This window comes from Leptotrichia trevisanii DSM 22070 (assembly GCF_000482505.1).
GTDB classification, from domain to species: domain Bacteria; phylum Fusobacteriota; class Fusobacteriia; order Fusobacteriales; family Leptotrichiaceae; genus Leptotrichia; species Leptotrichia trevisanii.
Genome location: NZ_AXVL01000004.1, coordinates 115,343 through 168,106, shown reverse-complemented (window position 1 = coordinate 168,106; position 52,764 = coordinate 115,343). Strand labels below are relative to the sequence as shown.

Genomic DNA, 52,764 nt, shown 5'->3' with positions numbered 1-52,764 from the left:
TCGGATAGAACAGCCGATACAAAAGAGGCTGAAGAAAAGATGAGAAGTGATAACAGCAAGACAGCTTCGAATAAGGATTCTCAAAAACAGACAAATGAAGGAAATAAAGACACGCAAAAACATTCAGAAAATATAAAATCACAAGAAACTAAGGATAGTAACAGTGAGACTTTTGCAGAATCTGAAATGAGGAGAGAAAAGGACAGCGAGGAATAAAATATGTAAGGACAATGACAATAGAATATTAATCTAGTCTTTAGAGAAAGAGTCTTAAATAAAATTTGAAAAAAATCTTAAATATGGTATACTTACATTAGAGAAATAACTAAAAATTTGTTCAAAATAATACTAAAATTATAAAATCAATTTTAAAGCGGTTAAGAGTTCCATATACGCAATTTGATTTTTTTGGGTATAAAACTTCAAACATTATATAAAAACTGTTTTAAATCAAAGATATGAAGGACATTTTTTTAGAAAAAGTTTAAAAAATTTAAATGAGGTGGGAAAATGGAATTATATGAAAGAATAATACCAAAAACTTCTTCAACAAGTTATATATCTGGATGGGAAGCATTGAATATTCCTGATGAAAATAGAAATACTGCTGACTGGCATCCGAGAACTTATTTATTTTCTTATGATAAAGACAAGGTAATAAATCTGTATAATACGACAAATATTTTAGGAAATTCTGGAATAATGAAAAGAACAATAGATTATCCAAGTAAAAGGGAAGTATATATTGCTAATTTTCCAAGAGCGATTGCAGATTTGGTATTAACAATGAAGGATTATCAGTTACCTTCGCTTCATAACTGTTGCAGTGATTTTTTAAATGAAGATGAAACGGAACAGCTTTATCAGTATCTGAGAAGTATAAAGGATAATCCAAGAGTGGATGAGTTTCTTAAATATGAATTTACTGTAAGATATTTTAATGATAAGGAGCTTTATGATGAAAGAGTGGCAAAAGGACAGAATTGACATAATAAAAAAAATTTTACCAAAATTAGGTGAAAATTATGTTTTAAAAGGTGGAACAGCTTTATTATTATATTACGGATTAGATCGCTTTTCAGAAGATGTTGATTTGGATTCAATTAGTGGAAATATGAATATACTGAATAAATTAAAAACTATTGGACAGAATAAATGGAATATGAGCATAAAAAAAGATACAGAAACAGTTTTTAGAGTAATGGTTGATTATGGAGCAACAAATAATTATGGAGACTATCCTTTAAAAATTGAAATTTCTTCCCGAAATAAAAAATTTTTACAATCTAAAATTTATGATTATAAAAATATTGCAGGAGTTAATGTTTATTCATTAGAGGAAATTTTAAAGATGAAAATAAGAACATTTAATGATAGGGATAAAATAAGAGATTTTTATGATTTGTCCTATTTTTTGAAAAAACAGCCTGAAAAATTTACAAAAGATATGCTGATAGACTTTAAAGAGCGTATGGATTATAAAAATTTGGATACTCTATCATATTTATTAAAGGAAGAATTTGAAAAAAATGAATTAAAGGATATTTCAAAAAATTCAGAAGAAATAGTTTTAGAAACGTATGATAAGATTGAAAATTTAGTTATCAATTATTCTAAAAATAAAAATTTGGAATTAAATTCTGAAAGGAATAAAGAAATAGAAAGATAAATAAATTTTAAATATGAACGATACAAGGAGTGATAATAATGAAAATATTTAGACAAGAAGTAAAAGAGATATTAGATATAAGGAAAAAAAGGTGATGGTGAAATGAAGAAATCTATTTTGTAAAATATATAAAGACTAGATTAAAATTCTAGTCTTTTTTTTTGTGCTTTTTTAGAAAAAGTTTGAAAAAATTATAAAATAACAAATTTTGGATTTTCAGACATTGCTTAATAGACTGAAGGTTTGATTAAAGTAACATTTGTACTTAAAATTTTTGAAAGGTGGAATAAAAATGAAAAAATTAATTATAGTAATGGTGTTAACTGTAAGTATGATTGGATTTTCTGAAAAATTAAATACTGATGGTAGAGATCACTTAGATAAAGTAGTAGGTTCTTTTGGTGTGAAAGGAAATTTGGGTTTTAAAATAGTAAAAAAAGGAAGTAAACTTGAATTTGTCGCAGATAATGTTATAAATGGTCCAGTATCAAGAATAAATAAATACTTGTATTTAGTAAAACTAGTGATTGATACTGGAGAAGGATTTGAGAGAGAATATTATTGTTTTGCATATGATATAAAATACAAAAAACTTGTAAATGTAGACTGTAGAAATTTAAATATTATACAAATTTTAGACAAAGGCAGAAAGTAAGTTGATTGTATTGAAAAAAGTGTTATATATATTAATTACAATAATAATCTCTACAGTATCGTTTGCTAAAGATTTTAACGTTACCAAGGGAAGACAAGATGCGGTAAACAGATTTTATGATTACTGGGTAAAAAATAAGATTCCTTACAGATTTGATGGTGTGAATGATTGCGGAGGATTGGTCAAGGATGTATATAAAGCAGGAAATATAACATTTAAACAAGGTGCTGCCTCTAATGGAAGAAATTCACAGGGGATGTTTAATTCCACAAATATAAAAATAGGTAAAAGTCAAGTAAATTTACTGAAACCAGGAGATGCATTATTTTTTACTAGAAGTGGAGCTGGAGGAGGAATAGGACATACTGGAATAGTTCTTGAGAATCCATCAAAGCAATGTAATGGAGGAATATTAATGGGACATACATCAAACCCCAAAAAACCACCACATACTAAATGTTTAAATCCTAATGATAAAACTTTTGCTGGAGCAATTTCTTATGCTGAAATGGTAAGATTAAATGGTTATAATCCAGTTGATGATAATGGTCAAGTAATAACGCCAGATGGAAGTTCAGTTATTGGAAGTGGAAATAGCATGTCATCTGCTTCTGCAAAATCGTCTTTAATAGTGGAATGGGATACAATTCAAAATGATTTTGTACAAATGATAGATGAAGGATTGGGAAAATTGACTCCTGGATTGCTAGTTCTTTTAAGTGTATTGACAGTACTTGAAATAATGTGGGTTTTGTATGGCTATATAGCTAAAAATTCAATAGAAAATGTATGGCTGTCATTAATAAGAATCGCTATAAGATTCTCTGTATTAGCATATTTTATACCAAATGCAATTAAGTTAATTGATATGGGATATGAAATATTTTCAGGAATTGGCTCATATTTTATGGGAAATAGCGGAACTGTAACTTTAAACAGCATATGGGCGGTGGCAGGGAGAGAGGCTGCGAAAGTTTTAAAGATTATAGGAGAATCAAACTTTAATTTTTGGAATTTGGTTACTAATCAACAATTATTCTTTGAAGAACTGGCTAAAATAGTATTGCTATTTGGAATAATATTGTTAATATACTATTTTGTAATTAGAATACTGTTTCACATGTTAATGGCAGTGTTGCAATTTAGAATGGCATTAGGGCTATCGTGGATATTTTTGCCTTTTGATGTAAATTCGATTACAAAAAGGGACTTAGGAAATAAGGCTTTAACAACATTTTTTCTTGCAGGAACTAAAATTGTCGTAGTAATGGCAATATCAGGAATAATATTTAAGAATTTGGATACAACAAGTTTTGGGGAGGTAACTTTTAAAGAACTGGAATTTCAGTCAATATTTCTTTATATAACAGTAGGAATGGTAATGGCTTTTTTAATGAATAAAGTTGATGATATAGTAGTAATTCTTGCAAGAAATTAAAATTTAATGGAGGTAAAATTTATGAAAAAAATAATTTTAGTAATGATATTTGTTTTTGGAGTATTGGGATTTTCAGAAAAACTTCATACTGATGGTAAATTTCACGAAAAGGAACTTATAGGCGAATATAAGGGTATGCTTGAAATAAAATTGAAAAATGGGGAACTGTATTTATATAATAACTGGGATACACCTAAATTATTGGCGAAATTAGTAAAATTAAAAAATGGAGTTTTCAGGGTGGATTATTATAATAAAAGGGCTTATCCACAAAAGGCATATTACACAGCTTGGGATATAAAGTACAAGACGATGGTTGATGTAGATGATAAATTAAATATCATTTATAATAATTACCAAAAATTTAAGTAGAAAGTGATGAACAGGATGAAAAAAATAGTGATAATTTTACTTTTTCTTCTGTCTTTTTTAACTTTTTCTGCAAATAATGAAGCAATGATAAATTATATAATAAAGTCTTCAGGTGGAAAAACAAGTAGAAGCGATGCTCAGAAAATAGTGAATACAGTAAATCGGGTGTCTTCTCAGTATAATTTCTCTCCAGCATATATATATGGAATTATTGAAGCGGAATCTAATTTTAGAAATTTACCTGCAAATAGGGCAGATGCACGTGGCGTAATGCAGGTAACTCCTGGTTCTTCAGCTGCACAAGTGGGGTGTACGGGAAATTTATACAATATTGAATACAACATTGAGTGTGGTGTAAAATATTTTGACTGGATGAGAAAAAATGCTTCACATTATGGAATAAAAAATTTATCTGATTTGGCGGCCGCATATAACTGTGGACCAGGATGTTTTAAGTCAGGCAGATGGAAAAATGTCAGTGAAACAACAAACTATATTAAAAAAGTTCCTGCTTATGGAAATAAGATTGCAAGCACCGCAGGGCTATCTCCACTTGATATGACACAATTTCCTGCTGGAACAGGAGGAACAACAGTATCAGGAAATAATATTAAAACAGCTTCAGTAAATTCTTCATTGATGGTAGATTGGGATGCTGTTCAGTCAGAAATTGCAGGAATGATAAATGATGGAATCAGTAAACTTGCTCCTGGATTATTAGTTCTGTTAAGTGTACTCACAGTTCTTGAAATAATGTGGATTTTATATGGCTATATAGTAAAAAATGTGTTGGAAAATTTATGGATGTCCTTACTCAGAATAATGATAAGATTTTCGATACTGGCATATGTTATACCTAATGCAATTTCATTAATTGATATGGGATATGGAATATTTTCTGGAATTGGCTCATATTTTATGGGAAACAGTGGAGGAACTGTAACTTTAAACAGCATATGGGCAATAGCTGGAAGGGAAACAGGGAAAATCTTAAAGATTATTAATGAATCAAACTTTAATTTTTTCAATATTGTTACTGATTCAAGGCTATTTTTTGAAGAACTTGGGAAAATGTTATTGTTAATAGGAGTTATTATTCTTGTGTATTATTTTGTGGTAAGGATAATATTTGAAATGATGATGGCGGTATTGCAGTTTAGAATGGCATTGGGATTATCTTGGATATTTTTGCCTTTTGATGTGAATTCGATTACAAAAAGGGACTTAGGAAATAAATCATTGACAACACTGTTTCTCACAGGAACTAAAATAGTTGTAATAATGGCACTGGGAGGAATAGTATTTAAAAACTTGGATGCGGCAGGATTTGGGGAAGTTACTTTTAAGGAATTAAAATATGAAACTATATTTTTGTTTATCACAGTAGGAATGGTAATGGCTTTTATAATGAATAAAGCTGACAGGATAACAACAACACTTGCCAAAGGAAATTAAAAAGTGGGAGGAAATTGTGGATATACGAACTAAAAAGTTTAACTTGATAATGCTTTCTGTATCAATATTTCTTGTCATAACATTCACAGGGCTACATCTGTTGTCAAAAATTTATGTAATAAATGTAACACCGTCAATTCCATTAGGAATATATAAACTGGAAAAATTTGATGGAGTATTGAAAAAAGGGGATTTAGTTGTTTATGAGGTGGATGATAAATATAAAGGTTTGACAAGCATAAAAGGTACAACGTTTAAATCGGTAAAGCCTGTTGCTGCATTCTATAAGGACAGAGTTGAGATAAAAAATAACAGGATATATGTAAATGACGAGGATTATGGAGAAATTTTTCAAAAAATATCCCCTGTTTTTAATGGCAAGATAAAAGAAGACGAAGTCTTGACTTTATCTAAGGTTAGAGGAACATTTGATGGAAGATATTATGGTGCAATAAAAAAGTCAAAAATAGAGAAAAAAGCAAGGTTAATATATGAATTTAGAATATGAAAATGAAATGTTTAAATTGAAATCTAATGAGAAAGAGAAAATTGAAATACATAAAAAAATAGTCAAAACAGATGAAAAAATAAGGAAAATCAGAAGAGAAATAGCAAATGATACAAGAAGACTAAATACATCGGAAAAGAATGAGAAATGGAAACAGAGGACAAGAAAACTGATTGAAATGGCAGTCTTGCTTGAAATAGCAGATATTTTAAATGAAGATAAGGCAACATTGCTGGGATATTTTATGAAATTTCATTTTTTAAGTAAGGAAGAAATTAAAGATTGTAAAATTATGGGAGGTGAGGAGTTTCAAATGAGAGAGGAAAAGAAAAAAATGCTAAAACGAAGATTGGAGAAAAATAATGGGTTTAAATGAAATGATGAAAAGTGAAGGTATAGAAAGCAAAGATTTTAAAGAAGTAGAGCTAAAAGAAATTAACAGGACAAATGAACTTGAAGGTGAGGAATTAAAGGAAAGGGTAAAATTAGAAAAATCTGAAATAAAATCTGAACTTGCCGAAGAACTTGAACAATTCATACACGATGAGGAAAGGAAATATAATCAGGAAAAAAGGAGAATTGAAAGTGAATATGATGAAAAAATATATCAGCTTGAACAGAAACAGAAACAAAATTATCGAAATAGAAGAGAAAAATTATATGAAATGGAAGATTCCTTAAAAATCAGAGAAAATGAAATTGAAGCAGAAATGCAGAAATTGAGTGAAAAAATAACAGAAAAAGAAAATGAACTAAAAAAATTAAATGAAGAAATAGACAGAAAATTAGGTTTTAAAGAATATTTGAATGAAAATGACTTTATATACAGAAATAAATTAGAGGCTGTTCTGATACTTAGAAAATTGAAAAACAAAAATCTAAAGATATTGGGCAAAAGAGAATACGAGGCTGTATTTAAAAATATTGTTGGCGGAGTGAATGAACTTATAAGAATGAATAATCTGATAATAGATTACAAGAAGTTTATAAAAGGGCAGGAAACAAAAAGGGAAATAAAATTTTAAAAATAATTTATGAAAGGACTGAAATAATGTTACTGAGTGTATTTCAAAAGAATGAAAAAAAAGATTATTTGAAAAAAATAGGGGTAAAATTTTCTAAAGATGAAAAAATAGAAGTAAGGAAGATGATAAAATCAAATTTGACTCTTGAACAGTTTAAATTGTGTGTAACTCCTGTGCTTAATGAAGAGATATTGCAGGAACGGGGGAAAAATAATTTTGATGACAGCAAATGGGAAAAATTGGTTATGAAAAAACTGGATGTAAATCAGATGAAGGAAATTCGGAAAGGATTTGAAAAAGGATTATCTGAAGAGGATGTTGAGCTGTATGTAAAAAGTGAATATGACAGCAAGACAATGGAAAAAATTAGAAATATGCTTGAAAGAAATAAAGATAATGAGTATCTTCGAGAATATCTGATGTTAAAGGATAAAAAGGAAATAAAATCAATTACTAATGAAAAATTGGAAAAATATATTGAGGAAAGCAAAATGAATGAACTTAGAAACAAGGCTGATAAAATGGAAAAATGGTATGAAGCCTCAATATATGCAGGGAAAAATACATTTAAATATTATTCTTCAGAGAAAATACGAAATGATGAGAAGTATGTTATGAAAAAAGTCAAAGAAAATGGGAAAAATCTTCAATATGCGAGCGAAAAGCTAAAAAATAACAGAGATTTAGTTATGGAGGCAGTAAAACAGGATGGACGGGCTTTGCAATTTGCAAGCGAAGAATTGAAGAATGATAAGGAAATAGTAATGGAATCTGTAAAAAATTATCCTAATTCATACCAATATGCAAGTTCTGAAATGCAGAAGGATGAAGATGTTGTAACCGAAGTGCTGAAAAGAAGTGAAGATGCTTTAAGCTATGGAGATGAAAATATTAAGCAGGAAATAGAGGAAATTAAGGGAACATACAGGGACAGCGACTTTGATGGACTGTCAGACGGAGAAGAAAAATTTATATATGGGACAAACCCATATTCAAAAGATACTGATTTGGATGGAAAAACTGATTATGAAGAAATAAAGATAAATTATACAAATCCCCGAATAAAGAATAAGGATATTGAAGTTGAAAGATAGTAGAGGAGATGATAATAAATGAAAAAGTGCATACTATTTCTTATGATAGTTTCAAAAATTTCCTTTTCTGGTGGAGAGATAAGTTTTCAGAAACAAAAGGAAAAAATTGAGCAGGAGAGAATTGAAAAGTTGAAAACACAAACGGATAGTAATGCTGACAAGAGTAAAGAATTAGATGACTTGCCTAAAGGAGATACCAGCAATATTCAATCGCAAAGTAACAAATTATTTTATGATGATAAGTTTGTGAAAAAAATTAATAATGCTTCTCATATTCAAAAAAATATTGGTAATAGAAAACTTGTTGAGTATATTAAAACACAGAACAGCAGGCTGAATGAGAATGAAATACAAAGTATACTTGACTATGTTTTCAAATATAGCAGGGAATATAACTTTAATCCGTATTTAGTTTTAGCAGTTATGAATACCGAAAGCCATTTTAACCATTCAACAGTATCAAGTGCTGGGGCAAGAGGACTTATGCAGTTAATGCCTTTTAATTTTAAAGAATTTGGAGTGGATAACAGTATATCGGGAAATATAAAGGGAGGCGTGTTGCATTTAAAAAGGGATTATGAAAAAACTGGCAGTATTTCAAAAATGCTTGTCTGCTATAATGCTGGCTGTGGAAGATTGGCTAACAATGCTTGGAAAGGGATAAAGGAAACAAGGGAATATATACCGAAAGTAATTCAGAAATACAATAAAATAAAAAACTTATAGCCATATTTTCTCACACGTGAGAAAATCAAAATTAGGTCAGTGGATTTTTTTCATTACATAAGTTTTGAGAAAAAACACTGAGCAGCAAAAAATAATAGTAATTATGAAACAAGAATTGAAGGAGTGAAAAATGTTTAATAACGCTGTAAAAATTTTAATGGGAATATCAATGATTTCTTTTCTATCTTTTTCTAAAGGGGAAATTAGTTTTCAGAAACAATTAATAACTGAAAACAGTAAAAAAATAGAAATAATTGAAAATAATGAGAAAGATAATGCAATTAAAAATAGTAGAGATAGAGAAGAAAAAATAAGATATAAAATTGTAGAGTTTGCAAAAACTCAGATTGGAAAACCTTATGTATATGGTGCAACTGGAAATAACAGTTTTGACTGTTCCAGCTTTGTGCAGTATGTGTTTAAAAAAACATTGGGAATTACAATTCCACGTGTTTCGGCAGAGCAGTCAATATTTAAACCAAAATTACATAACAATATCAAGAAGGGGGACTTGCTGTTTTTTGAAACTTTGGAAAAAGGCAGAATTTCACACGTGGGAATGTATATTGGGAATAGACAGTTTATACACGCCAGTTCAAAAAGTAAAAGAGTAACTGTATCTCAATTTGCTGGATTTTATCAAGAGAAATTTAGATGGGCAGTGTCGGTTATATAAAATGCAGGAGGAAATAGTATGGAAAGTAAGGTAATTCAGCAATTTTAGAAAATTTAGAGAAATAAAAGATAAAGGATTGGGAAATATGAAAAAATTAATAATAGCAGAAAAACCTAGTTTAGCAATAAATGTAGTAAAAGCATTGGGAAAATTTGAAAAAAATGAGGGATATTTTGAAAACGATAGATACATTATATCTTTTGCATATGGACATTTATTCAAATTAAAAGATATAAACGATTATATTGGACAAAAAACATTGTGGAGCGATATTGAATTGCCTTTTATTCCTGAATTTGAATTTAGGCTAAAAAAAGATAAAGGAATAAAAGAACAGTTTTCAATATTAAAAAAATTGATACAAAGAAAAGATGTCGATGAGATAATTAATTGTGGAGATGCAGATAGAGAAGGACAATTAATTGTAGATTTGATTATTAAAAATTCTCAGGTAGATAAGCCTGTAAAAAGATTGTGGCTTCCTGAACAGACGGAGGAAACGATAAGAAAAGCGGTAAATGATCTTCAAAGTAATCTTAAATATAAAAATTTACATAACGAGGGACTTGCAAGAACATATATAGATTGGCTTTTAGGTATAAATTTAACAGTTCTGCTTACTGTGAAAGGTTCGAGCTTGTTTAAGGCAGGAAGAGTGCTTATTCCGATAGTAAAATATATTTATGACAGGGATATGAAGATTAAAAATTTTGTTTCAGAAAAATATTATATATTAGAATCTGAAACAAATGGTATTAAACTTGCTATTCAAAATCTAAAATATAGGCAGGATGAAATTTTAAAAGCAAAGGAAAAAACGGAAGAATTAAATCAATTTAAAGCAAAAGTAAAAGAAATTGAAAATAAGCAAATTAAAAAAGCACCTCCTAAATTATTCTCTTTGTCAAAATTACAAAGTAAACTGTCAAAAGAATTTAAAATGAATTTTGATAAATCATTAAAAATTATTCAAGAATTGTATGAAAAAGGGTATTTGACTTATCCAAGAACAAATACGGAGTATTTATCTGTAAATGAAAAAGATAGGGTTAAAAGTATTATAAATAGTCTTAATGAAGAAGCATTGGAATTTAAAGATAGCAAAATCTTTAATGATGATAAAATAGAAAGCCACAGTGCTATAACAATCACAGCTAAAATTCCTGATAATTTATCTGAAGATGAAGAAATCATATACAAAACTGTAAAAAACAGGTTTATGGCTAATTTTACAAAAGAAGACACGATAATAAATCAGACTGTAATAAAAATAAATGTTGGAGATGAAGAATTCCAGTTGAGAGGGGAAAGTGTAGAAAAATCAGGATTTTTGAAGTTTGAAAATATAGAATTTAAAAATAAACTTCCTAATTTAAAACAGGGAGAAGAATTTGATGTAGATTTTAAACCGATAGAGAAAGTAACGACACCGCCTGCAAAGGTAACTGAAGAGGCATTATCGAATTATTTAAAAAATCCATTCAGTAAAGATGAGAAACAGGAATATGAAAATGATGAGGAAACATATAAATTAATGCTGGAAGGTGTTGAAATTGGGACAGAAGCAACACGTACAGGAATTATTCAAAAGGCGATAAAAGTAGGATATTTAAGTTTGAAAAAACAGTCTTTTTCAATTGAGGAGAAGGGAATAAAACTGATTGAACTTTTAGATAAACTTAATATTGATTTGTATAAGGAAAAAAATATAGAATTTTCAAAATCTCTAAAAAAAATATATAATGGACAGCAAACGATAGATGAACTTTTAAAGGATACCGAAGAAAAGTTACGAGAAATAGTAAAAACAGGTAATAATACAGAAATAGAATCGTTTAAATCTCAAAAAGAAATAATTGGAAAGTGTCCTAAATGTAGTAAGGATATTTTGGAAAACAGTAAGAGCTATTACTGTAGCAACTATAAATCAGGATGTAATTTTAATCTATGGAAAGAAACTAATTATTTTGGCCAGAAATTGAAAATTAGTAAAGCAAGTGCAAAAAAATTAATAAAAGGCGATAAAGTACCATTAAAATTAAAAAGCAAGGAAGGGAAGGAATACGAGGCATATTTTACAATAAAGGTAAAAGGAGATTATGTAAATTTGGAAAAAGGGGATTCTGTAAATAGAAAGAAAAAACAATAAGAAGGGCTTAAGTATAAAAAATAGGTGGTAATGATGGGAAAACATAAAATTGATTGGGTAATTAGAACTGGAAATGAAAAATTAAAAAGTAGTATCAAAGAATATAAAAAATTTCTAAAAGTAATGGGAAATAACTATAAATATTCTGCTTCAGCTCAGCTTAACATATACTGTATAAATCCGAATGCAAAAGCCTGTGCTGAATTTGATTTTTGGAAAGATAAAATAGGCAGAGTTGTTAAGTATAAAGAAAAAGGAATTCCTGTGTATATTCAAGAAAAAGGAAGAAGGACATTGACATATATTTTTGATGTATCGCAAACAAAACAGGTATCTGAAAAGGACAAGTTTAGACTCTGGAAATTTGAAACGGAGCATAGAGAAATTTTTCAAAAATTATCAGGAATATCTGAGTTCGATAAAGGGAAAGAAGAAGTTGTAAAAGATTTTTCTAAAGATTTATATTTAAAAAAATACGATATTGATAATAAAGAAGTTTTAAGGAATTTTATTGAAAAGTCAATAACTATAGCTATAAATGAAAGACTTGGAATATCTGAAAATGTTGAGTTTTCCGAAGATGAAAAAGAAATATTGAAAGATATTTTTGATAAAGATTACTTTAATAAAATGTCAAATGAAATATCAAACTGTACAAAAAATATATTAACTGAAATTAATAGGGAAATTAAAAAATTTTCACTTGAAAAACCTTTTAATGTACGGTATATTGATAGTAGAGAAACAGAAGTAGAAAACGACGATAATAAGGAGATTGGCAATGAAAACGAAAGAGATAATCAGCGACAAGGAATATTGGGTAGAGAATGGGATTTATACTCCGATAGTGAAAGAAACGCCGTACGAGGAAGCAGGGGGAACTTACAAAGTGGAGATGATAAACAATCAGTTCGAGATATTAGTGCCGAACTTGGAAACTCCAGAAGAGATAGACAGAGGGAAACTGGACACTTGGGGGAGAGCAAGGCTTCGTTATTTGGAGGAAGAGAATCCGATGGAATTGGAAAACTTGATGAACAGCAACCAATTGATGAGACACTTAATGGAAATACAGAAACAAATAGAAGAGTTCAAGGAGAAAGAAATGCCAAAAATGATGGAAGTTTGGGGAATAACAGAAGAACTGAAAAGAAAAGATCAAATGGAATGGGTAGGGCTTTACAACAACCTTCGCTCTTCGATGAGAGAAATAATTCAGAAACAATTCATAGAAGTATAAATCAAAACGAAAAAGGAGCATTGCAAACTCCTTTTTTGAATTTTAGGATAAAAAAGGAAAATCAAGTAGAAAAATTAACGCCTAATCAAAGATTGGAAAACAATATCAATGCAATCCGAGTCTTAAAAAATCTTAATGAAAATCAGGCAAATGAGCAGGAAAAAGAAATATTGTCAAAATATGTGGGATGGGGTGGATTAGCAGATGTTTTTGATGAAAATAAAAAAGGGCAGTGGGAAAATGCTAGGAATTATTTAAAAGAAGTTTTAACATCTGAAGAATACAATAATGCTCGTGAAAGTACATTAACTGCTTTTTATACTCCAAAAATTGTAATTGATACAATGTATAAGGGTCTTAAAAATCTAGGATTTGAAAAAGGAAATATTTTAGAACCAAGTTGTGGGATTGGGAATTTTATTGGAAATTTGCCAGAAGAATTTTCTAATTCAAAAGCTTATGGAGTTGAACTGGACAGTTTAAGTGGTAATATTGCAAAAAAACTTTATCCTGAAAGCAATATACAAATAAAAGGGTTTGAAAAAACTGTTTTTTCCAATAACAGTTTCGATATAGCCATAGGAAATGTACCTTTTGGAGATTTTAAAGTTATAGACAGAGATTATAATAAAAATAATTTTATGATACACGACTATTTTTTTGCTAAATCTATTGATAAAGTAAAAAGTGGCGGTATTATTGCTTTTGTAACATCTTCAGGAACATTGGATAAAAAAGATGCTTCTGTAAGAAAATATATTGGTGAAAGAACTGAATTTCTCGGAGCAATAAGACTTCCTAACAATATTTTTAAGGGGATTGCAGGAACAGAAGTAACTTCAGATATAATTTTTTTAAAAAAAAGAACTGAATTAAAACAGGAAAATCAGGATTGGTATGAGTTATCAAAAGATAAAAATGGTTTAACATACAATAAATATTTTGTAGATAATCCACAAATGGTAATAGGAAAAATGAAAGAAATCTCAGGAAGATTTGGAAAATCTGCAGTCTGTATTTCTGATAATGATAATAACCTCGAAATAAGTTTAGATAATGCTATTCAAAATATTAAAGGGAGTTATGAGAAAACTGTAGTAGAAAATGAAACAATACTTAATGAAATTGAAAATATTGAGAGAAATTTTTCCTTTGTAAAAAGAGAGAATGAAGTATTTTTTAAAGAAAATGACGAATTAATTTTAAAAAATTTTTCTGAAAAAGATAAAAATAGAGTTTTAAAATACATCGACTTATCTAAGAAATTAAGAGATGTTATTCAGGTTCAAAAAGAAAACTGTACAGATGAAGAATTAAAGCAAAGACAAGCAATTTTGGATAAGGTTTATAATGATTTTGCTGAAAAGTTTGGTTATTTGAATAGTAAACAGAATGCTAAAATTTTAGGAAAGGATTCGACTTATCCGCTATTAGCTTCAGTAGAATTGCTAGATGAAGAGAAAAATTTTGTTGGAAAAAGTGATATTTTTTCCAAAAGAACAATCAAATATTCAAAGCCAATTGAAAAAGTTGATAAACCTGAAGAAGCCTTGATTTTATCAATTTCACAAAAAGGAAAAGTGGACTTTGAATATATGGAAAAATTATTAAATATTTCTGAAAAAGAATTAAAAAAATATTTAAAAGGACAAATATTTTATGATTTAAAAAAATTTGAATATGTGCCACAAGATGAATATTTAAGTGGAAATATACGAGAAAAAATTGAATTAGTTGACAAATTTTTAAACAATAAAGAACAAAATATAGAATATTCCTTGAAATTAGACATTGGTACTGATGAATTGAAGTATCAAAAAGAAAAATTGCTGGAAGTAATGCCTAAAAAAATAGAAGCAAGTGAGATAAATATAAGAATTGGAGCAACTTGGATATCATCAAAACATATAGAAAAATTTATAGCTGAAACTTTGCAAACAAGTCTTTGGGTTATGGATATGAAAGTAGAATACTCGGATTTTACGTCAGAATGGAATATAAGTAATAAAAATAGGGATAAAAGTAATCCGTTAGTAAATATGACATATGGAACTTCGAGGGCTAATGCCTTTAGGCTAATTGAAGACGCTCTAAATTTAAAAGATACAAAAATTTTTGACTATGTTACTGACGAAGATGGAAAAAAGAAAGCGATATTAAATAAAAAAGAAACTCTGTTAGTCCAGCAAAAACAAGATATATTAAAGCAAAAATTTAAAGACTGGATATTTAAAAATCCTGTAAGAAGAGATGAATTAACCAAAATATACAATGAAAAATTTAATTCAGTCAGGCTTCGTGAATTCGATGGGAGTAATTTGACTTTTGATGGAATTAATCCTGAAATTAAATTACGGCAACATCAGTTAAATGCAGTTGCTAGAACTTTGTATGGAGGAAATACTTTATTGGCTCATGTAGTTGGAGCTGGGAAAACTTTTGAAATGGTGGCAAGTTGCATGGAATCTAAAAAACTCGGAATGTCTTCAAAATCACTTTTTGTAGTACCTAATCATTTAACAGAACAAATGGGACGTGAATTTATGGAATTGTATCCAGGAGCAAATATTTTAGTTGCAACTAAAAAGGATTTTGAAACTAAAAATAGAAAAAAGTTTATTGGAAGAATTGCAACTGGAGAATACGACGCTGTAATAATAGGACATTCACAATTTGAGAAAATTCCCATGAGTAAAGATTATCAGAAAAAACATATACAAAATGAAATTGACGAAATTGTAAAAAATATTCGGAAATTGAAAGAAGAAAGTAATCAAAATTTTACAGTAAAACAACTTGAGGCAACTAAAAAAAGATTAGAAACAAGATTACAAAAGTTAAATGACGATTTTAAAAAAGATAATGTCGTAACTTTTGAAGAATTAGGCATTGATAAATTGTATGTAGATGAAGCACATTCATTTAAAAATTTATTTATTTATACGAAGATGAGAAATGTTGCAGGAATTGGGCAGACAGAAGCATTAAGATCTTCAGATATGTTTATGAAGTGCAGATATATGGATGAAATAACAGATGGAAAAGGAATTGTCTTTGCAACAGGTACACCAGTTAGCAATTCAATGTCAGAACTTTATACAATGCAAAGATATTTACAATACGAAGAATTAAAAAGTCGTGGAGAAAATAATTTTGATTCATGGGCAAGTACATTTGGGGAAACGGTCACAGCCATAGAATTATCGCCTGAAGGTAATGGCTATCAATCAAAAACTAAGTTTTCAAAATTCTATAACTTGCCTGAGTTAATGACAAATGTTAAACAATTTGCCGATATTCAAACCGCAGATATGTTAAATTTACCAACACCTGAAGTAGAATACAAAAAAGTTCTAACAAAAGCTACGGAACACCAGAAAAAAATATTAGAAAGTTTTTCAGAACGAGCAGAGGCAGTTAGAAATCAAAAAGTAGAATCAACTGAAGATAATATGTTAAAAATAACAAATGACGGTAAAAAATTAGCATTAGATCAGCGATTGATAAATGAAATGTTACCTGATGAGCCAAATAGTAAAGTAAATAATTGTGTGCAAAAAATTTTTGATATTTGGGAAAATAGCAAAGAAAATCGGTCAACACAACTTGTGTTTTCAGATATGTCAACACCGAAAAGAGATAAAAGTTTTAATATTTATGATGATATGAAATCAAAATTAATTGAAAAAGGAATACCTGAAAATGAAATTGCATTTATACATGATGCAAATAATGAAAAACAAAAGGATGAATTATTTGCAAAAGTTCGTTGTGGAGATATTAGAGTTCTTTTTGGTTCGACTCAAAAAATGGGAGCAGGAACAAATGTACAAAACAAACTAATAGCGTTACACGATTTGGATGTGCCGTGGCGTCCCTCAGATTTGGAACAACGAGCAGGAAGAATAGTCAGACAAGGGAACGAAAATAAAAAAGTTGAAATTTATAGATATGTAACAGAAAATACATTTGATGCCTACTTGTGGGTGCGACATGAAGTCGCTTAATTTAACTGTTTGGCAATAAGACCAAACCAACTATTCCGTTAGTTGAGCCAAGTATTGACTGCACTTATGTGTGGTAAGCCGATACTAAAGTAACCCTACTTGAGGTTGAACCGTGAGGGAATGCCGAAACTGCTAGCAACAAGGCGGTTAGGGAGCAAGGCTTGATAATATGGCTAACATATGTGAACTGCTGATAAATGTCGTTAAGGTGAGCTAAAGTTGCTGATAAGCCTGAACCAAAATGGTGCGTAGTCGGATAATCCTTTCCACAATAGGATTACACGGACAAAATGACTACCGGCAAAGAGGTGGAGCCTAAGTTATCAATGTTAATTAAGTGGAACATGGTAAGCCTGTATTATTGCTAAAAAGCAAGGCAAATCGTAAGAACTGCTGATAATAATGCAGGTAGAGGAAAATGGAAAAAGCAAATGCCGTCTTGTAATGAGACGGATAGAGGTAATCTGCCTTAACTCGAAAGAGTGCAGACTTCCATTAGGTTTTTAATCACAAGAGAACTTGTAGAATTTTTGAAAGGAGAAAGCAAATGAACAGTAAAATGTGTGCTGCTGCTAACAGAGCTGAGGACTGGGAAAGTATAGATTTTTTAGAAGCCGAAAGCTATGTTAAAAAACTACAAATGCGTATTGTGAAAGCGTGGAAAATGAGTAAATATGGAAAAGTAAAATCTTTACAGCATTTACTCACAACTTCATTTTATGCAAAAGCCTTAGCAGTAAAAAGAATAACTGAAAATAAAGGCAAGAAAACAAGTGGTATTGACGGTGAATTATGGCTAACATCACGAACAAAGTATAACGCCATAGGAAAGTTAAAACTTAGAGGATACAAACCACAACCTTTAAAAAGAGTGTATATACCAAAGAAAAATGGTAAGAAAAGACCTCTAAGCATTCCTACAATGAAAGATAGAGCAATGCAGACACTATATAAATTTGCACTTGAACCTATCCGCAGAAACAACAGCGGATTTAAATTCATATGGATTTAGAGCCAAAAGATGTACACAAGATGCTATTGAGCAATGTTTCACATCATTAAATAAAAAGAAATCTGCAAAGTGGGTGCTTGAAGGAGATATAAAAGGGTGCTTTGATAATATCAGCCACGAATGGATAATGAATAATATCCCAATTAATAAGAAAATATTAAAACTTTGGCTCGAATGTGGATATATAGAAAAACAGAAACTATTTCCAACAGAAACAGGAAGTCCACAGGGTTCGCCAATATCGCCAATAATTTCCAATATGGTATTAGACGGTTTAGAAAAAGCAATCAAAGATAAATACCATAAACGGACAGTGAATAAGAAGGCATATTTCCCAAAAGTTAATTTTGTTAGATATGCAGATGATTTCATTGTTACTGGAGAAAGTGCAGAATTGCTTGAAAATGGTGTTAAGCCAATCATTACAGAATTTTTATCCAAAAGAGGCTTGGAACTGTCTGAAGAAAAGACACTTATAACACATATAAATGATGGATTTGATTTTCTTGGAGTCAATATCAAGATGTATAAGGATAAGCTGCTTACCAAACCATCCAAAAAGAACTTCAAGGTTATTGTTGATAAAATTAGAAAAGTTATAAAGGAAAATCCATCAATGAAGCAAGAAATACTGATTAGAAAACTAAACCCAATTATAACAGGCTGGGTAAATTATCAGAAATACAATGTTTCATCAAAAGCCTTTGAAAAACTTGACTATGAAGTTTACAAATGCTTGTGGAAATGGTGTATTCGTAGACATCCGAAGAAAAGCAGAAAATGGATAGCTAAAAAATATTTTCACATTATTGGAAATAGAACTTGGACTTTTAGTGTAGCAACTGAAAGAAAAATAAAGAATGGAGAAAAATATTATCTCTGTTTAAAATATGCCACAGATACAGATATTAGAAGATTTACCAAGATACAAGCCAAAGCAAATCCATTTGATGAAGACTGGCAAGCATATTTTGATAAAAGAGAAGAAACCACGCTGGCTCTTTAATTAGAGTTTATAAAAACTTGAGCCGTGTGAGGGGAAACTCTCACGCACGGTTCTTAGAGGGGAAGGGAATAGCAATATTCCTGACCTACTCGACCAGACTATCGAGAATAAGCAAAAGTTTATAAGTCAGATTATGACTTCTAAAACTCCAGTTAGAGTTGCGGAAGATATTGATGAGAGTATATTAAACTATGCAGAGATTAAAGCTTTAGCAACTGGAAATCCGTTGATTAAGGAAAAAATGGATTTAGATATGGAAGTTAACAAATTAACTTTGTTGGAATCAAATTATAAGAGTAATTTGTATCACTTGGAGGATAAGATTTTAAAATATTATCCAAAAGTTATTGAAAATACGGAAAAAGAGATTGTTAATTTGGAAAAAGATATACAAAAATCAAAAGAAAATCCAAAGGATAAAGAAAATTTTGTAGGAATAACAATAGGAAATAGACAAATTATGGATAAAAAAGAAGCAGGGGAAGCACTTTTAAAATCAATAAAGTCTAGTATGACAGATGTTTCTGAAAAAATAGGAAAATACAGAGAATTCAATATCTATTCATATTTTGATAGTTATGCTAAAGAATTTAAAGGATTTTTACAAAATGAAACAAAGCATTACTTAGACTTTGGAACAAGTGAATCAGGAAATATTACAAGAATGGACAATGTTTTAGATGAACTCTCAAGTAAACTAGATATTCAGAAGAAAAATTTGGAACGATTTAAAGATGAACTAGAAAAATCAAAAGAGGAGGTTCAGAAACCGTTTGAACAAGTAGCAGTACTGGCTGAAAAACGACAGCGATTAAATGAGGTTAATAAATTAATTGAAATGGAGATGAGAAATAAAAATAATATAATTGAAAAAGAAAGGATTGAAAAATTAGATATGGTTAAATAGAAAAAAAAACCAATGTTCTTAATAAATCAATTGGAGATTAGGAAGTAAAATCTGGGTATGAAATTTTTTCATTACAGAGTAAAACGAGTTTTGAAAACTTTTCGTATCCAATAAACTTGATTAATCGAAATATATAGGGTATTCTTTTATTAGAAATAAAAATAAAAAAATGTATAAAATAGATTTTAAAAGAGGTGGTTATATTGAAAAGAAAGCTTATTGGACTGAAAATTCAATTAATGGAATGAAATACATGTTATGTAAATTTTGAAAAAGGAGAATTTGTGAATAAAAAGAAAAAATAAATTAATAATTTTTTATAAAAAAAGTCTTGTCTTTTTATATAAAGTAGTATATAATGATAATGTGAAACATAGAAAAACTTAGAAAGAGAGTGGTATTTTATGAAAAAAGAAAATATAAAAGAATTTTTACTAAAATTAAATCAAAAAGATATTAATGAATTGATGAAAAATTCTGAAAAAGAGGAAGACATAATATTTTATAATAAATTATTTAATTTAATTTTAGAAACAAAACAAGATGAACTTATAAAAAAAGGTGTATTTTAATGAAAAAAAATTTTTATCTTTTTGCGGGTGTAAATGGTGCAGGGAAGTCTACTTTATATAATTCTAAAAATTTAGATGACGGTATAAAAAATAGTATAAGAATTAATACAGATGAAATTGTTAGAGAATTTGGAGATTGGAAAAATGATGCTGATCAGATAAGAGCAGCAAAAATAGCAATTAATTTAAGAAATGAGTGTTTTAAATATGGAAAATCATTTAATGAAGAAACAACTTTGACTGGAAAAACTATTTTAAAAATTATTGAAAAAGCGAGAAAATTAGGTTATAAATTACAATTATTTTATGTTGGTGTCGATAGCCCTGAAATAGCAAAAGAAAGAATAAAAAATAGAGTGAAAAAAGGTGGTCATAATATAGATGATAATGTAGTTGAAAAAAGATATTATGAATCTTTAGAAAATTTAAAGCAGATTATATCAAAATTTGATGAAGTTTATTTGTATGATAATTCTGAAAAATATAAAAATATTTTTTCTTTTTCGGATAATAAAATTTTATATAAAGATAAAAATTTAAGTTGGTCAAAAGAAGCAGTAGAAGTAATTGAAAATAGAAATGAAAATTTGGAAAAAGAAAATAAAATTGAGATGAAACCAGTACAGGATGGTCAAAAGAATAAAAATAATATTAGAGAAGATGATTATGAAAGATAAAGTAAAGTCAAGAGGAGTTAAAAAGGGAGAAACGCCAAAATGGAGGGTAGGAAGAAAAAAAGGAGTATCTATAAAATCAGAAGAAAAGAAAAAAAATGTAAAATTTCTAGGATATAAATATACTCAAAAAGAGGCAGAAGAGTTAAAAAAAGTTTTTGAAGAATATAAAAAAAGAAATAATTTAAATACAACACAAGCACTGCAAAAACTAATTCTTGAAAAAAAAGAAATAACTTAGAAAACAAAAAAACTACAGCAACTTAAATTAGACGTGGAATTTTTTGATTTATGTAGCAAATTTAAATTTTGAAAACATTTTATATCTAGAAAAAAATGGATAGTTTTAAAAATTTGACAGTTATATGGGGGCAATTTGGGGGCAATATAAGTTTGAAAGGTATATTTTATATAAAATATGTAATTAAAACATAATATAAATACTGAAAAATAAGGTGTTTATACTATAATAACTTCCATATCATTGTGGCTGCATATTTGCTGCGATGGATCAGGGGATTGACTTGAATGAGTATAAATAGGAACAGGAGAGATTAAAAAATTTAATTTGTTAAAAAATGGTGTGAAAATTAAAAATTTGCCTTGAAAAATAAACGGAAATATAGTATAATTTACTTAAGAAAATAATTAACAAAATTAGGTATTAAAAAATAGACCTTAAAGGAGCGAGAAGCCTAAATCTTCCTAAACGTAAGTTAGGTATTAAAAAATAGGCACGAATAGGAGCGAGAAGTCTAAATCTCCCTAAATGTAAATTTTAGGTATTAAAAAATAGGCACGAATAGGAGCGAGAAGTCTAAATCTCCCTAATTTTGTTTATTTTAGTTATAAAGTATTTTTAAAAGACGGTATAAATACAAAATATCGTCTTTTATTATTATAAAAGGAGGTTAATTATGAGAAAGAAAAAAGGAGAGGAGCTATATTTTGTAACTTTAACTTCTAGTTATTTGTCATACTTAGGTAGTTATGAAAGTAAAGTGTCAAAAAAAACAGACAGGCCTTTTATTGGAGTTATATTAAAAGTTGAAAATAGAGAATATTTTGCTCCGTTATCTTCTCCTAAAGAGAAACACAAAAAAATGAGAGAAACTATGGATATTATAAAAATAAAAAATGGAAAGTTGGGAGTAATAAATCTTAATAATATGATACCAGTTTTAAATCATTATAAATCAATGGTTAAAGTCAATTTGAGCATGTTGAAAAAAAGTGATAATATTAATGATAAAAAATATTATTTACTGTTAGACAAACAACTAAAATTTTGTAATGAAATCCATCAAGAAATTTTTGAAAAAGCTCAAATATTATATGATACATTTTCAAAAGATTTTTCAGAGTTAACAAAAATTGAAAGAAAAATGTATGGAAGAGTAAATAACTTTAAAATGCTGGAGCAGGCTTCAAAAGAATTTGAGAAGGAATACATAACAGAATCACTTTAAAATCGAATTTAGAAAATAATTAATTTAATAGGTTGATATTAAATAAATTTTGAATAAATAAAAAATATTTAATTGGAAATAAAATAACGAGAACGAGGATTTGGAAAATGAGAATTTTGATTGTAGAAGATGAGAGAATGATAAATGATATTATAGCTAGAACATTAAAAAAGGAAAATTACAGTGTTGATAGCTGTTTTGATGGAGAAGAAGCGTTAGATTATATTTTTTCTACGGAGTATGATGTGCTGATATTAGATATAATGTTGCCTAAACTTGATGGGTTTGAAGTATTGAAGAGAATACGGAATAAAGGGATACAGACACCAGTTTTATTTCTGACTGCGAGAGAAAGTGTTCAGGATAGGGTGAAAGGGCTGGATTATGGGGCTGATGATTATTTGGTAAAGCCGTTTGACTTTGAAGAGCTGCTTGCACGTATCCGTGTAATTCTTAGGAAAAATAGCATAAAGTCTGATTCGATGGGAAATGTTTTTAAAATAGCAAATCTTACAGTTGACTGCAATATGCATACGGTATTTCGAGATAAGCAAAGAATAAAATTGTCACCAAAAGAATTTTCAATATTGGAATATATGATAAGAAACAAAAAAAGAGTTATTTCCAAAGAAAAAATTGAGCAGCATATTTATGATTTTGACTCTGAAAGAAATAGTAATGTGATTGAAGTGCATATAAGGCTGTTAAGAAAAAAAATTGATACGGATTTTACACCTAAATTAATCCATACGATAAGAGGTGTAGGATATGTCTTGAAGGAAGAAAATGAATAATAATATCATTAGTAAGAGAAATAAAAAAATTAATTATAATAAAAAAAGAATTTCGATAAAAACAAAAATTACATTATGGTATACAAGTATGATAGTTATAATTGTGTTATGTTTTTTGGGGGCTATGTTTTATATCGGTTCCATAGCCGTAAAAAATTCTGTTTATAAAAGGCTTAAAACGACGGTGGAAAAAATAAATCGGAATATTGAATTTAAAGATGGGGAGTTAATGATTGAGAATAACCTTAGCGTTATAACTGATGATATTTTTATTTCAATTTATGATAAAAATCTTGATTTTATATATGGTAATACAAATATTGATTTGGAAGTTTCAAAAAATCCTACTGAAAGCAATAAATTAAAGATAGTAAAACAGGCTAATTCAAATTCTAAATGGTATGTTTATGACATAAGAAAAAATCTTGATGGACATGGAGAAATATTGATTAGGGGAATTACGCCATTTTCCAGCCTTGAAAAAAATATAGAACTTATTATTTTAATATTTATCGTAATATTTCCGTTTTTAATAATTGTCTCCATTTTAAGTGGAAAATTTATAACAAAAAAATCTTTCAGTCCTATTGAGCAAATAGTTAAAACGGTTAATAAAATTTCAAAGGGAGACGATCTTTCCCAAAGAATTAATTTACAAAATGGAGAAAGAGAAATATATGATTTGGCTGAAACTTTTGATCAGATGTTTAATCGCTTGCAGGAGGCATTTGACAGGGAGGCTCAGTTTACGTCGGACGTTGCTCATGAATTAAGGACTCCGCTTTCGGCAATTCGTATGCAAAGTGAATACAGCTTGAAATATGTGAATTTAAATGAAGAAACAGAGAATATACTAAAAAACATTTTGGAAAAATCTAAAAAAATGTCAATTTTAATTTCTGAATTGCTTATGCTTGCCAGAATGGATAAAAAAAATCAGAGACTTAATATCAAAAATGAGAATTTGAATGAAATTATCCAGTTAGTTATTGAAATAGAAAATAATTATGCTAAAGAGAAAAATATTAAAATTATTTATAATGAAAAAAATGATATTTTTGCAGATGTTGACAAGGATATGCTTACACGGGTTTTTATTAACATTGTTTCAAATGCGATTACTTATGGAAATGAAAATGGAACAATAAAAATAACTTTAAATAAAATAGAAAATGAATCTGGAAATACTGATTTGCAAAATTCAAATAAAATAAAATGTGAGATTATTGATGATGGAATTGGAATTTCAAGTGAGCATATCAATAAAATATGGAATCGGTTTTATCAGGTTGATTCTTCCCGTTCCAACGATAATTCAGGACTTGGGCTTTCTATTGTAAAATGGATAATTGAAGAGCATAAAGGGACAATTATGGTAGAAAGTGAATTAGGGAAAGGGACAATTTTTACTTTTTATTTGCCTGAAAAAATTTTGTAATATAGAATTAAAGAAATTATTTTGATTAATATTAATATAGATTTATTTATAGAAAGGAAAAAAATGAAAACATTAAAAAAAAGAGTAAAGCCGTTTCTAATTTTAGCAATGCTTCCTGCTGCATCTGGTATAAATTTGTATTCTTCAGAAATAACGACTATAACAATAAGAAACAATAGAGTGAAAATAAATTTGGAAAGAGCCAAAAAAATTGTTTTTGAACATTCTAAAATACATTCAAATAATGCAAAATTGACAAAACTTATTTTAGAAAAAGAAAATAAAAAATATGTTTATGCAATTGAATTTTATTATAAAAATAAAAGATATAGATATAATGTTGATGCAAATACAGGAAAAGTAATCACATATAGTTCTACTGAAAGACTTATATCTGATTCTCGTTGGGGCGTTGGAAAAGATATAACATTCCAAGCGAAAAATGCACCAGCAGTAGCACCGTCACCATCACCAATAGAACAAAAGACTGAACGTGATGAATATGCTGATATGCAAAGTATGATGGAATATAGTAAAAGAATAACTGAGGAAGAAAGTTATGATAGAGCTAAATACAACTTTAGTAGGAAAGAAAAAAATGTAGAAAATATCATTTTAGAGCAATTGAAGAAAAATGTTTATGATGATCTGAATTATGCTTCATTTGAGGAAATTATTCTTGTAAATGCTGAAAAATCAATCTATAAAGGTACAATAAAAGCCAATTATATAGAATATGATTTTAAAATTAATTTATCTACAGGTGAAATTTTAAAATGGAAATTAAAAAAATAGAATCTAAAAAAGTAAAAATTTTCAGTTAAATTTAAGGTTAATTTGCTAAAATACACTTGAATCTTTTTAAACTTAAATATATCATAACTTTTGATACAAATTTTAAAACAGTATTGTTATGATAAGAAAGTAGGAGAACTATGAAAAAGAAATCAAGAAAATTATCTGTATTAGTTATGACAGGATTAACACTTTATGCTGCAAACGGATTTTCTATACCAGCAATAAAAAAAGATTATACTTGTCCGATAGGAAAAGAAAAGTTTAGCAGCATTGATGATTCGCCACAATGTCCGACTAACAAATTTGTAATGTTCAAGAATGAATTTACAAAAGAAGAATTGGAAAAATATGAAAAAATAATAAATTCAAAAGAATACAAGGCTATTCCTAAAAATTTGCCTAAAGAATATTATTTAGGGAGATTTTATGAAATGGCAGGAGGATTTTCAGACAAGGAAATAGGCGAAACGTATTATAAAGCATATATAGCACAAATTAATGAGAATTTTGAAAATACTAATACTTTAAAGGAAAGTTTGGCAAAAGGGATAAGTTATCTTGAAAAATCTTTGCCTATGGAAAATAAAACCGAATTTCCTTGGAAGCTAGCTTATTTATATATTAGTAACAAAGAATTTGATAAAGCAAATGCCTTAGTGGAAAAACAGGATAAGAACGTTCATTTGGAAAGAATAGCAAATTTTTACTACACTCTCTCTGATATAGAAAAATCTCAAATAAACTATTATGGTTATGACTATATGGATTTTAATAAGGAAAGTATTGATAAAAAAACAAAAAAAGAATTTAGAGAAAAAGCGTTGTATTACTTACAGGATGTAATTAAGAAAAATAAAGGACGTTATTCAGAGAAAGAACTTTTCAGACTGGTAGATTTATACAAATCTTTAGGAAATGAAAAGGCAATTGACGAGGTATTTTCTAAAGCACCATCAGAATACTGGAGTCTGATGGTGTCATACTATTTAGACGAGCCTGTAAGAAGTATTGGTGATGTCTATGATGAAAAAAAATTAGCAACGGAAGATAATTTGAAAAAAGCACTAAGCTATGCTGACAAATTAGTAAAAATGATTTCTAAAAATAATAATGCTGACAAAATTCAATATAATTTATCTATAATTTTAAAAGCTGAAGCTGAACGTCGTTTAGGAAAATTTGAAGAAGCATCAAAAACTTTAAGTAAAATAAATTTAGCAGATGTTAAAGATACGCTTTATGATTATGATTTTAAAATTCTTAAAGAAAGAATAAATAAGAAAGACATTAGTGTAAGACAATATATTCCAGAACCAATTAGGTATTAATATTAGAAATTTTTTCATTTCATTATATTGTAAATTTCTTAAAAATTTTCAGTTAATTTTAAGGTTCGTTTGATAAAATACACTTATCAAAGGGAAAGGAGTTGATATGAAAAGGAAAAAAAGAAATTTATCTGCACTAATTACAGCAGGATTGATAGTATGTGCTTCAAATTCTTTTTCCATAAGAATAGTAACTAAAGAGTATACTTGTCCAATAGGAAATGAAAAGTTTACAGCTGGTATAAGTTTGCCGCAGCAATGTCCAGAAAATAAATTTGTAATGTTTAAAGAAAATTTTACAAAAGAGGAATTGAAAAAATATGAAAAAATAATAAACTCAAAAGAATATAAAGCTATTCCTCAAAATTCTCCTAAAGAGTATTATTTAGGGAGATTTTATGAAATGGCAGGAGAATTTTCAGATAAAGAAATAGGGGAAGCATATTATAAATCATATATTGAACACATTAATAGAAATGTTCAGAATAATGATACTTTAAAGGAGAGTCTGATAAAAGGGATAGATTATCTTGAAAAATCTTTATCTTCAGGAAAAAAAGATGGTTTTCCATCGAGTTTAGCTTACTTGTATATCAGTAACAGGGAATACGATAAAGCAAATGCTCTGATAGAAAAACAGGATAAAAATATTTATTTAGAAAAGATAACTGATTTTTATTATAGCGTTTCCAGTTTGCAGAAGACTGAAAGTGGTTATCGTTATAAATATTATAATGAAATCGGTATTGATGAGAAAGCAAAGAAAATTTTTAGGGAAAAGGCATTGAATTATTTACAGGCAGTAATTAGAAAAAGTAATGGACAGTATTCGGGACAGGAGCTTTTAAGGCAAGCAGAATTGTATAGTTCTTTAGGTAATAAAAAAGCTATAGATGAGTTATTTCCTAAAGCACAGCCAAAACATTGGAAGTTGATTATTTTACATTATTTGGATGAACATGGAGGAATTATTGGCGAAGTTTATGATAAAAATAATTTAGCAACAGAAGCTGATTTGAAAAATGCTCTAAGTTATGCTGACAGATTAGAAAAGATGACCTATAAATCATTTAAAGAGAATATTAACATGGAAATGAAAAATATTAAAAGAAATGATTATCTTGAAGCTGCATTTTTGAAAGCTGAAACTGAACGTCGTTTGGGAAAATTTGAAGAAGCATTAAAAACTCTGAGCAAAATAGATGTAGCAGATATAAAAGATACTGTTTTTAACAATGATTTGGAAAAACTTAAAGAACTGATAGGAAAAAGAGACAATAGTGTAAAACAATATATTCCAGGTCGAATTATATATTAGTTTAAATAAAAAAGTTATAAAATTAAAATTTAAAGGAGAGATGATTTTTATGAAAAAGTTTTTTAGTAGAAAGATTGAAACTTTTATTCTTTTGCTATTATGTGCTAGTTTTTTAAGTGCCGCACCTGTAAAAAGTGAGGAAGAAGCAGTAAAAACTGTGAAAAAATCTATAATTAAGCATAACCTTGGTGGTAAATTAGGAACAAAGTGTATGAAATTTTACATTGATGAAACTGCGGAAGATTTTCAGGTTGATGTACGTAGTGATAACGAAAAATGTGGAGGAGATCCTAGAGTTGAACCTCGTATGTTCAGTTACACTGTAAATAAAAAAACTGGTAAACTTAAAACAGACAGTTTTGAATATGCAAAGGAAAAAGGAATTGACTGGGAAGGCGATTATCTGTCTATAGATTAGCGATGCAGAAAATATGGTTAATTAAAACTTAAAGGAGAGATGATTTTTATGAAAAAATTAGTTTTAACAGGATTGCTTGTATTAAGTGCAATGGCATTTGCAGCAAAAATTACTACAACAGGAAAAAGCTGGGAGAAAATTGAAAAAGAAAATAAAGTTCCCGAACAGGAAATCAGCATAATGAATTTTAGCTGGTTGGATAAAAAAGATGGTGTAGAGGGTGTATATAACACATATAGCTTTAAAATAGGGAAATTAGAATCTGATAAAAATAATAACTTTTATCTATCATCATATTATGATGAAAAACCTGAAAATGGTCTTCCGTTAGTATCAGATTTTAATAATATCAAAAATTTAAATGGTTTTACCATTAAAGAAAGTCTTGATGAAAATTTTGAAGCTTATGTTTCATATTATAAAATAAGAAAAACAGCTGTAAAAGGAATCTATTACATAGACAACTATATTGGTCAAGATGGGAAAAAACATCCTAAATTGTACTTTGGATTTGATGAAAAAACTAAAAAGGTTGTAATTACTGATAAAAATGGTAATATAAAGAATGTATTGGAATATTATCCAGCAGGTTAATTATAAAATTAATATTTAAAAAAAATATAAACGAAAGCAAGGGATAAAAAATGCTAAAAAAAATAGGAATAGCAATGTTAATTATAGCAAGTTTAGGAATTGCAGCTGCAACAAATGAATCAAAACAAATTAAATTCCATAAAACATTTAAAGAAAGTAATCAGGTAAATAAAAATTTAAGCAATGAAGATAAAGAAATAATAAATATAGCAATAAACTTTGCAAATGAATATATACAATTAAAAAACCCTGATGAGTTCGATAAATGGTTTGCAAAAGCTCCAATTACAGAAAAATTTAGAAAGGAATATTTTAGAAAAGAAAAATATATAGATTTAAAGGAAAAAGAATTGTATGCAGTAACAAGTGAATCATCTAAAGAAAAATTAACTCCTACTGAAAAGAAATTTTTAAAAGAAAATAACGATATATATTCCTATTATCAATACGATCCTTTATTGGGATTAGAAATAGAAGATTTAGCACAGGAAAGTGAATTTTTATTGAAAGAATATGATCCCAAATCTAAAACAGTTTATTTAAAAGATAAGTATGAGGAAGAATTTGTTATTGATGGTAGAAAAAATTATCAAGGTGGAACAGAAATAATATTAAAACTTGTAAAACAAAATGGAAAATGGTTAATTGATGAATCAAAAATAAAATAATTTAAGAAAGATAAAGGAGAACTAATTATGAAAAAAGTATTATTATTTATGATGTTGCTATTATCAGCAATAGTATTTGGAGAAAAAGTTACAAATAAAATTAATTTTGAAATTTCTCCAAAAGAATTGAGAAATATTGTGAAAAGTGAACCGTTGTCAAATTCACACGATAATGGTAGTTATGCTGTTTATTATTATGCAAATGTAGAGGATCCGTTAGGTGTAAAAAGACAATTTAACAGCTTTGCTTTTTCTGAAAATAAGTTGTATTCAACAATCTTTGATTCAGTAACAACAGATGAGGAACATGCAAAAATAATTGAAGCTTATAAAAAAAATATAAATAAGATTTCTAAAGAAAAAATGAATATAAAAGAGCGTAAAGGAGCTTTATTATTATATAATTCAAAAAAAATAATCGAAATATATAGAGTAGTAGACCATACATTTATAAATGTTGCTCTTTATAGTGCTGGAAAATTAAACAATAGTTTGAAAAATTATGAATAAATATAAAAAATGAAAGCGAGTGGTAAAAATGTTAAAAAAAGTAGGAATAGCTATGTTAATAGTAGCAAGTTTAGGAATGGCGGTTACAAGAAATAAATCAAAAGTAGGTAAAGTTCAAAAAACAGTTAAAGAAAGTAATCAGGTAAATACAAAATTAAGTAGTGAGGATAAAGAAGCGATAAATACAGCAATAAACTTTATGAATGAATATATAGAAATTAGAGATCCTGATGAGCTTGATAAATGGCTTGCAAAAGCTCCAATTACAGAAAAATTCAGAAAAGAATACCGAAGAAGAGAAAAATATATAGAATTAAGTCAAAAATCACTTGAAGGAAAATTATCTCCTGCTGATGAGAAATTTTTAAAAGAAAATGACGATATTCATTATGAGTATGATGCCTTATTAGGAGCAGGAATAATAGATATAAGAGAAGAAAGTGGATTTCAATTGAAAAAATATGATTCTAAGTCTAAAACAGTTTACTTAAAAGATAAATACGAAGAAGATTTTGTTGTTGATGGTAGAAAAGGTCATCAAGGTGGAACAGAGATAACATTAAAACTTGTAAAACAAAATGGAAAATGGTTAATTGATGACTCAAAATAAATTGGACAAAGAAACGAATGACATAATAAAATAACAATTCATTGAAATAAAAATAGGGATTACTGTAATTTAAAGAAATCCCTATTTTTTTATGAATAAATTTATTAAACCTATTGAATTTATTTAACATTCAAAGTGTTCGGTGATATGTTAAAAATTAAATTTCCAAAAATTCCTTCTCAAATTCATCTTCCGTAAGCACCCGAACGCCCAATTTTTCAGCTTTTTCCAGTTTACTTCCAGCCTTTTCTCCAGCGATTAGAAAATCTAGATTTTTTGAAACTGCTGACAGATAATTTCCGCCTTTGGACAGGATAATATCTTTTATGTCGTTTCGTTTGTATTTTTGCAGTTTTCCAGTTGCAAGGAAGTTTTTGTCTTTTATTGGATTATCTGCTATTTCTTCTGAATTAGTTTCATCAACGGCAAACTGCAATCCTATATTTTTTAAATCTATGATAATTTTCCAGTTATTTTCATCATTTAAGAAAGTATTTACAGCAATTGCCACTTTGTCGCCAATACCTTTTACAGCCAGTAAATTTTCGATTGACTGATTTTTCAGATTTTCAATATTTTTAAAAGTTTTTGTTAAAAGGTTCGCATTGAATTTTCCAACAAAAGGAATTCCAAGTGCGTAGAGAACTTTTGAAAAATCACGATTTTTACTGGACTCGATGCTATTTATCAAGTTGTCTACGCTTTTTTGTCCCATTTTTTCCAGATTTTCCAATTCTTTACGGTATTTTTCCAACGAATAAATATCGACTATTGTTTTTATTTTTCCTAATTCAATAAATTTTTCGACAATTTTGTCACCAAGTCCAGAAATATTCATTGCATCACGAGAAACGAAATAGGCAATTTGGCGTTTAACTTTTTCGGGGCAAAGTGGATTGTGGCATTTTAAGGCGACAAGTCCTTCTTCGTGTGCAAGCTCGCTATTGCAGACAGGACAATTTGTTGGCTCCTGAATTTCAATTTCTTGTCCAGTCCTATCGTCAAACACAACATTTACAACTTGCGGAATAATTTCTGCCGCCTTTTCTACAATGACATTATCGCCAATTTTTATATCTTTTCTGCGAATTTCATCAAAGTTATGTAAACTTGCTCTTTTCACAACAGAACCTGATAAATTCACGGCTTCAAGTTCAGCAACAGGAGTGATTACACCAGTTCTTCCAACTTGAAAAGTTACGTCCATTAATTTAGTTTTTACTTGTTCAGCAGGAAACTTGTAGGCAATTGCCCATCGTGGGCTTTTAGTTGTGTAGCCAAGTGTTTCGTAAAGTGCAAAATTATTTACTTTTATAACAAGCCCATCTGTTTCATAATCAAGTTTTTTCCTGTCGTTATGCCATTTGTCAATGGATTTTTCCAATTCTTTAAAATCAGTATATTTCTCAAATATTTTTGTTGTTTTAAACCCAAGTTTTTCAATATATTCAATACTTTCCAAATGAGTATTTATCCCGTAATTTTCAGCATTTACAAGATAATAGAGATAGCAGTCAAGCCCACGTTCTGCAACAATTGTCTTATCAAGCTGTCTTATTGTCCCAGAAGCTGCATTTCTAGGATTTGCGAAAACATCTTCTCCATCATCTTCCCGTTCTTGATTTATTCGGTTAAAACTAGAAATTGGCAAAATAATTTCTCCACGAACTTCCAGTGAAACATTTTTTTTCAATTTTTTAGGAATAGTTTTAATTTCCATAATATTTTCAGTTACATCTTCCCCAACTTGCCCATCTCCCCGTGTTACAGCCTGAACAAGCACTCCATTTTCATAAATCAGGCTTATACTAAGCCCATCCAGTTTCAATTCCAGAATATACTCTAGTTCCTTTGAATGCTCCTTAACATTTTCAGATAAAATAATTTTTTTGATTCTTTTATCAAAATCCTCAATTTCAGAAATATTATAAGTATTTGACAGACTAAGCATAGGCACCCGATGTCGTACCTTTGAAAATTTTTCGCTCGCAGTACCCCCAATCTTTTCAGTAGGCGAACTTTCTCCATTCTCCTCGTTTTTCAGCAATTCTGGATATTCCTGCTCAAGCTGTTTTAATTCACGCATTAAAGCATCGTATTCCATATCCGAAATAAGAGGCTTGTCCTCATTATAATAAAGATTGTTATGATATTCGATTTCATTTCTCAATTTTGTATATTTTTCTTGAACATCAGAAAAACTCATATTTTTTTCACTATCTATATTTTCATTTTCGTTATTTTTTTCTTGATTAAATAAATTCACGGTTGCTCCTTTTATAAAATTTGTTTTGTAAATTATATCATTTTTTTTATGATATGAAAAGTTTTTGGAGCAATTAAATCAGAGCTTGAATCCCAAATATTGACAAATTATGAATGGTACAATATAATAATTTTATTTAAGAATAATAGAGTGATTTTTTACTTTTTTCAGAAGAAGTGAAAAAAATTGATTTGTATTTTTTTGTTATAAATTTATAAATTAAAAAAATATAAAAATATTGAAAAAAGATTGCAAAATTGTATTAAAATGAACTGGAGAAAAAGAATATGTTTTAGTATTGGAAAATACTAGAATTAAGAATATCGGAAAATTGAAATGGTGTTTTTGGAGAAATATATAGAAATTGAAAGTGAAAGAAGGATTGATAAATGTGAAAGATGAAAATAATATGGAAATATTTGAGATTAACATTATTAATAATGGAAAAATAGAAAAAAATAAATTATTTTTATCAGAAATTGAAAGAGCAATATATTTTTCAAAAAGTGATAATATTTTTGATTCTGTTCTGGAATTGCGAAAAAAATTAGAATTAAAAAACATTTATTTACTTTGTAATGCTTCGGTTATTAATGTTTATCCTTCTGGAATGCAAAAAGAATTTGGAGGGACAAAGGCGTATAAATTACAAATGGGAAAACAAGCAACTTTAACTGATGTAGTAGATATCTTTGATTATGATAACGAACTAAAAATTGGTAGTGTTAAAGAGCAAGAGGAATTTTATGAAAGTTGGATAGAAAGTTTGAGAAAATAAAATGAAAAAAATCATTGTATTATTATTAATTATATTAGTTATATTTCTTCATTTTAATAATTCAAAAAAAGTAAAAAAAGAAGGATTTTACTCAGTTTCATTTTTTTATTCTGACAATAAAGAAAAGATTTTTGAAGTTGAAGATATTGAAATTGATTATTTTAAAAATATTATTATAAAGTTAAAAAAAATATACAATAAAATGGAATTAAAAAAAATAATAGTGTATTATAAAGATAAAAAAATTGGTGAAATTATTGTAAATGAAAGATTGGGAATTGATAGTTTAAAAGATGCCAAATATATTGATGTTGATAAAAAAGAATTTATTTATTCAATAGATAAAGAAATAACTGACATTTTAGGTTCAAAAAACGAAAAATATAAAATTACCACATCTATCTATATGGAAAAAGGATTTGATTTAGAATTTATAATAGAAAATGAAGGTAAAATAGCTACAATAAAAAAAGAAATTTCAGTTGCTTATAATGAATAATAATTAACATTTTTTATTAATGATTATTCCATATATGAAATTTATTATAGAACAATAAGTTAAGAGCATTATGAGATATTAAAAAATACAGGTAATTTAAAAGGAACAGGAGAAACGTCAACATCACCTAATTTAGGATTTACAGATAGTTATGATGGTATTCAACTAAAATTTTATACAAAGCAAGGAACTATAAATGAAATGGAAAAAATAGGAATAAGATCAGAAGGTAATGTTGTTAAAGATAAATATCCTAATATGCCAATGCCTGAAAAAAGTTCTGGCTGGGGATATAAATTTGTGCGTTTTAAAGAAGAAAAAAGACAAATAAATATACAATTAGGACAAGAAGGAGGGAAAGGATTAGAAATATTTAATCAGAATTTGAAAAATTATGAATTTATAAAGGAGATCAACTATGAAATGGAAGCAAAAAATAATAAACTTTTAAATATAATGATTGAGTTAATGAAAAGTAAAAATAAAAATGAGATAAAAAATAAATTCAATATTAACGATAAAGAAAAAGTAAAAATTATTAAAAAAGGGCTAGAAGAGGCTTATGATGAAAAAGACGAAGATAAGCTTTATTATGTATGTTCAGCAATATGGGAATTTAATTTACATACTGAAGAATGGATAGATATTTTATGCAAATTATCAAAAGAAAATTGGCATAACAAACATGAGGATTTTGCAAGTTATTTTCAAGAAATGAGATTACCAAGAACAATAGACTGTATATATGAACTAGCAACTTCGAATTTTGAAAAATACCGTTGGGATGATAATTTTTCATTAGTGAGAAAATGCTGTTTTGCTTTGGGGGATATTAATACTCCTAAGGCGAAAGAAAAATTGGAATTATTATTACAAAGTGAAGAAGAGACTATAAGAGAACATGCAATGGAGCAGTTGAAGAGATGTGATTTTACAAATAAGGATGTAGAATGAAAGGAATAATTATGAAAAAAGAAGAGGAAAGAAATATTTATGCTGTATTTGATGATAAAACAATAAGAGTTTATCAGGCATATAATAATGAAATAGCAGACGAGGCTTTAAAATTGGGAAAGTTTGGAAGTAAATTCAGTCTTACAAGAATGACCTGGATAAAGCCATCATTTTTATGGATGATGTACAGAAGTGGCTGGGCTACTAAACAAGGACAGGAAAGAATACTGGCAATTGACCTAAAAAGGGAAGGATTTGATGAAATAGTGAGAAATGCTGTACTTTCATCTTTTAGAGAAGTTTCTGATTTATCTAAGGAAGAATGGAAAAATAGACTGGAAAATTCAGAAGTAAGATGTCAATGGGATCCAGACAGGGATATTTATGGCAATCCAATAGGAAGAAGAGCGATACAGCTAGGTATAAAAGGCGAAACTGTGAAAAAATATATAAATGACTGGACTGTAAATATAACTGACATAACTGATAAAGTTATTGAGATGAGAAATAGTATTCAAAATGGAACTTTTTCAGAGTCTATGCTTCCTAAAGAAAAAAAATATATTGTTTAATTATACTTTCAAATAATTGTTGTTGTAAAAGGCAGCAGTTATTTTTTAAATAATTATTGAAATTTAATTAAAAATATAGTATAATAAAATATATATTAATAATTAGTTAATAATTTGTTTTGAAATATGTTCTTAAGTAACTAGATTAACGATTGTTTGTAAATTTTATAAATTAAGATAGCTAATAATGTTTGAGGATAGATTTGCAAAATGGATTATTGAATAAATCTAAAAGGAATAATTGAGGTGGTAAAATGAGCAGTGAAAGTGTAAGTGCTGAAAATATGTATGAGGGGAAAAATATTGGAATTGTATTGGACGAGAAAAATCTGGATAATTTCGTGATTCGGGAATTTGTGCTGAATGAGAATATTAATGAACATCAGAAACTGGAAATGCAGCTGGAGATGGATGATGAGCAAAGGAAGAATTTGGAAAGAACTATTGAAAAGGAAGGTGTTGAAATTGTAATTGAACTTGCAGAGGCAAGCGAGAATGTCAAAAGGAAAGTTTTTAGTGGAATTGTTGATTATTTTGAGATACTGGATTATGGGAGTTATGGGTGCAGGATTTTGATGAAGGCGTTTTCTAAAAGTGTGCTTTTTGACAGGAAAAATGAGAAAAAGTATCGGGTTTTTCAGGATAGGAATTTAATGTTTTCAGATATAATTGATGAGATTAATAAGGATTATGCTGAGAAAAAGCTGGAAATAAAGTATTCTGATATTGCGAAAAAGCAGATTGGTACTCTTATTGTCCAGTTCGATGAAACGGATTGGGAGTTTTTAGTGAGGCTTGCAAGTCAACTGAAAACTGGGATGTTTGTGGTTGAGCAGGGGATAATATTGTTTGGAATGGTGGAAATGGGGGAAGTTAAGAAGGAAAATAAATATTTTTCAGATTATTCGCTTGTGAGAGATTATAAAAATCTGTATTATAAGGTGCAGTCGAATAAAGTGATAAATTTGGGAGATACTGTTTCTATTTCTGAACATTCTAATGAAAATGAGAAAGACTATGGCAATAAAGGAAATTTTTCTGTTCTGAAAACAAAAATATTTTTGAAGGATTTTGTTTTGAAAAGTGAATTTTTGGCAACGGATATGAGCAGTTATCATATATTTAGGAAGTATAATGAAAAAATTAGAGGGTGCAGGATTGAAGCTAAAGTTGAGCGGGTGTTTGAAGATGGTGGAATTGCGAAAATGGAAGTCAAATTTGGAGAGGGGCTGAAAAAAATTGTTCAGGAAAGAAGCAATGATAAAAGTAATGATAAAGCTTATGATGATTATGGGATAAAAAGATTTCCGCTTAGTTATCAGACTTTCTATTCGCAGACAAATACTGGATTTTTCTGCACTCCCGAAGTAAATGATACTGTGGAAGTTTATTTTCCAAATGAAGACGAACGATTTGCAAAAGTGTCGTGGGCAATAAACAATAAAGGAAATGGAAGGTTTAGCGATTATACAAAAAGGAATTTTCAGGTTAATCAGAGTGATTTTAATTTTAGCTTGAATTTAAATACTTTTGAAGTGAAAACGGCTGAAAAATATAGTGTGGAATCGCCAAATATAATTGAAAATGCAGATAATTTTGTAAATAAGGCGAATCAGAATATGATAGTGGCTTCGAATAATTATTTAGGTATAGAGTCAATCGGGAATGCTGATTTTTATGGTTCTAAGATAAATATTATTGGGAAAGAGAAGGAAATAACGATGGAATCGTTAAGTTCAGATGTAAGAATTAAAGGGAAAAAAGTTCACAGTAATTAATAGTAGTTAGTAATAAAAAATACAGGAGAATAATAAGATTAGTTAAAACTTACTGTTCTTCCTGTATTGAAAAGATTTTAGTATAATTTATTTTTTTCTTTTGTTTCTTATAAATTGTATAAAAGCTATAATTTCCTGTTTTTCTGTATCTGTATAGTTTTGAGACTTTAGGATATATTCGTCTAAATCGTCATCTGGGATTAAATCAGTTTGCCGATTCAAGAAATAACTTGTGATTGCTCCTGTAATCATTCCAAAAGTTCCCATTCCAATGAGTATCAGAAAAATGGCAATTATTCTTCCGATAAATGTGTGTGGGTAGACATCTCCATAGCCAACGGTAGTCGCAGTTACAAATGCCCACCATAAGCCATTAAAATAAGACAGTTTTTCGACATAGGAAACTATCAGGGCAGATACTACGATTCCTAGTGCTGCAAAAATTAATAAATAGATTAATCCGTTTGACTTTAAAATTCTTTTTATTTTTTTATAGAATTTTTTTACAGCTAAATAAGTTTTTGTTAGTTTTAAATGTTTAAAAACTCTGGCAAAACGTCTTATTTTAAAAATTCTGAATAGTCTAAAAATAGAATAATACGGAATAATTGAGATTAAATCAGGAATATTATTTTCAATAAAGTCCAGCTTGTTATCTGAATGTGTAAAACGGATAAAATAATCAGCTGCAAAAATCAGATAAATTGATACATCAATAAATTCAAGGACTGGATTGTTAAAAATATTAATATCACCGTGTAAGTCTAAGATTGTAGTGACAAAGCTGTATAATGCCAAGAAAATAAAAATAACCTGATAACTTATCCTAAATCTTTTGTTTTTGTGTAAATCTTCAATTTTCTTTTTCATAAAAATACCTATTTTATTTAATAACTTTTCTGTATGTTACCAATAACGGATTCCAAACACTTGCATTTGTTGGAGAATATGCAAAGTCAATTTCTATGAATTTTTCAATAGGTGTTTCAAGAGCAATAATGATAGCCATTTGATCAACAAATTGTGCAACTGCTTCTTTTCCAACCATTGCCCCACCAAGAACAATTTTTTTATCTTTATCGTAAATAATTTCGGCACTTGCAGGAACAGAGTCTTCAAAGCCAGAATTTTTGTACATTGCTTTCATTGAAACTACATCGGCATTGTATCCTAATTGCAGGGCCTCTTTTAGGGAAAGTCCAGTTTGTGCCAGCTTTACGTCATAAAATGAAGTTGCAAAAGAACGGATTAGCCCTTTCCAGCTCACATTTTTTCCAGACAGGTGTTTTGCAAGGAACATTCCGTGCTTGTTTGCCACATCTCCAAATGGAGCGTATAAATTTCTGTTTGTTTTGTAATATTTGTTAAAAATACAATCTCCAATTGCATAGACATCTTTAATATTTGTTTCAAATTTATCATTTACAGCAATTTTTCCAGAATCAGTTTTTAATTCTTTAGGCAAGAAATCAATGTTTGGGGTAATCCCAATGCTAAACAATGCAATATCAAAATCTACAGTTTCGCCGTTATCCAATTTTACTGATTTTGCAACATTATTTTCAGAAATTATTTCTGAAACGCCTGAATTTAGTTTTAACATAACATCATTCTTTTCTATTTCCTTATAAATTCTTTTTTTCAAATTTTCAGAAACATTTGGAAAAATTTGATCGGCTTTTTCAATCAATGTAACATTTAATCCATTTTTTCTAAACGATTCCGCCATTTCAAGCCCAATGAATCCAGCTCCTACAACAACTGCTTTTTTCAATCTTGATTTATTTTCATTAAGATAATCTTTTATTTTAAAGGCATGTTCTGCATGAGATAAAGTGAACACATTTTCCAAATCTTTTGAATATCCAGCAATATTTGGTACAAATGATTTTGCTCCGACGGCAATAACCAGTTTATCATAAAAAATTATTCCATTAATTTCGTCGCCTTTTACTGTTACAGTTTTATTTTGAAAATTTATTTCTGTAACTTCGTGATGAATTTTTACGTTAACTCCACGCTTTATAAAATCTTCGGGTGTTCCGTGCAGAACATCACTTTTCTTCAATTCATCAGCAATGAAATAAGGTGTTGGACATCCTGCCCAAGCCACATAAGATGATTTTTCAAATAAAATAATTTCATCTTCAGGATTTGCCTTTTTATATTGAGTCGAAAACATCATTCCGGCTGCTCCGCCTCCAATTACAACTATTTTCATAATATTTTTGTATGATAATTTATAAAATCATACACTCCTTTCATTTCTTGTTATTCTTACTTTTGATTCATTTTGTTAAATAAATATCTAAGTCTGCTTGCCACCATATTTATACCGACTTTATTGTCTTTCCCACGAGGAATTATAACGTCAGCATATCTTTTGGAAGGCTCAACAAATTCCAGATGCATCGGTTTTACAGTATTTATATATTGATTTTTTATGCTTTCAAAACTTCTTGCCCGCTCGTTCAGATCCCGCTCAATTCTTCTAAGCAACCTTTCATCATCATCAGTATCAACAAAAATTTTTGTATCAAAAAGACTTCTGATTTTTGACATTGCAAGCACCAAGATCCCTTCAACAATAATTATATTTGCAGGTTCGATATGCTGAGTTTCATCAACCCTGTTATGAATCTGAAAATCATAAATAGGCTTTTCAATAGATTTTCCATCCTTCAATGCCAGTATATGCTTTTCCAGTAAGTCAAAATCAATCGAATCTGGATGATCATAGTTTAATGCAGTCCGTTCTTCATAAGTCAAGTGATCATTCCTTTTGTAATAAGAATCCTGTTCCAGCAAAATCGCATGAATTCCTGTTTTTTCCAAATTTTTGATTATAGCCTGAGTTACGCTAGTCTTACCAGAGCCAGTCCCTCCAGCAATTCCGACAATTATAGTTTGATAGCTCATAAAAATATTTCCTCCTGAATAGATTTTTGTAATTTTTGAATTTTTTTATAGAAAAGTAATGTATTATTTTTAAATAATTTTAGCATTTTTTTTACAGTTTTACAATGTAGAAGTTTAAAATTTTATATTTTTTAAAAATTAAAAATTTAATAAAAACGTTTGAAAAAAATTTAATTATATGATAAAATTAAAATATAGTTAAATAATTGGAGGGGTTATGAATAGAGAGAATGAAATTTTTGAGAAGGAAATGCTTGGAAAGAGTTTGAGAGAGATGTTTTTTGAGATGAATGTGGAGATGCAGGAGAGGTTTCAGGAAATTAAAAATAAGTTTCTCGAAGCTAGGATTGCTGAAAATTCAGTGAATAAGGATATTTTTGTTGAAACAGTGTTGGTAAAAAAGAAAAATACATTTAAAATGGATGGAGTATTTTTTCCTGTAGTTGACAAAATAGATATTTTTGATGACAGTTATGAGGATATTTATTTGGAAAATGTTTATTTGAACTTGGATTTGCGGAAAATTGATGAGGTTTTGGAAAGAGAGTTTTTGGGTTGGATTGATGTTGATGGGGATAATTATGAGATTAAGGTAAGGATTGTAAAAGATGAGAGATATTCTGATGAAATAAGAAAATTGCATAATTCTTTTGAGCTTAATGGAAAAAGTTGGAAAACTATTAATATGGCACATTTTATGAGGTGTTATAAGATTAAATTGTCTGAGTATGATTTTCAGATTGAAAGGGATGTGCTTGAAAAAATTCAAAGAGGGAAATATGAAATTACTTATGATTTTGAAGAGATTCAGGATAAAGTGCTGAGAGATAGGGAATTACTTTGGAATATTGAAAAAAAGAAGATTATAAGCACTATCTTTGTACGTCCAACAAAAATTGATGTATCCTTTGAATATACAATAAATTTTGAAGACAATGAGCAGATTTTGGTATCAAATCATGAAAATGAGGATATTTTGTGCTGCTATTACAGCAAAAAAAACAAATTAAATATTATTTCAAAGAAAAATACAGGCGATATTTGGGATGTATTTTCAATAAAGCCAATCGAAAAATGCAGAAAAATGCTTGAAATTTACGAGAAAAATGGTGAAAAGCAAGAAAATTATTTTCATTTTACAAATTTTAGAAATGAGAGTTTCATTGATAAAATTCAAAAGAAAAATACGAATACTAGAAGCCGTGCATTTTTGGAAAAATATTTTTTGGAATATGAATTTACAAAGGATGAAATCATACTAAAAGATATTAATTTTACAGAGAATATTGAAGAAAATTTAAATATCTATGACTGTAATGAGAGTTTGAAAAATGAATTTCAAAAAGGGTATTCTGATAAAAAGCCGAAATTGAATCTATTTGTAGAAATAAAGGATTTTGATGAATATTCAGAAGACAAGGTTAGCTTTTTAATCTCAGAAATTCAGAACAATTATAACGAATTTGAATGCAGGGGGTACCTGTATGGCGAATAAAAATAAAAAAGGCTACAAATATATATGGGCAGTTCCTCTGAATATGCAATTTGAACTGGAAAATAGTGTTTCAGCATATATTGAGGTAAATGCAGATTTTTTGAATAATGAAATTGGTAAAAAGAAAGCTGTAAAAGTAAATCCGTATGTGAGATTTAATAAAATTTTTACCAGTTTAGTAAATTATTATGATAATTTTTTCGAGTTTGAAAATAAACTGGAAAAAGATACTGAAATTAAAAATCTGACAATGGAGAATGTACCTAAAAAAGAGTCTAAAATAAATGGTTTTAGACGTAGGAACAACATAGTTAAAGAAGAAAAGGAAAATATATCTGTTTTAAGAAATTTTAAGAAAAATATTGAAAATAATGTGATAAATTACTTACGGGAACTTGATTTTGTGAGTGGGACGACAGTGATTGACGTTATTTGTGAAAAAATTTCGGAGGATATAAAAAAGGGAACTTTAGGAATAAACTTAAAACGGCATTTTTCGATTTTGAATAGGGAAGAACAGGGATATGTAGTACTTTTGATTTATAACGAAAAAATTAATGGTGTCAACTGTATGAAAAACTTTAAATTGGGAATAAAGTATTTTTTTCTGGATTCACTTATTTATAGACAAAAATCAGAAAAAAATAAAATAATAGTTTATATAAATAAACCAAAAAATAAAGAAAATGTTGCAAAGATAAAAACTTTGGAATTACTGTTTTTAGAGTTTGGAATGGAATTAAAAGTATTTTGGAAAAATCATTTTGGAGTAGTAAATGTTGATGAAACAGTAAAAATTGATGAAATAGCGGTTTTTTAACAAAATAAAGGGGAAGAAAAAATGAAATATAGATTGAAAATTACAGATGAGGAAAATAAAAAGGAAATAAATGTAAGTGAAGACGAGATTATGGAAGTGAAATATAAAATTGGACTTGCAGAAGATACAAATCTTGCAAACAGCAGAAGCACAGTGGAAATGGAAATAATCGGAAAAATTATTTCAAACTTGGAAAATACAGGAAATAATTTGGAAAATGAGAGCATAAATGATGATTTGTATGAAAAAAATAAAAAGAATATAATAGATTTAGTAGAATGGGCTGAATCCTATCTCGAAAAAAGTGATTACAGAAATTTGGAAATGTTTGTTGATTTGGGTTCAAATAAAAAAATGGATTTGAAATTTACAAATATGTTTGTGTATAATTTTTCGCAGGAAATGAGCATTGAGAAAGGGATAGGGATTTTTAAACTGAAGTTGAGACAAAAATTTCATCAGAAAAATAAATTGGACATAAAATAACACTTAAATTAAAATTTTGTGGTATAATAAAAATGTGGATATTTTTAAATAAACTTAAAAATTATTTGAATTCTAAAAAAATTACAAAATCTATTTTAGGAGGAAAGTACGATGATTATAGATGTTGAATTAAATGAAAGGAAACAAAAACAGTTAAAGGAAGTTTTAGAATACGATAACAACTTTATCAATGACTTAATATCAAAAGAATTAGATAAAATGGAAGAAAATGAACAAATTTCCAAATCAGAAGTAAAAAGAATACTGAAATTATCAGAAAAGGCAAAAAAATTCCCGATGACGTCTCTTGAAGATTTTGGAAAAGAAATGGGATTTTAAGTGAAATATAAAGTATTGTTATCCAAATATGCAGCAAAAAAATTACAAAAGATGGATAAAAATACAAGTAGAAAAATTTATGATTTTCTGAAAAAAATAAATAATTCTGAAAATCCAAGAATTAAAGGGGAGGCTTTGAGCCATAATTTAAAAGGATATTGGAAGTATAAACCATTAAAAAATTACAGGATAATAGTTGAAATACAAGATGATAAATTAATAGTTTTAGCTGTTGAAATAGAGCATAGAAGTAAAGTATATTTGATTTTGAATAAATTAAAAAAATCATTTTTAAAATAAATAATGATAAATTCAAATATTAGGGAGTGAATTTTTATGAATAGAAATATTTTTATTACTGGAGCTACAAGTGGAATTGGGAAGGAAACAGCTTATGCCTTTGCGAAAAATGGGGACAATGTGATTTTGTGTGCTAGAAATGCGGATAAATTGAAGGAGATAAAGGCTGATATTGATAGAAAATATGGGACTAATGCGTATATTTTTGTGCTTGATGTTACAAAGTATAATGATGTTGTGAAATTTAGCAAGAAAATACTGGATGATGTGAAAAAGGTGGATATTCTTGTAAATAATGCAGGGCTTGCCTTGGGGCTGGATAAATTTCAGGATTATGATATTATGGATATTGAACGAATGATAGACACTAATATAAAGGGGCTTTTGTATGTTACAAGACAGATTTTGCCAAGTATGGTTGCAAATGATGAGGGGCACATTATAAATATTGGTTCAACTGCTGGAATTTATGCTTATGCAGGGGCTGCTGTGTATTGTGCGACTAAATCGGCTGTGAAGGTTTTGAGCGATGGAATTAGAATTGATACGATTGATAAAAATATCAAGGTAACGACTGTTCAGCCAGGAATTGTGGAAACTAATTTTAGTAATGTAAGATTTCACGGAAATATGGAGGAGGCTAGAAAGGTTTATGAAGGGATCGAGGCATTAAAGCCAGAAGATATTGCAAATACAATAGTTTATATTGCAAACCAGCCAAAACACGTACAAATTTCAGATATTACAATAATGGCGACAAATCAGGCGACTGGATTTAATATTTATAGAAAAAATCAAAATAAATGATGCCGTGTGATAATGAATTTATTAGCAAGTATTGGCATCTATACGCCTACACAAAAATATAAAAAATACGCTAAACAAATCCATTGACTTTTATAAATAAGTTTAGTATAATAGTTTGTAATTATTTTTTTGAAGTGGAAGTATCGCCTAATGGTATGGCAGCAGCTTGGAAAGCTGTGGGCGGTTAAACGTCTTGTGGGTTCGAGTCCCTCTACTTCCGCCATTTATAAAAATAATTTGACAAATTAGTGAAAATATAGTAAACTAATTAAGATATACGCATAAAATTGGTGGCTAATACCAATGATAGCGATAAATTATTTGGAGGTGAACATAAATGTTTGCAGTAATTAAAACAGGTGGAAAACAGTACAAAGTAGAAGTTGGAACTGTATTAAAAGTTGAAAAATTAGCAGCTGATGTTGATTCAGACATCGAAATTAACGAAGTTCTATTAGTTGGAGAAGGAGATAACGTAACAGTTGGAACTCCAGTTGTAGAAGGAGCTAAAGTTGTAGCTACAGTTAAATCTCATGGAAAAGCTGATAAAAAAATTAACTTTAAATATAACAAAAAAACTTACTACAGAAAAAAAGGGCATAGACAATCTTTTACAGCAATTGAAATTAAATCAATCAATGCTTAATTGTATTTTTTAATATAATTTAGATTGTGAAAGCTGTTGTGGTTTGAATGATAAAAATAGAAATTCAAAGACAAAAAAATAAAATAACATATTTTGAAATAAAAGGACATGCAAATTTTTCAGAATATGGAGAAGATGTAATTTGTGCAGCTGTTTCGTCAGTAGGACAAATGACAGTAAATGGACTTATTGAAACTTTGAAACTTAAGAAAAAACTAAAGTTTACTGAAGAAGATGGGTATATTTCCTGTGATTTAAAAAATTCTGGATTGACTGATGATGAACTAGAAAATGCAGATATTTTGGTTGAATCAATGTATTCGTATTTGAAGGAAGTTGCAAAAAGTTATAGTAATTTTGTGAAACTTAAAGAAATAAAAATATAAATTTTAAGTTCAGAAGTTAAGATTTGAAAAGAATCCAAGAAATAAAATATGAAAAAGAAATCGAGGAGGTTGGAAAATGTTATTAAAATTAAACTTACAGTTATTTGCCTCAAAAAAAGGGCAAGGATCAACTAGAAATGGTAGAGATTCAAACCCTAAATATTTAGGAGTAAAAAAATATGATGGAGAAGCTGTAAAAGCTGGAAACATCATTGTAAGACAAAGAGGAAGTAAATTTTACGCAGGGACTAACGCAAAATTAGGAAAAGATTACACTTTATTCGCGTTAACTGATGGATATGTAAAATTTGAAAAATTCGGAAATGGTAAAAAAAGAGTAAGCATTTACCCTGAAAGAGTAGAAGCGTAGTAATAAAATTGTATAATATATTTTGGAAATACTGTCTTAGAAATAGGATGGTATTTTTTTTATAAAAAATTATAATTAATTTATTTTTTGTTGTAATTTTTATACTATACCTCGTCGTTTGAAAAGAGAAAATTATATTTTATGAATTTTGAATTACGTAATATTTAACAAGATTTCAAAACATCCTTGTTATTAATATATAAATCTACTTTAAAATTGGAGTTGAATTGTATCTTTATTTAAATCTTTTTCAAAATTTTTGTTTCAAGATTAAAATAGAACTATTATGGAATAAATTTATTAATTCAAGATTTAAAAAAAATTATTTTTCTAAAAACTATTTGTGTGTCTTTTTTTTGTGTGATATAATTAGAATACTTTTTTAGAAAATAATATTTAATTTTAATATGTAAAAAAAGTCTATATCACTTAAATCACTATTAAATCAGCTTTTTATATGTATTATAAATCAGTTGTTATTTAAAAGATTTCACTTGGTAATTTATAAATTTAAATTTTAAATTATCAAAATTAAAAAATGAAAAGGAGAATATCAATGTCAAAAACTTTATTACAATTAAAAAAAGACTTAAAAGCCTTTGCCAAAAGATGTAAAGACTTTAAATACACAGATTCTGTATTATTTGCTTTTTTATTGAATGGACTATTAATTTCTTCTGGCAGTTTATATGCAGCGCCAGAAAAAGATTCTGCAATTAACAATCAGATGCAACAAATTAACACGTCAATAAAGCAGATACGAACAGAATTTAAACGTGCGAGAGCAGAAACTGATAAATTAGTCAAAGGAACAAACCTTGAGCTAATTCAGTTGATGGAACAGGGGGATCACGTAACAAAATCACCTTGGAGCAGCTGGCAATACGGAATGAACTATTTTTATAATGACTGGCATGGACATTATAGAGGTAGAGGGGATAAGATAGACAGCTTTATTTACAAAAGAGATGACTCAATCGTAAACAGAAGTAACTATCCAGGAAAAATCGAAACAAAATACGGAGCAACAACATTAGGACTAGTAAGAGAGCCAAATGCCGCAATGGACGTATCGGCAGCACTAACACCCAAGAGTGTAGATAAAGTAGCACCAGCATTTACAGTACAGGGAGCAGGAGGAGGATTTCCGAATTTTGTGACAAGGATAGTGAAAGTTCCAGGAGAACCTGGCGTAGTTAATCCTGTTACCCCAAGAACTTTAATTTTATCATTTACATCTGGTGGAGCAGATCCTACTCATACTCGTTATTCATATTGGATGGATAATAAGGGAGATATTTCAGGAACTTCTGTAGCAAATGGAGAAGTATATAAAACTTATTCAAGCATTACTTCAGGTAATACTTATAATGGAACTTTTTCAGGAACTATACAAACTAACGCATTTAATGGAGCGAGTGTAACTCCAGGAACAGCTGCTGCTCTATATGGTGGAACTTCGCCTAAAAGTAATTATACAAATAGTGAAAATAGTAGCAATTTGTTTTTTAATACATTGACAAACACACCTTATTCATATTTTGGAGATGGAACGAAAATAGCATTAATAACTCCTTCATCATCTTTTCAATCAGGTGCTTACCATAGGGGAACTGTAATTAATTTGGAAACGGAAGGAAGGACAGGAAAAACTTTTAGTGACTTGAATACTGGGCATATAATTACAGCGGATCAATATACTAGAATTCAAAATTATATGAGTAAAAGTAATTTGAATGCAAATACAAATGGACAATTATATCATACAAATAATGGAATTGTAGAAATTGGAGGAACGGAAACACGATATGTTCATACAACTGTTAATGGTGGTAATCAAAGATTAAATATCGTTGAAAATAATGGTAAGATTATAGGAATAAATTACAATCATAATAATGTTACTACAAGTGATAATATTGTTTTTTTTCATTCGCCAGATTTAGCAGGAAATGATGATTATCAACATTTGTATGCTAATTCTAAAAATGGAGAAATTTCTTTATACGGACAGGGTGGAGCAGTAGCCTTATATACAGCAGCTAAAGATTTGTCAACACCTTCTACACTGGAACAAGGCGATGTTTCATTTATAAATGAAGGAACAATAAATTTATATGGTAAAGAAAATGTTGGAGTTGCAATAAATAATGACACATATGGACAAGTAACACCAAATACTAATTTTATTTTATCAAAACCAATTAATATTTATGGAGATAATGCGGTAGGACTTTATAATGCCAACAGTGGTAACGGGACAAGAAATGATAAAAATGAGGCAAGATTTATAATAGGAAATCAATCTCAAAATAAGCTACTAACTTATACTTCTTCAAATTCACTATTAAGTGGAAGTTATACTGCAAACAGTTCTGCTAATGATACAGGATATAGTGATAAATACACTGAAGGAGTTATAGGAATTTATCAAAATGCTACTAAAAATGCACTAGGGACTAATGATATAACATTAAAATCAGCACTTCCTGAATTAACTATGGAGGCTTTTACGAGAAAATCAGTTGGAATATATACTAAAAGTGGAAACGTAGATATAGATCATGGAGCTGTAACAGCAAATAAAGGTAAAATCAGTATGTTAGGTGGGGAAGAGAATGTTGGGTTATATGCTTCTGGTGGAGGAATTTCCTTTAAGGGAGATATAGAAATGGGAGGTTCAGCTTCTACTTTATCAGATGCTATAACAACAGGATATAAAAATACAGCAGTATATGCTACTAATTCAAATAAAGTTACAGTGGAAGGAGATATTACAACTGATAAGAATGGTAAGGAATTAACAGAAAGTACAGTTGTTTATGCTAATGGATCCTCAGAAGTTGTTTTAAATGGAGAGAATGACATTAAACTAAAAGCAGCTTCAAAAACAATAACAAATTCTACTGGTAATAATACTGGAGTTTTTGTTGACGATGCAACAGTAATGTTTGGTGATAATAATAAGGGAACTCCTTCACTTACTGGAACTACAACTGGAAGTAGTACAAAAGGTTCATCAATCACAATTACTAGTGATGATCGTAAATTGGGAACAGCGTTGTATGCTAAAAATGGTGGAATGATAAATGCAATTGGAGATTCGTTAGCTAAAGGGTTAAAAATCACGGTAAAAGATGGAGCTTCGGCAGTAGCATCAGTAGGACAAAATGCAAGTAATAAAGTTTCTCAAATAAATGTTAAATATTCGACAATTAATTATGATGGTGAAGGATTTGCACTTTATACAGATGATAAAGGGAAAATAAATGCAGATGATTCTGAGATTACATTATCAGGAAAAGCTGTAGGATTCGGTATAAGAGGTACTTCCACAGGATATACCTCAAATGTATCGTTATTAAATTCTAAATTTAAAATAACTTCAGACGATGTTATATTAATGAATGTTGTTAATCCAAATGCATTGAAGTTGAGTAATTTTGTTTCAACATTATCAGGAGCTTCAGGCTTAAATGCAAGCAATATTACTACAAATGGTCCAGGAGCGGGAGATAATTATAAATTAGCAGTTGTAGAAGGATTAAATAATGGAAAATCATTTACATTTGATAATAATTTAGATAAAAGTTTAGCAGTAAGCTCTTCTAATTCATCAACAAATGATTATAAATATGTTCGTAATTTCTTGATTCAAAGAAGTATATTAGATGTAAATGCTGATGTCAAAGCTGTATTAAGTACAAGTGATGCGACAACTATAAATGGAGATTTAACAAATTCGTCAGTTATTGGACTTAATATCAGTTCAAGCACTGGGGCTGCAAGTAATGCGGAAACAGGAATTAATGTCAATGGTAAAACTATAACGGTTGACAGAACGGATGCAGGTGCTGGAGCAATCGGGCTATATACAAACTTTGGTAAAATTAATATAAACAGTGGAACTTTGAATGTTGAAACAGATACTGCTAACACTGTGAATGATCAGGCTGTGGGAGTTTATGCTGTAAATGGTTCGGAAGTTAATAATAACAGTGGAAATATTACTGTAGGCGGAAATAACTCAATTGGTATTTTAGGGCTTGCATATAGGGAAGATGCTGCTGGAAATCCAGTATTAAATGAATTTGGAGGAGTAGCTGGTCAAGGAAAGGCAACTGTAAATAATGATGGAAATATAACATTGGGCGGTACTGGTGCCAAAGGTGTATTTGTAAAAAATAATAACAGTGCTTCAAGCATTGCAGACAGTGTTGCTACAAATAAAGCTAATGGTAAAATTACCATGTCTGGAGCTGGATCCGTTGGAATGTATGCTGATAAAGCCACATTAAATAACTATGGAACTATTGATCTAAAAACAGGAAGCAATGCAAAAATTGGTATGTACGGAATCAATAATTCAAATATGACAAACTGGGCAACTGGAAATATTACTGTAGGGAATTCTGTACTTTCATCTGCTTCGGATGTTCCAAATATCGGTATGTATACGGCTGACAGTGTAACGTTGAATAACTATGGAACATTGGATATAAAAGATAGTTCTTATGGAATGTATGGAGAAAATATACATGCTTATGGAACTTCTAAGATTAAAATTGCTCAAAATGGAGTTGGAATATTCTCGAAAGGGACAGCGGGGACAGGAACTGTAACATTGGATTCGGGTTCTGAAATTACAACAAGTGCCAGTGTAAAAGGTAAGGAAGCAGTTGGAGTATTTACAGCGGGAACTAATCCTGTAAATATAAACGATAACGGTTCAAAAATGGATCTTAAGGACTGGACATTTGGATACGTAATAAAAGCTCCTGGAACATTGACTACAAACGCAAGTTCAAATGTAACTATGGATAATGAAACTGTTTATGCTTATTCTGATAATAATTCTTCAGTTATTAAAAACTATACTCCAATAAAAGCGACAGGTAACAGAAACTACGGAATCTACTCTTCTGGAACAGTCGATAACTATGGAAATATGGACTTGAAATCTGGAAATGGAAACGGTAATATAGGTATGTATTCTACAGCTGGAACTGCAACAAACTGGACAACAATTGATGTAGGTAAAACTGATAAGAATACAAAATCATACGGAATAGGAATGGCAACAGGTTATTATGATGGAACTTCATCAAGAAATCAAGGAACTATTATAAATAAAGGCACAATTAATGTAACAGAAGAAAATAGTATAGGAATGTATGCAGTTGGAAAGGGTTCTAAAGCAATTAATGCCGCTGGAGGGATAATTAATCTTAGTGGTAAAAATACAATCGGTATGTACATAGATCAAGAAGCGGAAGGTGAAAACTACGGTACTATTACAGGTAACGGAGATAATTTGAAAGGTGTTGTAGTAGCAAATCAAGGTAAATTTAAAAACTATGGTACAATTCAAATTACCGGAAATAAAGGTATAGGAATTTATACTGATAAAGGTGAAGCGTCTGCTGACGGTATAGACGGGCCTGGAGCGGTAAATACGGGATCATTCAGAAATGTTTATGAGTCACAGCCAACTGATGAAAAAGTTGAAGGAAGTGTAACAATAAAGGTTCCACCAAAGGCAACTACAGTAACAGTTACAATAAATGGAGCAAAAGTTCCAATAACAAAAGTTGATACAAATGTCGCTTCTCCTTCAGCAACTGAAGTAACAGTTACGTCGCCTTCAGGAGTTACAGTATTAGATCTTGCAAAATCAGGACTTATGAATTTCCCTTCAGGTTCTAAAGCAACAAGTGTGGGAATGTATGTTGATACATCTGGAATAAAATATACAAATCCTATTCAAGGATTAAGTAATTTAGCAGGGCTTACAGATATTAACCTATATTTTGGGACAGAAGCTGCAAGATATACGAATGCTAAAGCTATAGAATTGGGAGATAATATAATAAAACCATATAACGATGCACTTGCAAACGTAGTTACAACTGGAACAGTATTAAATACTAATTCAAGCAGCCTTACATGGTTAGCAATACCAACAAAATCAGCGGTTACAGGATTGTATGATAAAGTATATCTGGTTAAAATTCCATATACAGATTTTGTAAGTAAAAAGGATCCTAATACTTATAATTTCTTAAATGGGTTGGAACAAAGATACGGTGTTGAAGGGCTTGGTACGAGAGAAAAGGAATTGTTTAATAAATTAAATGATCTTGGAAAAGGTGAACAACATATCTTTACACAGGCTGTAGATGAAATGAAAGGACATCAGTATGCAAATGTTCAACAAAG

Annotated in this window: 50 protein-coding genes, 1 tRNA gene and 1 pseudogene (1 of these 52 running past the window's edge); 48 read left to right on the top strand and 4 right to left on the bottom strand. The window is 28.9% G+C overall.

Going from position 1 to position 52,764, the window contains the following annotated elements; all coding sequences use genetic code 11:
* The 32 genes and pseudogenes from K324_RS15930 to K324_RS0100680 all read left to right on the top strand — a co-directional run.
* Positions 1-216: hypothetical protein (locus K324_RS15930; RefSeq protein ID WP_026747464.1), on the top strand; the 216-nt coding region annotated here is incomplete at its 5' end.
* A 294-nt stretch (positions 217-510) separates the two neighbouring features.
* Positions 511-987, top strand: a complete 477-nt coding sequence (locus K324_RS16195; protein ID WP_051354357.1) for a hypothetical protein — start codon at positions 511-513, stop codon at positions 985-987.
* Positions 959-1,669: a nucleotidyl transferase AbiEii/AbiGii toxin family protein gene (locus K324_RS0100820; protein ID WP_026747463.1), complete on the top strand. Its 711-nt coding sequence runs from the start codon at positions 959-961 to the stop codon at positions 1,667-1,669. Before K324_RS16195 ends, K324_RS0100820 begins: the two co-directional genes overlap by 29 nt.
* A gap of 292 nt (positions 1,670-1,961) precedes the next feature.
* Positions 1,962-2,324 (top strand): hypothetical protein, encoded by a 363-nt coding sequence (locus tag K324_RS0100815; protein ID WP_026747462.1) that lies wholly within the window; start codon positions 1,962-1,964, stop codon positions 2,322-2,324.
* Between the two features lies 1 nt (position 2,325).
* Positions 2,326-3,762, top strand: coding sequence for a type IV secretion system protein (locus tag K324_RS0100810; protein WP_026747461.1), 1,437 nt, complete (start codon positions 2,326-2,328; stop codon positions 3,760-3,762).
* 21 nt (positions 3,763-3,783) lie between these two features.
* The gene (locus K324_RS0100805; protein ID WP_026747460.1) at positions 3,784-4,134 is read left to right on the top strand and encodes a hypothetical protein; all 351 of its coding nucleotides are present in this window, start codon (positions 3,784-3,786) and stop codon (positions 4,132-4,134) included.
* Between the two features lie 15 nt (positions 4,135-4,149).
* Positions 4,150-5,589, top strand: coding sequence for a lytic transglycosylase domain-containing protein (locus tag K324_RS0100800; RefSeq protein WP_026747459.1), 1,440 nt, complete (start codon positions 4,150-4,152; stop codon positions 5,587-5,589).
* Between the two features lie 16 nt (positions 5,590-5,605).
* The gene (locus tag K324_RS14080; protein ID WP_146995855.1) at positions 5,606-6,097 is read left to right on the top strand and encodes a S26 family signal peptidase; all 492 of its coding nucleotides are present in this window, start codon (positions 5,606-5,608) and stop codon (positions 6,095-6,097) included.
* Positions 6,081-6,473 (top strand): conjugal transfer protein TraD, encoded by a 393-nt coding sequence (locus tag K324_RS0100790; RefSeq protein WP_026747458.1) that lies wholly within the window; start codon positions 6,081-6,083, stop codon positions 6,471-6,473. Before K324_RS14080 ends, K324_RS0100790 begins: the two co-directional genes overlap by 17 nt.
* On the top strand, positions 6,460-7,122 hold the full coding sequence (locus K324_RS0100785; protein WP_026747457.1) for a hypothetical protein: 663 nt from the start codon (positions 6,460-6,462) through the stop codon (positions 7,120-7,122). The genes K324_RS0100790 and K324_RS0100785 overlap by 14 nt, the downstream gene beginning before the upstream one ends.
* 26 nt (positions 7,123-7,148) lie before the next feature.
* Entirely contained in the window at positions 7,149-8,216 is a 1,068-nt protein-coding gene (locus K324_RS0100780; RefSeq protein ID WP_026747456.1) for a DUF4116 domain-containing protein, read from the top strand.
* 18 nt (positions 8,217-8,234) lie between these two features.
* The gene (locus K324_RS15100; RefSeq protein WP_084533509.1) at positions 8,235-8,942 is read left to right on the top strand and encodes a transglycosylase SLT domain-containing protein; all 708 of its coding nucleotides are present in this window, start codon (positions 8,235-8,237) and stop codon (positions 8,940-8,942) included.
* 130 nt (positions 8,943-9,072) lie between these two features.
* A complete protein-coding gene (locus K324_RS0100770; protein ID WP_026747455.1) occupies positions 9,073-9,618 on the top strand; it encodes a C40 family peptidase in 546 nt (181 codons plus the stop codon).
* Positions 9,619-9,703: 85 nt separating this feature from the next.
* Positions 9,704-11,767: a DNA topoisomerase gene (locus K324_RS0100765; RefSeq protein ID WP_026747454.1), complete on the top strand. Its 2,064-nt coding sequence runs from the start codon at positions 9,704-9,706 to the stop codon at positions 11,765-11,767.
* A gap of 781 nt (positions 11,768-12,548) precedes the next feature.
* Entirely contained in the window at positions 12,549-13,007 is a 459-nt protein-coding gene (locus tag K324_RS16600) for a TnpV protein (RefSeq protein ID WP_084533507.1), read from the top strand.
* Positions 12,935-17,014 (top strand): helicase-related protein, encoded by a 4,080-nt coding sequence (locus tag K324_RS16190; RefSeq protein ID WP_428829213.1) that lies wholly within the window; start codon positions 12,935-12,937, stop codon positions 17,012-17,014. Before K324_RS16600 ends, K324_RS16190 begins: the two co-directional genes overlap by 73 nt.
* A gap of 547 nt (positions 17,015-17,561) precedes the next feature.
* Positions 17,562-19,014, top strand: a pseudogene (ltrA, locus tag K324_RS14065) (group II intron reverse transcriptase/maturase); the annotation flags it as partial.
* Positions 19,015-19,165: 151 nt separating this feature from the next.
* The gene (locus K324_RS14060) at positions 19,166-19,939 is read left to right on the top strand and encodes a hypothetical protein (RefSeq protein ID WP_051354353.1); all 774 of its coding nucleotides are present in this window, start codon (positions 19,166-19,168) and stop codon (positions 19,937-19,939) included.
* Between the two features lie 404 nt (positions 19,940-20,343).
* Positions 20,344-20,511 carry a hypothetical protein gene (locus K324_RS0100745; protein WP_026747453.1) on the top strand — a complete coding sequence of 56 codons (168 nt, stop codon included), beginning with the start codon at positions 20,344-20,346 and terminating at the stop codon, positions 20,509-20,511.
* Entirely contained in the window at positions 20,511-21,188 is a 678-nt protein-coding gene (locus tag K324_RS0100740) for an ATPase (protein WP_026747452.1), read from the top strand. The genes K324_RS0100745 and K324_RS0100740 overlap by 1 nt, the downstream gene beginning before the upstream one ends.
* A complete protein-coding gene (locus K324_RS0100735; protein ID WP_026747451.1) occupies positions 21,178-21,426 on the top strand; it encodes a hypothetical protein in 249 nt (82 codons plus the stop codon). Before K324_RS0100740 ends, K324_RS0100735 begins: the two co-directional genes overlap by 11 nt.
* Before the next feature lie 676 nt (positions 21,427-22,102).
* A complete protein-coding gene (locus tag K324_RS0100730; RefSeq protein ID WP_026747450.1) occupies positions 22,103-22,654 on the top strand; it encodes a type III toxin-antitoxin system ToxN/AbiQ family toxin in 552 nt (183 codons plus the stop codon).
* A gap of 107 nt (positions 22,655-22,761) precedes the next feature.
* Positions 22,762-23,448, top strand: a complete 687-nt coding sequence (locus K324_RS0100725) for a response regulator transcription factor (protein WP_026747449.1) — start codon at positions 22,762-22,764, stop codon at positions 23,446-23,448.
* Positions 23,441-24,886 (top strand): HAMP domain-containing sensor histidine kinase, encoded by a 1,446-nt coding sequence (locus K324_RS0100720; RefSeq protein ID WP_036094852.1) that lies wholly within the window; start codon positions 23,441-23,443, stop codon positions 24,884-24,886. The genes K324_RS0100725 and K324_RS0100720 overlap by 8 nt, the downstream gene beginning before the upstream one ends.
* Before the next feature lie 63 nt (positions 24,887-24,949).
* Positions 24,950-25,681, top strand: a complete 732-nt coding sequence (locus K324_RS0100715; protein WP_026747447.1) for a PepSY domain-containing protein — start codon at positions 24,950-24,952, stop codon at positions 25,679-25,681.
* Positions 25,682-25,821: 140 nt separating this feature from the next.
* Positions 25,822-27,012 (top strand): type IV secretory system conjugative DNA transfer family protein, encoded by a 1,191-nt coding sequence (locus tag K324_RS0100710; RefSeq protein ID WP_026747446.1) that lies wholly within the window; start codon positions 25,822-25,824, stop codon positions 27,010-27,012.
* A 106-nt stretch (positions 27,013-27,118) separates the two neighbouring features.
* Positions 27,119-28,330, top strand: coding sequence for a hypothetical protein (locus tag K324_RS0100705; RefSeq protein ID WP_026747445.1), 1,212 nt, complete (start codon positions 27,119-27,121; stop codon positions 28,328-28,330).
* Between the two features lie 49 nt (positions 28,331-28,379).
* Positions 28,380-28,748, top strand: coding sequence for a hypothetical protein (locus K324_RS0100700; RefSeq protein ID WP_026747444.1), 369 nt, complete (start codon positions 28,380-28,382; stop codon positions 28,746-28,748).
* A gap of 48 nt (positions 28,749-28,796) precedes the next feature.
* Entirely contained in the window at positions 28,797-29,342 is a 546-nt protein-coding gene (locus K324_RS0100695) for a hypothetical protein (protein ID WP_026747443.1), read from the top strand.
* Positions 29,343-29,392: 50 nt separating this feature from the next.
* Positions 29,393-30,010 carry a hypothetical protein gene (locus tag K324_RS0100690; RefSeq protein ID WP_026747442.1) on the top strand — a complete coding sequence of 206 codons (618 nt, stop codon included), beginning with the start codon at positions 29,393-29,395 and terminating at the stop codon, positions 30,008-30,010.
* Between the two features lie 27 nt (positions 30,011-30,037).
* Positions 30,038-30,520 (top strand): hypothetical protein, encoded by a 483-nt coding sequence (locus tag K324_RS0100685; RefSeq protein ID WP_026747441.1) that lies wholly within the window; start codon positions 30,038-30,040, stop codon positions 30,518-30,520.
* A 28-nt stretch (positions 30,521-30,548) separates the two neighbouring features.
* Positions 30,549-31,130 (top strand): YqhG/Tai3 family protein, encoded by a 582-nt coding sequence (locus tag K324_RS0100680; protein WP_006804124.1) that lies wholly within the window; start codon positions 30,549-30,551, stop codon positions 31,128-31,130.
* 157 nt (positions 31,131-31,287) lie between these two features.
* On the opposite strand, the gene ligA is transcribed toward K324_RS0100680, so the two are convergent.
* A complete protein-coding gene (gene ligA, locus K324_RS0100675; RefSeq protein WP_036094879.1) occupies positions 31,288-33,336 on the bottom strand; it encodes an NAD-dependent DNA ligase LigA in 2,049 nt (682 codons plus the stop codon).
* Between the two features lie 430 nt (positions 33,337-33,766).
* Here ligA and K324_RS15095 point away from each other — a divergent pair, with 430 nt between their 5' ends.
* The 5 genes from K324_RS15095 to K324_RS0100650 all read left to right on the top strand — a co-directional run bounded on the left by K324_RS15095 (position 33,767) and on the right by K324_RS0100650 (position 37,977).
* Positions 33,767-34,174, top strand: a complete 408-nt coding sequence (locus tag K324_RS15095; protein ID WP_232056197.1) for a hypothetical protein — start codon at positions 33,767-33,769, stop codon at positions 34,172-34,174.
* A 1-nt stretch (position 34,175) separates the two neighbouring features.
* Positions 34,176-34,673: a hypothetical protein gene (locus tag K324_RS0100665; protein ID WP_026747438.1), complete on the top strand. Its 498-nt coding sequence runs from the start codon at positions 34,176-34,178 to the stop codon at positions 34,671-34,673.
* A 201-nt stretch (positions 34,674-34,874) separates the two neighbouring features.
* Complete coding sequence (locus K324_RS0100660) at positions 34,875-35,627, top strand: HEAT repeat domain-containing protein (RefSeq protein WP_232055998.1); 753 nt, start codon at positions 34,875-34,877, stop codon at positions 35,625-35,627.
* Positions 35,624-36,199, top strand: coding sequence for a DUF4291 domain-containing protein (locus K324_RS0100655; RefSeq protein WP_036094849.1), 576 nt, complete (start codon positions 35,624-35,626; stop codon positions 36,197-36,199). Before K324_RS0100660 ends, K324_RS0100655 begins: the two co-directional genes overlap by 4 nt.
* A 254-nt stretch (positions 36,200-36,453) precedes the next feature.
* A complete protein-coding gene (locus K324_RS0100650) occupies positions 36,454-37,977 on the top strand; it encodes a type VI secretion system Vgr family protein (protein WP_026747435.1) in 1,524 nt (507 codons plus the stop codon).
* 87 nt (positions 37,978-38,064) lie between these two features.
* On the opposite strand, the gene K324_RS0100645 is transcribed toward K324_RS0100650, so the two are convergent.
* Genes K324_RS0100645 through udk form a run of 3 tightly spaced genes read right to left on the bottom strand, consistent with a single transcriptional unit; the run spans position 38,065 to position 40,896 of the window.
* A complete protein-coding gene (locus K324_RS0100645) occupies positions 38,065-38,847 on the bottom strand; it encodes an ion transporter (RefSeq protein WP_026747434.1) in 783 nt (260 codons plus the stop codon).
* 13 nt (positions 38,848-38,860) lie between these two features.
* Positions 38,861-40,198: an FAD-dependent oxidoreductase gene (locus K324_RS0100640; protein ID WP_026747433.1), complete on the bottom strand. Its 1,338-nt coding sequence runs from the start codon at positions 40,196-40,198 to the stop codon at positions 38,861-38,863.
* Between the two features lie 56 nt (positions 40,199-40,254).
* Positions 40,255-40,896 (bottom strand): uridine kinase, encoded by a 642-nt coding sequence (udk, locus tag K324_RS0100635; protein WP_026747432.1) that lies wholly within the window; start codon positions 40,894-40,896, stop codon positions 40,255-40,257.
* A 217-nt stretch (positions 40,897-41,113) separates the two neighbouring features.
* Here udk and K324_RS0100630 point away from each other — a divergent pair, with 217 nt between their 5' ends.
* The 11 genes from K324_RS0100630 to K324_RS0100580 all read left to right on the top strand — a co-directional run.
* Complete coding sequence (locus K324_RS0100630; RefSeq protein WP_026747431.1) at positions 41,114-42,391, top strand: hypothetical protein; 1,278 nt, start codon at positions 41,114-41,116, stop codon at positions 42,389-42,391.
* Complete coding sequence (locus tag K324_RS0100625) at positions 42,381-43,211, top strand: hypothetical protein (protein WP_026747430.1); 831 nt, start codon at positions 42,381-42,383, stop codon at positions 43,209-43,211. The genes K324_RS0100630 and K324_RS0100625 overlap by 11 nt, the downstream gene beginning before the upstream one ends.
* Before the next feature lie 21 nt (positions 43,212-43,232).
* Positions 43,233-43,697 (top strand): hypothetical protein, encoded by a 465-nt coding sequence (locus K324_RS0100620; RefSeq protein ID WP_026746149.1) that lies wholly within the window; start codon positions 43,233-43,235, stop codon positions 43,695-43,697.
* Between the two features lie 111 nt (positions 43,698-43,808).
* Positions 43,809-44,036 (top strand): hypothetical protein, encoded by a 228-nt coding sequence (locus tag K324_RS0100615; RefSeq protein WP_026747429.1) that lies wholly within the window; start codon positions 43,809-43,811, stop codon positions 44,034-44,036.
* Positions 44,037-44,336 (top strand): type II toxin-antitoxin system RelE family toxin, encoded by a 300-nt coding sequence (locus tag K324_RS14055; RefSeq protein ID WP_036094846.1) that lies wholly within the window; start codon positions 44,037-44,039, stop codon positions 44,334-44,336. It begins immediately after the preceding gene.
* 36 nt (positions 44,337-44,372) lie between these two features.
* A complete protein-coding gene (locus tag K324_RS0100605) occupies positions 44,373-45,143 on the top strand; it encodes an SDR family NAD(P)-dependent oxidoreductase (RefSeq protein WP_026747428.1) in 771 nt (256 codons plus the stop codon).
* A 136-nt stretch (positions 45,144-45,279) separates the two neighbouring features.
* Positions 45,280-45,366, top strand: a tRNA-Ser gene (locus tag K324_RS0100600).
* A 114-nt stretch (positions 45,367-45,480) separates the two neighbouring features.
* A complete protein-coding gene (gene rplU, locus K324_RS0100595; RefSeq protein ID WP_021769501.1) occupies positions 45,481-45,789 on the top strand; it encodes a 50S ribosomal protein L21 in 309 nt (102 codons plus the stop codon).
* A 47-nt stretch (positions 45,790-45,836) separates the two neighbouring features.
* Positions 45,837-46,175, top strand: coding sequence for a ribosomal-processing cysteine protease Prp (locus tag K324_RS0100590; protein ID WP_026747427.1), 339 nt, complete (start codon positions 45,837-45,839; stop codon positions 46,173-46,175).
* A 76-nt stretch (positions 46,176-46,251) separates the two neighbouring features.
* Positions 46,252-46,545 carry a 50S ribosomal protein L27 gene (gene rpmA / locus K324_RS0100585; RefSeq protein WP_026747426.1) on the top strand — a complete coding sequence of 98 codons (294 nt, stop codon included), beginning with the start codon at positions 46,252-46,254 and terminating at the stop codon, positions 46,543-46,545.
* A 556-nt stretch (positions 46,546-47,101) separates the two neighbouring features.
* On the top strand, positions 47,102-52,764 hold the 5' portion of the coding sequence (locus K324_RS0100580) for an autotransporter-associated N-terminal domain-containing protein (protein WP_051354351.1). The gene runs 922 nt beyond the window's last position; 5,663 of the gene's 6,585 nt are visible here — the first part of the coding sequence; its start codon is at positions 47,102-47,104; its stop codon lies off the right edge, out of view.

Coding starts and splice junctions, on each gene's coding strand:
- K324_RS0100685 (WP_026747441.1), top strand. CDS start 30,038: ATGAAAAAAGTATTATTATTTATGATGTTGCTATTATCAGCAATAGTA.
- K324_RS0100715 (WP_026747447.1), top strand. CDS start 24,950: ATGAAAACATTAAAAAAAAGAGTAAAGCCGTTTCTAATTTTAGCAATG.
- K324_RS0100740 (WP_026747452.1), top strand. CDS start 20,511: ATGAAAAAAAATTTTTATCTTTTTGCGGGTGTAAATGGTGCAGGGAAG.
- K324_RS0100680 (WP_006804124.1), top strand. CDS start 30,549: ATGTTAAAAAAAGTAGGAATAGCTATGTTAATAGTAGCAAGTTTAGGA.
- K324_RS0100660 (WP_232055998.1), top strand. CDS start 34,875: ATGGAAAAAATAGGAATAAGATCAGAAGGTAATGTTGTTAAAGATAAA.
- K324_RS0100625 (WP_026747430.1), top strand. CDS start 42,381: ATGGCGAATAAAAATAAAAAAGGCTACAAATATATATGGGCAGTTCCT.
- K324_RS0100640 (WP_026747433.1), bottom strand. CDS start 40,198: ATGAAAATAGTTGTAATTGGAGGCGGAGCAGCCGGAATGATGTTTTCG.
- udk (WP_026747432.1), bottom strand. CDS start 40,896: ATGAGCTATCAAACTATAATTGTCGGAATTGCTGGAGGGACTGGCTCT.
- K324_RS0100780 (WP_026747456.1), top strand. CDS start 7,149: ATGTTACTGAGTGTATTTCAAAAGAATGAAAAAAAAGATTATTTGAAA.
- K324_RS0100695 (WP_026747443.1), top strand. CDS start 28,797: ATGAAAAAATTAGTTTTAACAGGATTGCTTGTATTAAGTGCAATGGCA.
- K324_RS0100590 (WP_026747427.1), top strand. CDS start 45,837: ATGATAAAAATAGAAATTCAAAGACAAAAAAATAAAATAACATATTTT.
- K324_RS0100735 (WP_026747451.1), top strand. CDS start 21,178: ATGAAAGATAAAGTAAAGTCAAGAGGAGTTAAAAAGGGAGAAACGCCA.
- K324_RS0100725 (WP_026747449.1), top strand. CDS start 22,762: ATGAGAATTTTGATTGTAGAAGATGAGAGAATGATAAATGATATTATA.
- K324_RS0100630 (WP_026747431.1), top strand. CDS start 41,114: ATGAATAGAGAGAATGAAATTTTTGAGAAGGAAATGCTTGGAAAGAGT.
- K324_RS0100745 (WP_026747453.1), top strand. CDS start 20,344: ATGAAAAAAGAAAATATAAAAGAATTTTTACTAAAATTAAATCAAAAA.
- K324_RS16190 (WP_428829213.1), top strand. CDS start 12,935: ATGGGTAGGGCTTTACAACAACCTTCGCTCTTCGATGAGAGAAATAAT.
- K324_RS0100790 (WP_026747458.1), top strand. CDS start 6,081: ATGAATTTAGAATATGAAAATGAAATGTTTAAATTGAAATCTAATGAG.
- rpmA (WP_026747426.1), top strand. CDS start 46,252: ATGTTATTAAAATTAAACTTACAGTTATTTGCCTCAAAAAAAGGGCAA.
- K324_RS0100650 (WP_026747435.1), top strand. CDS start 36,454: ATGAGCAGTGAAAGTGTAAGTGCTGAAAATATGTATGAGGGGAAAAAT.
- K324_RS0100615 (WP_026747429.1), top strand. CDS start 43,809: ATGATTATAGATGTTGAATTAAATGAAAGGAAACAAAAACAGTTAAAG.
- K324_RS0100620 (WP_026746149.1), top strand. CDS start 43,233: ATGAAATATAGATTGAAAATTACAGATGAGGAAAATAAAAAGGAAATA.
- K324_RS15100 (WP_084533509.1), top strand. CDS start 8,235: ATGAAAAAGTGCATACTATTTCTTATGATAGTTTCAAAAATTTCCTTT.
- K324_RS0100730 (WP_026747450.1), top strand. CDS start 22,103: ATGAGAAAGAAAAAAGGAGAGGAGCTATATTTTGTAACTTTAACTTCT.
- K324_RS0100645 (WP_026747434.1), bottom strand. CDS start 38,847: ATGAAAAAGAAAATTGAAGATTTACACAAAAACAAAAGATTTAGGATA.
- K324_RS0100765 (WP_026747454.1), top strand. CDS start 9,704: ATGAAAAAATTAATAATAGCAGAAAAACCTAGTTTAGCAATAAATGTA.
- K324_RS0100785 (WP_026747457.1), top strand. CDS start 6,460: ATGGGTTTAAATGAAATGATGAAAAGTGAAGGTATAGAAAGCAAAGAT.
- K324_RS0100710 (WP_026747446.1), top strand. CDS start 25,822: ATGAAAAAGAAATCAAGAAAATTATCTGTATTAGTTATGACAGGATTA.
- K324_RS0100705 (WP_026747445.1), top strand. CDS start 27,119: ATGAAAAGGAAAAAAAGAAATTTATCTGCACTAATTACAGCAGGATTG.
- ligA (WP_036094879.1), bottom strand. CDS start 33,336: ATGAGTTTTTCTGATGTTCAAGAAAAATATACAAAATTGAGAAATGAA.
- K324_RS0100800 (WP_026747459.1), top strand. CDS start 4,150: ATGAAAAAAATAGTGATAATTTTACTTTTTCTTCTGTCTTTTTTAACT.
- K324_RS0100605 (WP_026747428.1), top strand. CDS start 44,373: ATGAATAGAAATATTTTTATTACTGGAGCTACAAGTGGAATTGGGAAG.
- K324_RS0100720 (WP_036094852.1), top strand. CDS start 23,441: ATGAATAATAATATCATTAGTAAGAGAAATAAAAAAATTAATTATAAT.
- K324_RS16600 (WP_084533507.1), top strand. CDS start 12,549: ATGAAAACGAAAGAGATAATCAGCGACAAGGAATATTGGGTAGAGAAT.
- K324_RS16195 (WP_051354357.1), top strand. CDS start 511: ATGGAATTATATGAAAGAATAATACCAAAAACTTCTTCAACAAGTTAT.
- K324_RS0100815 (WP_026747462.1), top strand. CDS start 1,962: ATGAAAAAATTAATTATAGTAATGGTGTTAACTGTAAGTATGATTGGA.
- K324_RS0100700 (WP_026747444.1), top strand. CDS start 28,380: ATGAAAAAGTTTTTTAGTAGAAAGATTGAAACTTTTATTCTTTTGCTA.
- K324_RS0100665 (WP_026747438.1), top strand. CDS start 34,176: ATGAAAAAAATCATTGTATTATTATTAATTATATTAGTTATATTTCTT.
- K324_RS0100820 (WP_026747463.1), top strand. CDS start 959: ATGAAAGAGTGGCAAAAGGACAGAATTGACATAATAAAAAAAATTTTA.
- K324_RS0100770 (WP_026747455.1), top strand. CDS start 9,073: ATGTTTAATAACGCTGTAAAAATTTTAATGGGAATATCAATGATTTCT.
- rplU (WP_021769501.1), top strand. CDS start 45,481: ATGTTTGCAGTAATTAAAACAGGTGGAAAACAGTACAAAGTAGAAGTT.
- K324_RS14060 (WP_051354353.1), top strand. CDS start 19,166: ATGACTTCTAAAACTCCAGTTAGAGTTGCGGAAGATATTGATGAGAGT.
- K324_RS0100805 (WP_026747460.1), top strand. CDS start 3,784: ATGAAAAAAATAATTTTAGTAATGATATTTGTTTTTGGAGTATTGGGA.
- K324_RS0100655 (WP_036094849.1), top strand. CDS start 35,624: ATGAAAGGAATAATTATGAAAAAAGAAGAGGAAAGAAATATTTATGCT.
- K324_RS0100690 (WP_026747442.1), top strand. CDS start 29,393: ATGCTAAAAAAAATAGGAATAGCAATGTTAATTATAGCAAGTTTAGGA.